We start from the raw sequence: 57,671 nt of genomic DNA, 5'->3' as shown, positions 1-57,671 counted from the left end.
GTTCATCAGATTGCGATAGTTCGGAATACGCGGGGACAGCAGGTTGGCCAGGCCTTCCATGTCGTTGCGCCAGTCGCCTTGCAGCTCGCAGGCCACGGAGAACCAGTTCACCAGTTGTGCTCCGGCCGCCGACATGCGCGCCCATGCGGCTTGTTGCACGGTTTCGTTGAAAGTACCCGAAGCATCGGTAACCACGAACACTTCAAACCCTTCAGCCAGCGCCGACAAGGTTGGGAAGGTCACGCATACGTCAGTTACCACACCGGCAATGATCAGCTGCTTGCGGCCAGTGGCTTTGACGGCTTTGACAAAGTCTTCGTTGTCCCAAGCGTTGATCTGGCCTGGGCGCGGGATGTACGGCGCGTCCGGGAACAGTTCTTTGAGCTCAGGGACCATCGGGCCGTTGGGGCCGTTTTCGAAACTGGTGGTGAGAATGGTCGGCAGTTTGAAGAACTTGGCCAGGTCCGCGAGGGCCAGCACGTTGTTCTTGAATTCGTTGGGCGAGAAATCCTGCACCAACGAGATCAGGCCGGTCTGGTGGTCAACCAACAGTACAACGGCATCGTCTTTGTTCAGGCGTTTGTACGGAACGTTGCTCATGTGAAACTCCTTGGTAGATGGATGGTGCTTATAGCGCCGGAACGTTGGGCCGGCGCTTTTTTATGTGCGTCAGAAGGCAAAGCACGAGCAGCCAAAGGCGCCCCAGAAACCGGCAAAATCACTGACCGGCGCATTCGACAGGCGCGCCTTTTCATGGCTGTGGGAGTGCACGCCACACGGCCCGCTGCAATGGTGAACCTGGGCCTGCATCGGCGAGGTCGGGCGCCAGTGGCCAGGGACTTTCACCACCGGCGACCAGTCCGGCAGCACCGGCACGCTGGCCGGGCCGAGTTTTTCGAAGTCACCGGCGGCGTACACCACCTTGCCGCCGACCACGGTCAACACGGACTCGATCCACTTGATCGCCTCTTCATCGACGCTGAAAAAATCCGCGCTGAGGGCGGCGACGTCGGCCAGTTGGCCAATCTTGATCTGGCCTTTCTTGCCCTGCTCGGAGGAGAACCAGGCGCTGCCGTGGGTGAACAGCTCCAGCGCGGTCAGTCGCGACAGACCTTCGGCGTGCAGCTCCAGACCGCCAACGGTACGGCCGCTGACCATCCAGTACAGCGAGGTCCAAGGATTGTAGCTGGACACCCGCGTGGCATCGGTGCCGGCGCCGACCGGTACGCCTTCGGCCAACATGCGCTTGATTGGCGGTGTGGCTTCGGCGGCTTTGGCGCCGTAGCGTTCGACGAAATACTCGCCCTGGAACGCCATGCGATCCTGGATCGCAATGCCACCGCCCAGCGCCCTCACCCGCTCGATGTTTTGCGGGGTGATGGTCTCAGCGTGGTCGAAAAACCATGGCAAACCGTTGAACGGAATGTCGCGATTGACCTTCTCGAACACGTCGAGCATGCGGCTGATGGATTCGTTATAGGTGGCGTGCAAACGGAACGGCCAGCGTTGTTCCACCAAGTGACGAACCACTGGTTCCAGCTCGGCTTCCATGGTTTGCGGCAGGTCCGGACGCGGCTCGAGGAAGTCCTCGAAATCCGCCGCCGAGAACACCAGCATCTCGCCGGCGCCGTTGTGGCGCAGGTAGTCGTCGCCCTGATGCAGGGTCACGCTCGACGTCCAGTTTTTGAAGTCGGTCAGCTCTTCCTTGGGTTTCTGGGTGAACAGGTTGTAGGCGATGCGAATCGTCAGTTGCTGATCCTTGGCCAACTGCTCGATCACCTGATAATCGTCCGGGTAATTCTGAAAACCACCGCCAGCATCGATGGCACTGGTCAGGCCCAGGCGATTGAGTTCGCGCATGAATTGGCGGGTCGAGTTGACCTGATATTCCAGCGGCAACTTCGGCCCTTTGGCCAGGGTCGAGTAGAGAATCATCGCGTTAGGCCGCGCGACCAGCATCCCGGTGGGGTTGCCATTCGCATCCCGGACAATCTCACCGCCCGGCGGGTTCGGCGTATCGCGGGTGTAGCCGGCAACGCGCAGCGCGGCACGGTTGAGCAAGGCGCGGTCGTAGAGGTGCAGGACAAATACAGGGGTGTCCGGCGCGGCCTGGTTGAGTTCTTCCAGGGTTGGCATGCGTTTTTCAGCGAACTGGAATTCATTCCAGCCACCGACCACCCGCACCCATTGCGGCGTGGGGGTGCGGTCGGCCTGGTCCTTGAGCATACGCAGGGCATCGACCAACGACGGCACGCCTTCCCAGCGCAGTTCGAGGTTGTAATTGAGGCCGCCACGGATCAGGTGCAAGTGCGAGTCGTTGAGGCCGGGGATGACGCAGCGGCCCTTGAGGTCGATGACCTGGGTACCCGAGCCGCGCAGGGCCATGGCTTCACCGTCGTTACCGACCGCGACAAAGCGCCCGTCCTTGATCGCTACCGCGCTGGCCAGCGGGTTTTCGCGGTCAACGGTATGAAATTGGCCATTGAATAGAATCAGATCGGCGTTCATCGCGTTTCCTTCGTCGCAGTGGAATGAGAAAGCCAGGGCGCGAACAATCGGGTCGCCCGGGGCATGAACAGGTACACCACCGACACCACGATGGTCACGGTGATCAGGAACGTGGCGAGCACGTAATTGGACAGGATGGGGTGAAGCTTGAGCAGCGGCCCCCAGAGCAGCGGCACCAGCAAGGTGTGCGGCAGAATCACCAGCAACGTCACCACGGCTTGCTTCCAGCGCGGTGGCGGTGGCGACGCGGCGTCGGCGGTTGGCGCGAACCAGAATTCATTGACCGGGTTGACCTCGGTCTGGTCGCCGTCGGCCAGCATTGGCGTGGCTTCGTTGACCAGTTCAAGACGCTGCGGTGAATCCAGCCAATGTTGCATCGCCTCGGTGGAGCAAAAACGCAGCACGCAGGTGTACATGTCGAGGCCGGCGTTTTTGCCGCGCATCACGTCCACGCCCAAATGCCCTTCCTGCTGCCCGGCAATCGTCACGATGTTGCGCAACCAGGCTTCATACGGCGCTTCAAAACCGGCCTTGACCCGGTGTTTGATGATCAGGGTGACGATCTCATCGAAACCCGGCCGCGTGGTTGCAGCGGTGTTTGAGGACTCAGGCATAACGCAAAACTCCGGCGAATCGATCATTGAGCGCCAGCCGTCCGGGCCCGGCGATTAGGATGCTGGTGAACACAATCAACAGCAGCCAGCCGAACTGCCCCTCGAACAGGCTCCATTGCGGATGCACGATCAACAACGCCACCAGCAGCAGAAACAGGATAGGCAAACACGCCAAACGCACCAGCACCCCGGCGACGATCAGTAGCGGGCACAACACCTCGGCAAAAATCGCCAGGATCAGCGTGAGATAGGCGCCGAGGTGGAACGGGTCTTCGATGTTTTGCAGTTGTTCGCTGTAATGCAGAAGCTTGGGCAAGCCATGCACCCACAGCAGAAACAACCCGCCACTGACCCGCAAAAACAGCAGCCCCAAATCCCGAGCCCGCTCATCCCATCCCGATGCATTCATGGCCTGTCCGCCCCATTGAAAAACCACCGGCATGGCTTCGCCGGCACTTGATGAGAGAGTGCCGGGGTGGGGATGGGAAAAATTGGATGTACGTGCTCTTTTTTGCGGGTGGGCACAGGTATGAAACCTAGTGAGGCTTACTGCTTGAACACAGATCCCGCAAAGAGTCTTCTGGGGGGCCCGCGTCGGGCTCACCAATTACTTATCGAACGCCAAAAGTAGGAACAGCAATAGGAGCGCCTATATCATATTCCCGCGTCATGTAATCAAATTTATTAGTAGCTAAATTATGGTAAAGCGAACCGATTACATACTTTGTTTGGGACACGCCTCCTGCCCACCAGGACATACCGTGAACTGAACTGTTGGGATATGTAGAATACAAAACGAGAAGCGCCCTCGTATCACTTTCCGTTGGCAACCTTGTTCCGCTCGCAGCGATAGCTTGATTGGTTCTGGTCCACGCGTTGGTTCCCACAAGCGTTGGCTGCCCGTTATGAACGCTCATCCAAAAGACTGCATTAATTACAGTTACAGTAAAGCTGGATGTTGTATGGACTGCGTCAGTGACAGTGATCGTACAAGAGCCATTTCCGGATGCGACAATTCTTCCACTGCTTGCGTCAACAAGCGCAACATTATTATCACTAGACTTATATGTATAAGGAGTAGCTCCGCCAGTAGCTACTTGAGTAAAGATCGCACTGGCAGGTGGGTTTAGAGGAGGTTTACCCTGAATAACAACATAACCAGAGGTATTCATTGTTTTATTCGGCCCTGCGCTCAATATCCTTATCACTTCTAACTTCCACACCGTCGATTCTGGAAGGCTGCTATAGAGCCCTCTGACCTTGAAGTTGTGTACCAACACACTTAAACCCGATACCGGAAGGGTCCAGACTCCTGTTGTCGCGTGAGCCCTGGCTTTCCCTTTGGAAGTAGCGCCATCAAAAACCTCGACTTCCTGACCTCTACTCGCTATCCCGCTCAGTGTCACACTGGTCTCAACGGTGAAGCCATTCTTGGGAATCTCGACACCACTCGGCGAGCCTTTCACCGAGGTGATCGTCGGAGCAACCACGGCCGTCACAGTCAACGCCCACGTCGCCGAAGTGCTCCCTGTGCCATACAAGGCCGTGGCAGCAAAGCTGTGGTCGGTTACGCTCAAAGCGCTGGCGGCATAGCTCCAGAGGCCGCTGGTCGCGTTGGCCGTCACCTCTCCTTTGACCGTCGCCCCATCCTTGATTTGTACCTTCTGACCTTTGCTCGCGGCGCCGGTCAGGATGACACTGGTTTCGACAGTGATACCACTCTTAGGGATTTCGACATTGCTTGGCGAGCCTTTGACCGAGGTGATGGATGGGACGACCACAGCCACCACCGTCAAGTTGCGTACGTTCGAATAGACGGGGCTGCTGTGATAATTCGATTTCACATACAAGCGGTGTGCGCCTTGTGCGACGGTAATGGTACGTCGCCAGATGCCGGTGATGACATCGGCCGTTGCTGTGCCTTTGGAAACTGCACTTGCACCGGAACCGTCGAAAACTTCAATTTGTTGGCCCTTGCTGGCAGTGCCGGTCAGGGTAACGCTGGTTTCAGTGGTCGTGCCGTTATCGGGAATCTCGACACCACTTGAGGCGCCCGTCACCGAATCAATTACCGGGTTCACCAACTCGATGGCTTTAATCGTATAAGTCCGCACCGGGAAACTCAGCGCCGTGTTCGGATCCGGCGATTTGTCCATCCCGACTTTAAACTCAAGGTTCAACAGGCTGCCATCGGCCAACTCCTTGAGGTAGTCGTAGGGAACGGGCTGCGAGTAATAGCCTTTCTCTAGCCAGTCCTGATGAAGTTGGTTGTATTCCCCATACATCATCACTTTATCGTGCGTATCGCCATTGGGTTTCTGACCTTTGAGGTGAGACCAGATGCGTTGACGCAAGGCGAGCAGCGGCCAACTACCGTGTTTGAGTGTGGCGCCGGCGGTCAGGTTGCTGATATTCAGCTCCGGCCCATCACCGTTGTTCTGTGCTTCCAGTATCCGCGGGGCATCGAGGTCGCTGGCTGGAATCGTCAACACGTTCAACGTCAGCGGCAGTGAAGCTGTTGCCGGTGTACTGCCACGGGTGACGCTGTAGGTCACGGTCACCGTTTTGCTCAGGTTGAACGCCACCACGGAATTTAGCAGGGGTATTTGTTTGGGCCCCATGGTTTCGACAGTGAGCGGTGCCGTGGTGTGAGAACCCTCAGCCCCAGTGCCACTGGCGCCGGTCCAGGTGACGGTGATCTTGTCTCCGTCCCGCATGTCGTAATCCAAAATGGCGGTCAGGGTGTCTTTTGCGGCTACCGGGTTAAGGGTGACGCCATTCGGGGCCTCCTTGACCCTCGGCTTGTCCAGCACCATCGCCGCCCCAACGCTAAACACCAATACCTCCGAATAGCTGGTCCGCGCCGGGGTAGTCCCTTTCGCCGCCCGATAAATCTCATACGACGCCTTTACCGTTCCGCTCTGATTCGGCTTGAGGTGTGTGTTAACAAACCCGACATCGAGGGTGAACGGCACGTCCTTATTGGCGCTTTGCGTGTTGAGGTTAATGGTGTCACTCGTCCTGCCCGTCACCGAGCCGACCCAGGTGTACGTCACTTTGTCGCCAGCCTTGGTGATTTCCCTCGTTGGCGGGGGCGCGGTCAGCTCGCCGATGCCGTTGGGCAGGTCATCCGGGTTGAGCACGCCGTCCTGTTCGCCGAGGACAATCGGCGCGACCAGCTCCAGCCGTGGGTCGCCGATGTTCAGCACCTCCTGGTGCTCCGACTCGCGAATGGTGTGAGTCGCGTTGAACCTGTTCATCGTCGCCAGCACCTTGTCGTCGAGCAGCAACTGGTAATACAGCTCCAGGGTGCCACCCTCGATGGCCTTGAGGTGCCGGCCCTCCACGATAATAAACAGCGGATCCTTGGCCGCGGCCTCGCCGTCGGTGATCGGGCGCGGCGGCAGGTCAGGCAAGTAGGTGGCGAAATCATAGGTGGTGCCGAGCCAGAACAGCTTGATGACCTGACCAGCATGGAAGGACGGGGCGAAGGGAATTTCAATCAGTGCGCCTGGCAGCTCCGGGTCGATGGCGCCCTGATGGGCATCCCGGGCAATCGGTGGTTTGAGCCGCTGGACTTCGCCGATCACCCGTATGAACTGGCCCTTGGACAACAAGTCGGCGGAGCCATCGGCCTTTTTCAAGCGGAAGGACAGCACCATTTGCGTCTTGGCCAATTGCCGGAGTTGCGCGTTGGGCACCTCGATTTCTACAATGCTGGGTACGCTGTCCAATCGTTTGGGCCCGATCTCAATATCGATCGGTGCGCCTTCTAGCGGGGTGCCTTTAAGCCGGACAAAAATTTCGTCGCCTGCCGCGAATTTGGTTCTGTCGACAGCAATGATCTGCGCCGTGCCGTTGGCATTGCCCAATTGGTCGACGTCCAGGACGTTGTTGGCGGCCTCCTTGAGCAGCGGCGCGTCGAGACGGTCGGCGTCAACGGCGACGATGATGAGCTGTTGTGGGCTCCAGTCTTCAGAGCGGTTGTCGACACAGTCATACACCTCGAACGCCACTGCCAGGCCAGGAGCGTCGGCATCCCCGGCTTCGCGAATGTTGGCTTCAGTGATCTGGACAACCATCGGGTCCAGCCCATCGACTTGCCGTTGGGTCAGCGGATCGCTGAGCACAAACACACCGCCCCAGGTCACCTGAATCACATCGCCGGCAGCCATGTTGGGAAAGTGTTCAATCGTGATCGGTACGCCGTCCTGCACGTTGTCCCTGTCGATGCCACCGTCGACGATTTCCGCCGGAATGCGCATGACCAGTTTGGAATGCCCCGGCTCGCCGTTGTCATCATGACCGCCGGGCCGAGTGAGTTTGCAGAACACCTTCATCACTTCGGAAGGCTCCGGGGTCTGACCCACGCGTCTGACGGTGTAGAACGCGTCCTGGGGGCCTTCGCTGATGTCGCTGGCCTTGATGAACAAGGTCAGCGTCTCGCCGACCTGAGCCTGGTTAACGGTTTCCTGCAGCACTTCATTGCCCGCACCCAGAAAAATCCGCAAGTCATCGCCCTGGTCCATGACACCCCATGGCCCGGCACGGCATTGCAGGCCCTGACGTGGGAAGTTGTCCTGCACGGCGGCGATGTTCAGGCCCCAGACATTGGTGGTCCCGAGGATCGGGCCGGTACGCCCGGGGATGTCCAGTTCGGCCAGGAGCAGTGGGGTGTTGTCCGAAGGGGTGGAAGGCATGGCGAAAACTCCTGTCGGGAGGAAGGACGTTGACAGGGGGTATTACGCGGAGGAAGGGGGTGGGTTGGCTACTGTCAAATCTGACAGTAGCGACGAGTGGTAGAGGTTCTCGTACATCTCCATTCCACGCAAACCTGTGGCTATAGGTAGCAGCCTCTAGCCATAGATTGTCATCTTCGAAGTTTCAAAAACCATCAATAGGCTTTGATACCAAAGGCTAACGCCGTCCCCGCATTCAAACGACTGATTGCCTGACCGTCACCGGGAATATGCACTATCCAGTGTGCGCTTCCACTCGCAGCCTCCGATGTCCAGTAAAAATCCTGCCCCATCGGCCAGCGACTCCCAAACTGTGCAAGTACAACACGCATCTCAGCGATGGTCGGTAATCTGGCTCCTATGCCACCAACGGCATTATTGGCAGCCCCCCACTGCTGACGACCTACGCCAACGCACTGCATGACACCTGTAACCGTCACGGTATAGGTTTTGAATTGCTGGGAATTGTCTTGCACTCTGATCGTCGCTTGACCGTTCCTTCGCACCGTCACCAGCCCGGTGTTGTCCACCACCGCGACGGCTATGTTGCTGGAGCTATATTGATAGGGTTGGACGCCCCCACTGGCGCTATGACGAATTGACGTACCTGCGCCAAATACAGGCAAGATCCCGGGATTTCCAGGAATCACATAGGCCCTGCCGCTCAGCGTCACGGGATTTTGGTTGAAGTTGAGCGGCGGTGTCGGCGATTGCACCGTAAAACTGCGCGTGTTGGATATTTGCCCCGTAGTGACCGCTTTGACATTAATGGTGTGTGGACTGATCGGCACCAACAGAGTGGTGGACCAGGTGCCACTGCTATTGGCCGAGGCCGTGTGTTTTGGCGAATTGTTGTCGTAAATCTGTACCGAATGCAGAGGCGTAACCACACCTGTCAGGCTGACAGAGGTATCGATGGTCGTGCCTTGATCAGCCACTTCTCCACGAGAATCCCGGACCGAGTCCAGCCTTGGAACGACATGCGTCCCAACGGTAAAGGACCGCGCGCCGCTCGTTCCGGGGTTCACGTCATAGCGAGCCCTGGCGGTGATGCTGTAAAACCTGGGGTCAAGGCTGCTCAGCGTGTACGCCCAGACACCACTGTCATTGACGTTGGCTGGGCCTTTTACCGTGCTGTTATCGAGAATTTCGACGACTTCACGTGGCGTGGCTCTACCAGTCGCCGTGACGGTGGTGTAGTAGGTCGTAGCGCCCTGCGCCATCTGGCCGGCCGCGTCGGCCATTGACGTAATGGTGGGGGAAATCTGCGCAGCCACGGTAAAGGTGCGCACTGGGGTGGACACAGGCCTGTCACCGTACTGCGCGACTGCCGTGAGTCGATAGTCTTTCAACTGCATGCCGGAGAATACGTAAGTCCAATCGCCGCTGGCTTTGACATCGATGATGTCAACAGAACCGGGGCCATCCAGGAGCTCGATTTTTTCATTGGGGCTGGCTTTGCCACTCAGCGTCACGGATTTGTAATAAGTCGTGCCGCCATTGCTGATCGCCCCTCGCACATCTGTCACCGACGAAATCGTCGGCGTCACGGCTTGTGCGACACGGAAAGTCCTTTGCGGGCTGGACACCGGGTCCACGTCGTACAGCGCCTTGACTGTGAGGGTGTAGGTTTTTATCTCCAGATTGGTCAGACGCAGTTTCCATACGCCAAAGCCGTCGACATCGAGCACACGCAATGACTCGCTACCGTTGAACACTTCCACCCGCTCGTCCGGGCTCGCGCTACCTACCAGCTCCACCGCGTTGTCATAGGTAATGGCGTCGGGGAGAACCTCACCTTTGGAGTCGGTGATGTTGGAGATCATCGGCGTAACCGCGAAGTCGACCGTAAAAGTTCGGGTTTCACTCGACACCGGGTCCACGTCATACAGAGCATTGGCGGTGATGTAGTAGGTTTTTTCCATCAGGTTGCTGAGTCTGCGCTGCCACACGCCCGAGTCATTGACGTTTGCCCTGCCAATCGATTGGGTGGTTCCATCGAACAGCTCAACAACCTCGCCTCGGGTTGCGCTGCCTTCAAAGGTCACTTCGGCATCGAAGGTTTTACCCTCGTGAGGGATTTCACCACGGGCATCGGTGACTTTGTAAATCAACGGCGTTACATAGTCGTATCGCGTGCGAATGGTCAGCTGCAGCACAGGGAATTCGATCGCGTCGTCTTCCACAAGACTGGGGTCGAACGCCACTTTGGCCATCAGGGTAGCGGGCGAGTTGTGGGCCAGTTTCAACAGTTCGCTCCGTAGCAGGGTCTCGCGAAGACCGCTACTCACCTGCCCCGCTGAAATCTCGGCGCCCGTCAGTAAATCGATGGTGTAATCGGCGCCAACCGGCGTCGTCCCCAAGAGGCGGAACCATACCTTCTGTCGCGCCGCGATATAGGGCCAGGTCCCCAGCGTGGCGGTGGCATTGGCGGGGATTTCCATCAAGTCGAGCACCCCGGCCACCGCCTCCGGCACCTGAGGGCGTGGTAGTTGCGTTTCCGGATCCTGGAACGTCAAGACGTTGAGGATCAAAGGTTCTGAAGGTGTCCGGGTGCCGTAACGCATGACGTCATAGGTCACTTGCACGGTCCGGCCAATGTTGGGACCGACGACGGTTTCGGGTAGATGAAACTGCACATTTTTACTTGGGTCTGCCGGTAGCTCAAGCCCCTCGGAGGTACCCGCTCCCGGGGTTCCTTGCCAATGCAGGCCGACGACATCGAGGTCCGGCTTCATGCTTTCGTAACCTGCTTTTACGTCCACACCGCCAAGCCCTTGCATCGGGTTCAGGTTGCCGTCCGGCGCCTGCAGCACTTCCGGTGGTGGCAGGTCACCGACCAATTCACCGATGAGCAGGTTCAACGTCGCCGAATAGCTGAAGAGCTTGGTCGCAACACGCCAAAGGGTATAACGCACCTTGACGTACTTGCCGATGTTGGCCTGGACAAACTCGGCGCTGACTCGAAAAGTGATGGGCTGCCCTGCGGTAATACTGGTGATCGGCAACGAGTCCCTGGTGCTACTGGCGTCGTAGGCTCCGGTCCAGTAGTAGGTCAGGATGTCGCCCTGTCTTGACGTTTCGTTCCTGATCCAAACTGTAACGGAATCCCCCACTTTCGATGGGTCGAGTATGTCCGGCGGATCGGCTTCCACAACCGTCGGCATCGGCAATGATGCCCTCACCTGCTCGACCTTCACCAACAGATGTTCGGAGTCTTTCACACCTGCCACCGCCCAGGCGTCGTTGGCCACCTGATACCAGAGATCGAGGCTGCCGTTTTCGAGCATGCGGATGTGTTCGCTCTCTACGTAAAAGGTAATTCGCTTGTACGCCGCATCCCCTGCGCTGACCAGGTATTCCTGCTCATGAACATAAGGGTCGCCATTGTTACGGGTGCCCATCCAGTGGATGCACACGAGATCTCCGGAGGCCATGCTGTCGTAGGCGACGTCCACTGTGGCGACGTTTTCGGTGGGCTCTAGCGTATCGCCCAGCACCTCACGAATGGTCGGTTCGGGTAACAACGACGGATCGCCGAACACCAGGGTGGCCGCGCGCTTGGAAGATATAGGGGCGCCACCGATTTTTTTGGTCAGCACATAAAATACGTAAGCCGATCCCCCGCCAATCGCGCGGACGTCAACGTAAGGCACATACAACGACAGGAGGCTGGGAACGCTGGTCACGGTGACCGTTTCGGTATGAATCAACGGCTCGCCGACCTCCGGCGTACCGACCCAGGTCATCGTAATGCTGTCGTCGAGATCGACCTCAGCACGTTTGAGATTTATATAAATGAGGGCGCCATCTTTGCTCAGTACCTCAAGATCGATTATCCCGCCGACCGAGTCCTGGATGATGGGCGCGTCCATGAGTCCAGCGCCAGCGCCAACCTTCACCGTGGCGGGCTGCGAATGTCGTTCGCCACGGTTTCCGCACTCATCAACCAATTCGTACCTCACCACCAGCGCCGGCCCGTCACCGGCTGCCAGAATGTAGTCCCGGGTGGCCGCGATCACGATGGGTGCCGTACCGTCAGCCTGTTCCTGGGTGACCACATGAGTGGGAAGCTGGACATTGCCCCATCTGATTCGAATTTTGTCGCGCACGCTGATATTTGGGTAAGTGTCGACAGTCATTGGAACGCTACGCTGCGCCCAGCCTGAATCGACGCCGTCGCTGATCACCTCATCGGGTAATTTCACCGGATACAGCTCAGAGTGGCCGATGGGCAAGTGCGGAGCCCTATCCCGCCCTCCCGGCCGATCGAGTTTGACCAGCAAGCGTAAAGGAGATGAAGAGTCGTCAGGCGTGGACTGCCCCAGACGGGTCAAATCGTAATAGACGGGTTCGACCCAACCCGGCTGAATCGACTCCTTGGGCAGGTAAAAATACAGCCGCTCGTTGACTTCTTCGGGCAGCACCGTTTTTGTTAGCACCTTATCGAGACCCCAGTAAACCTCGATTTTGTCGCCGGCGCTCATCGGTGCCCGATAAGCACTGATGGCGCATAGCACGCCATCGGGATAATCGTTGAGCAGGGCAATATTGACCCCTCCGTCACCACCGTCAACCGGCTCGACCAGGCCCGGAATGATGATCGGCCGAAGGGCCGTTGGTGCCAGGCCAGGTTCAAGCGGTGGAAACAGGAACAGGCTGTAAGCAGTCATGACGCAGCTCCTTGGCAACGACACCAATACAGATTTACGCGAGAACACGTGCTGTGATTGGGCTCCAACTGCGAGGGGCTGGCTACTGTCATAACTTACAGGTGCATAGGGTTATCGATGGACGGTAGGTATAGCCAGTGAGCGTCCTGCTAACGCAACCCCGTGGCAAGGGGGCTTCCGTCGCACCACAAATCCCCTGATTGATATCGTTCCCACACTCTGCGTCCCGTCAAGCGCCGAACGCAGAGCGTCCGTTGAGGTATTCCCACGCGGGAGCGTGGGAACGATCAGCCGTTAACCTTGCGAGTCGAGATTATCCAGCGCCCGATTCACCGCCAGCTCACCCAGCATGATGATCTGCGCGATCCCCAGCAGCGTGTTGCGATGCGAACCTTCAAGGAATCCCGCCAAATCACTGGCCATGACATTGGCCGAGGCCAGTGATTCGCAAGCATGAGCCAATAGGTTTTCAGTGTTGATGTCGGGGCCCACCAAGAAGAATGGACTGGGTTTGCGCGGGGGATTGGGTGTGGCTTTGAACATGGTGAAGCTCCTTGATCATGGGAGCCGCCGCACATCGCTGCTAAACGATTGGGTGGCGACTGTACGCGGGTTAGCAGACCAGGGATCAAGGAACCCGGCGCACCGAAGTGCCCCACGCACAGCCGCCATTAAAAAAGACCAGGCAATGCTGATCAAACGGCGTACTTACGTGCCTTGAAATTTACCGGGCTGCTAAACCCGATCGCTGATTGGTCAGCGACCCGGAAACGATAAAACCCGGACCCAAGGCGCACAAGCCGGCGGATTCTGGCGTAAGGGTAGGCAAAGGAGCAAGGTTGTGTAGCTTTCTTCAAGTAACACGCACCAAGATTAAACACGCCCGTTTAAACACCGCAAAACCCTGTAGGAGCAAAGCTTGCTCGCGAAGACGGAGTGTCAGCCAACATCGATAGTGACTGATCCACTGCATTCGCGAGCAGGCTCGCTCCCACAAGGGGTTACGGGGTTGGGATGTTTTGATCGTTCCCACGCTCTGCGTGGGAATGCATCCCGGGACGCTCCGCGTCCCAACCAAAGCCGAACGCGGAGCGTCCGTTGAGGCATTCCCACGCGGGAGCGTGGGAACGATAAGTCGGTGTTGGACTGGGGTTACGGGGTCGGGATGTTGAGGGGTTCGGACATGAATTGGCTGATCCGGGCACGCAGCCATTTCTCCGCCGGGTCGTTGTCATGCACCCCGCTCCAGGCCATCGACAGTTGTGCGGCTTCGATAGGAAACGGTGGGTCTTCGGCGCGCAGGGCGCAGCCTTCGACCAGGGCGCAAGCAGCGTAATCGGGCACGGTGGCGATCATCTCGGTGCCAGCCAGCAAGGCGCGCAAGCCGCTGAATTGCGGCACGCCCAATACCACTCGCCGACTGCGACCGATCTTGGCCAGGTCCAGGTCGATATTGCCGCTCAAGTCCCCGGAAAACGACACCATCGCATGGGGCCGTTCGCAGTACTCGTCCAGGGTCAGCGGGCCGGAACGTTTGTCCCCGCGCAAGACTTTGCAGGGAATATCCCGCAGTTTTTTGCGTTTGGCATTGGCCGGCAAATCGGTGGTGTAGCTGACGCCCACCGAGATTTCCCCGGACGCCAGCAACGCCGGCATCAGCAGGTAGTTGGCCCGACGCACGACGACGATGATCCCCGGTGCTTCTTCCCGCAACTGAGTCAGCAACGGCGGAAACAACCCGAACTCGGCATCATCCGAGAGGCCGATGCGAAACACGTCACAACTGCTGGCCGGTTCGAACTCCTTTGCGCGGCTGACCGCCCCGGAGATCACGTCCATCGCCGGTTGCAGTTCCTTGAGAATCGCCAGCGCCCGCGCCGTCGGCTCCATGCCGCGACCGTTGCGCAACAGCAACGGATCGTCGAACAGATCACGCAACCGCCCCAGCGCCGCGCTCACCGCCGGTTGACCCATGAAGAGTTTTTCAGCGACCCGGGTCAGGTTCTTTTCGAACATCAGAGATTCGAAAATCACCAGCAGGTTCATGTCGACGCGACGCAGATCGTTACGGTTCATCAGCTGGGTTCCTTTGTGTTTACACCGTGGCTGAGTGGTCAGCGCCAAACCTTATGGCGAGGGAGCTTGCTCCCGCCTGAGTGCGCAGCACTCACAAAATCGGCATCGCAGCGAAGATTTTTGGGCCCCTTCGCAGCCCAGCGGGGGCAAGCCCCCTCGCCACAAGCAAGCCCCCTCGCCACAGGTTTGTGTTCAATCTGCCATTGAGCTCTGTGCCGAGACTTTACTCGATCAACGGCACTTTCGCCGCTCGTTTGTACGGGCCGTATTCCACGGGCACCCATTGGAAATGCTTGCCCTCGGCGGCGATGTGGCCGATGCCGGGGAACGGCAAGTGCGCGGCCGTGACCCAGGTTTTGCTGGTGGCGGCAGCGGTGAAGACCTGGTTACGGCTCTTGATCGCTTGCTGACTGTTGACGTCAAAACCGATCGACACCTCGGGGTGGAGGAATTGCACCGCGAGGTTATGCACCAGATCGCCCATGAACAAAATGCTCTGCCCTTCGGAGGTGAAGCGGTACGTGGTGCTGCCCGGCGTGTGCCCGGCTTCCAGCGTGGCCTCGACGCCCGGCACCGGCGACTGGCCGGCGTCGAAGGTTTTGAAGCGACCCGCCGCGACATAAGGCGCCGTGGAATCCTGGGCGATTTTGAAGTACGGCTTGGCACCCTCGGGCGCTTTGGCGATGGCTTGCGGGTCAAGCCAATAAGCGGCTTCGGCCTTGGCGGCGTAGACCGTGGCGTTGGCGAACACCGGTTTTTGTTGGGCATCGACCAGACCGCACACATGGTCCAGGTGCAGGTGAGTCAGCAGGATGGTGTCGACCTGCTCCGGCTGATAACCGGCAGCTTTCATGTTGTCCGAGAGCATGCCGGCGGTGGCGCCGATGCACTGCCCTGCCCCGGTGTCCACCAGAATCAGTTGCTTGCCGGTGTTGATCAGAAAGGCATTGAACGCGGTTTGCACGCCCGGCGTTTCAATCGAACGACGGGCCAGCAATGCGCGGATCTGGCTCTGGGTCAGGCCCTTGAGCAGTTTCGGCGACAGGTCGTTGTAGCCGTCAAACAATGCCGTGACTTCGTAATCGCCCACGGCCAATCGGTAGTAACCGGGCACTTGGGTGCCGACCTGCGCCGGCGCCGCCGCGAGGGAAATACCGGAGGCCAGCGCAACCGCGAGGCCCAGTGTGCCAGCCAGAGAATGCTTCATGCCTTCACCTTTGATGTTCTGAGGAAAGCGGTCCAACAAGGCCCGCCATACTTGCCACATCTTGCACCGGACCGGCCCCCGCACACTTGCAGCGATGTGCTGAGTTAGCGCGGTTTCTTCGCCTCGGACCGAGCGCGGAATTAACAACGTTTAACTCGCCTGCATGCCCCCCGAGCCCAAGAATGAAGACCTCTGCGCAGACCTGTTTTCTTCAAAAGGGAAGGTGCTGACCCACCGTGCAGTGCGCCCGCGCATTCCCACCGACACGGACATTTGTCATGGCCCACATTCAGCATTACGCCGTCAGGGCGTCCGCCACGCCAGCGCAAAAAATCACCACCGGCGGCCTCGCCCCCTGGCGCGAAAGTCTGGTCAAGCAACTCATCCTCGAAGGCCTGAGCGACACCCTGGAAGTGACCGAACTGGCCCGGGCTTGTGCCCTGTCGCGCAGTCATTTTTCCCGGGCGTTCAAGTGCAGTACCGGGTTGTCGCCCCAGGACTGGATTCGTTGCCAGCGCATCGCCAAAGCCAAGCAGTTGATCCGAGATACTGACCTGACCTTGACGCAGATTAGTCTGGAATGCGGGTTTTGCGATCAGGCGCATTTCTGCCACATCTTCACCCGCAGCGAAGGGATCACGCCGTTTGCGTGGCGGTGCAAGGTTGTGCGCGCGGTGCCATTCAGCAGCAAAAGATCGCAGCCTTCGGCAACTCCTGCGGGGTTATGTGCGCATCCATAAATCCCTGTGGGAGCGAGCCTGCTCGCGATGGCGGAGTATCAGTCAACATCAATGCTGACTGATCAACCGCTATCGCGAGCAAGCTCGCTCCCACAGTTGTTGTTTTGTGATCCTGATTAGGCCTTGAGGAATGCCAACAGATCCTCGTTGAGCTGATCCTTATGGGTATCCGTCAGGCCATGGGGCGCGCCCGGATAGACCTTCAGCGTCGAACCCTTCACCAACCGGGCCGAAGCAATCCCCGCCGCTTCAATCGGCACCACCTGATCCGCATCGCCATGCACCACCAGCGTCGGCACGTCGAACTTCTTCAGGTCTTCGGTGAAGTCGGTTTCCGAGAACGCCTTGATGCAGTCATAAGCGTTCTTGTGGCCGGAGCTCATGCCTTGCAGCCAGAACCAGTCGATCATGCCTTGCGACGGCTTGGCGTCCGGTTTGTTGAAGCCAAAGAACGGGCCGGCGGCTAGGTCTTTATAGAGCTGCGAACGATCCACCAGCGAAGCCTGGCGAATGCCGTCAAACACTTCGATTGGCAGGCCACCGGGATTGGCTTCGGTCTTGAGCATCAGCGGCGGCACCGAGGAAATCAGCCCGGCTTTCGCAACGCGACCGGTGCCGTGGCGACCGATGTAACGTGCCACTTCGCCACCACCGGTGGAGAAGCCGAACAGCACGGCGTCTTTCAGGTCCAGCAACTCGATCAATTGCGCCAGGTCGTCGGCGTAGGTGTCCATGTCGTTGCCCGACCATGGTTGGCTGGAGCGGCCATGACCACGACGGTCGTGGGCGATGACCCGGTAGCCTTTGGAGGCGAGGAAGATCATCTGCGATTCCCAGCTGTCGGCGTTCAACGGCCAGCCGTGGCTGAAGACGATGGGTTGGCCGGTGGCCCAGTCCTTGTAGTAAATCTCGGTTCCGTCGCGGGTGGTGAATGTGCTCATGTGGCGCTCCTTTTTTTGAGGGGATGTATCAAATCGGTGGGTGGTGCATACGTTCGGCCAGGCGCGCGACCCGCTCGCCCAGATGCGCGGCGGTGCAGCGGTCCTCGGGCGGTGGTGCGTCGTCGGGGGATTGCTCGACATTCGACTGGGCCATGGCGCCGAGGGAGCTGCCGAGGCGATTGAGTTGGCCGTCGAACAGGCCAGTGCTGCTACGGGCCGGCAACAGGTCGAGGCCGACCCAGATCATCGAATGCTGGGCAGCAAACACGGCCATTTGCAGCAAGGTGTTGAGTTTGTCGCCGCACAGACAGCCAGAATTGGTGAACCCGGCGGCGAGCTTGTCGCGCCAGGGCTGGGCGAGGTAGAACGCTGCCGTGGCTTCCATAAAATCCTTGAAGGATGCCGAGGCGCTGCCCATGTAGGTCGGGGCGCCAAAGATGATTGCGTCGGCCTGGTGCAGGTGTTCCCACTGGGTGTCGACGTCCTCTACCGAAATCAGCCGACAGGTGCTGCCCACGTGCCGTTCCACGCCCATCGCCACGGCTTCGGCCATGACCCGGGTGTGCCCGTAGCCACTGTGATAGACCACCACCACATCGCTCATTCCGGCATCCTCCAGAAGTGTCCATTCCTTTTACAGCGCGAAGACAACGATCTTCGTTGGACTTGAAGCTCTAGAGTTTTGGGCGTAGACCAGACTTTCGACGAGTTAAACGTTGTTAATTTTCAAAATCGCGCACAACGCACCGCTGCCCTTTTTGTCACACTTGCGCTCAATAAATAGGGAGCCGCGACCGACACCTGGAACGCAACAGTCGCAGTGAACACCTGATAGTCAGTCGAGCCCTCGTTGCGCTGGCCAACAATCCTGACGAATATGCTCGCAAAACCGTGATCTAGACGGATGCAAGCAGGAGTGACCCGTTGACCCTTTCCCCCGAACAGGCCGTGCTTTTCGGCCCTTACCGGACCTACCCCGGACAACGTCTGATCCTGGAGGGCGACCAGCCTTTGCGCCTGGGCAGGCGCGCCATGGACATTCTGTTGATCCTGCTGGAGCACGCCGGGAACGTGGTCAGCAAACAGCAATTGATCGCGCAGGTGTGGCCAAAAAGCGTCGTCGAAGACATCAATCTGCGGGTGCACATGGCGGCGCTACGCAAGGCGCTGGGCGACGGTCAGGCCGGTCAGCGCTACATCGTCACCGTGGCGCAGCGCGGTTACAGTTTTGTCGCACCGTTCTCCCTGGAAGCCGTCGGCCAGCACCCTGACAACACGGGTCACGAACCCCGTCGGCATAACCTGCCGGTGCGACGTACTCGCATGATCGGGCGCCAGCATTTGGTCGACAGCGTGGTGACGCACCTGACCCGCCAGCGCTTCATCACCCTGGTCGGACCCGGCGGCATCGGCAAGACAACCGTGGCCCTGCGGGTGGCCGAGCAATTGATTGGTCACTACCGCGACGGCATTCGCCTGTTGGATTTGGCACCGATCAACGACCCGGCGATGATCACCGCGCATCTGGCGACGCTGCTGGACCTGTCCCTGCACGACGGCGAGCCGATGAACGGCCTGGCGAGCTTCCTGCGCGAGCGGCAGATGCTGTTGGTGATCGACAATTGCGAGCACTTGATCGATGCCATTGCGCTGCTGTGCGAAAGCATCCTGCGCGGTGCGTCGCAGGTTCACATTTTGGCCACCAGCCGCGAGAGCCTGCGGGCCGAAGGCGAGTTTGTGCAGCGCCTGGAATCCCTGGACTGTCCACCGCCCATCGCCGTGCTCGACCGCGCCCAGGCCCTGAGTTTTTCCGCGCTGCAATTGTTCGTCGAACGGGCGATGGCCAGCCACGACAGTTTCGAAATGAGCGATGCAGAACTGCCGCTGGCGATTGAAATCTGTCGGCGCCTGGACGGCATTCCGCTGGCCATCGAATTAGCGGCAGCGCAAGTCGCCGACCTCGGCCTCAGTGGCTTGCACACACAACTGCAAGGCAATTTCCGGCTGCTGACCCAAGGCAGCCAAACACCTCTGGGCCGCCATCAAACCTTGCGCGCGACACTGGACTGGAGCTTCGAACTGCTCAGTGCCTGCGAACAAACCTGCCTGCGCCGATTGGGGATATTCCGCGGCAGTTTCACACTGGAATCGGCAGCAGCGGTGATCGTCGGTGAACACATCGAGCCCAGTAGGGTGTTTGGTTCAATCACCCAACTGGTGGCCAAATCTTTGCTGAACGTGGAAGTCGGCGACGAAGAGGTGTTTTATCGGCTGCTGGACACCACCCGCAGCTATGCCCTGGAAAAACTGCACTTGGCCGCTGAACTGTCGGATACCCGGCAACGGCATGCCGAGCGCTGCCTGGCCTTGATGCACCAGGCGCAGAACGATTGGGAACAAACCCCCACGCACCTGTGGATCGAGCGTTACACCCGGGGCCTGGAAGACATTCGCGCCGCCCTCGAATGGGGCTTGAACGCCGCCGGGCCGCAAGCGCTGGCGATCCGCTTGACCGCCACCTCGATGCCGCTGTGGCAGGAACTGTCACTGCTCAAGGAGCACGGCGTGTATGTGCGCCGGGCCTTGGCTTTACTGGACGCTACCCCCGAGCCCTGCCCTCGTCTGACCATGTCCCTCAAGCTCGCCCTGGGCAGCTCGTGCTACCACGCCCAGGGCGGCACCGCCGAAACCGTCGACGCCTTTGTCAGCGCCCGGACCCTGGCCGAACGTTGTAACGATATCGCCGGTCAGTTGCGGGCGGTGTCCGGGCACATGGCGGTCAATCTTTGTAGCGGCAACTATCAAATGGCCCTGGAGCAAACCCGTCAGTTCGACCGATTGGGGCTGGACGGCGATGCGCTGCTGTCGCTGAGTGCTCACCGCCTGCGGGTTCTGGCCCTGCACTTTTCCGGGGATCAGCAACAGGCGCGGGAGAACGCCGAGCAGGTCCTCCAGCGCATGGCCCAAAGCGGCCACCTCAACCGCTTCACCCATGGCTTTGGCGTGCAGTACGACCAGAGCGTCGCGGCGTTGACCATTCTGGCGCGGATTCTCTGGCTGCAAGGTTTGCCGGAACAAGCCTGGCGCACCGCTCGCCAGGCGCTGGACATCGCGGTCCAGATCAATCACGGCACGTCCATCTGCTACACCCTGGCGTTGTCCGGTTGCCTGATCGCCCAGTACAACGGCGACACTGCTACCGCCCGCGAACTGGTAAGGCTGTTGCTGGAGCAAGCGCAGAAGCATTCGGTGCTGTTGTTTTACAACTGGGCCCGGCAGTACGCGCAGGTGATCGATGGCGTCGAGGGGCCTTCGCAGCCGGGGGTTGGGTTGGTGAAAGAGATCATGGTGACGCTGGATGGCGGCTTTGTGGATGAGGGGCTGTTGGATCGCGCTGAAAGTGGTGCGGCGGGTTGGAGCGCGGCGGAGATTTTTCGGGTTCGGGGGGAGGCTTTGTTGGCTGATACGGGGTGTCTGGAAGAACGTCTTCGCGAGCAGGCTCGCTCCCACAGGGGGGAAGCGGTGTTGTTGAGGGCGTTGGAGGTGGCGCGGGAGCAAGGGGCGTTGGCTTGGGAGTTGCGCAGTGCGACTTCGTTGGCGCAGCTTTGGCAAGGTCAGGGACACGTCCGGCGAGCCTATGAATTACTGGCGCCGATTTATGCTCGATTCACTGAAGGCTTCGCCACGCCGGACCTGACCAAAGTCCGGCGCTTACTCGATGAGCTCAGCGGGCAATTGCACGCCTGAGATCCAGCGGGCCCGGCTGGTGTACTGCGCATGATTCAATTCGAGCGCGCGCAGGTGGCCGCTGTTTTCGAGTTTCTCCAGGGCATAGGTGCGCGTGGTGTTGAGGAAGCGATAACGGGGCGTGCCGTTGACCTGCTCGACCGACAGCAGCGATTTGCTCACCAGTCGTTCAATCATGGCCAACAGGTGCATGGGTGGCAGCGCGGCGCAACTGATCACGCCAATCGCGGCATCCAGGGTGAAGGCCATTTTGAACACCGCCAGATGCTGCAACACCCTTTGCTCCAGCGGGCTCAGGCGTTCGTAGCTCCAATCCAGCGCGGCTTTGAGGGTCTGGTGGCGCGGCACGGCAGTGCGCCGCCCCTGGGTCAGCAATTGAAAGCAGTTGCCCAGTTGCGCTTGCAGTCCCACCAGCGCCAGTGCATCGATCTGCGCGGCGGCCAGTTCGATGGCTAGGGGTAGACCGTCGAGCCGTCGGCAGATGTCGCGCACGGCTTTGAGGTCTTGTTCGCGCAGGGTGAAACCTTGCTGGCGAGTGCGGGCGCGGCTGACAAACAGCTGCACCGCCGAATAACCCATGGCCTCTGCCACACTGCACAACGCCGAGGCCGGCGGCACCGCCAGGGGCGGCAGGCGCAACACGGTTTCGTCCAGCGCCAGCAGCGGTTCGCGGCTGGTGGCCAGGATCGACAGGCGTGGCGCGGTGGCCAGCCAGTCGTCTACCAGTGTGCGACAACGTTCGAGCACATGCTCGCAGTTGTCGAGCACCAGCAAGGCATGCCGTGAGGTCAGGCTAGTGTCGAATTGCAGAGTGTTTGTCAGGTGATCCACCACCTGCGACGGATCGTCGATGCTCGCCAGATCAATGAACCAGACGCCGTCGCGATAGTGCTGCAACAGCAATTCGGCCACACGCAGCGCCACGGTGGTCTTGCCGATGCCGGCCGGGCCGACCACGGTCATGAACCGTCGAACCGGCAACTGGCGCACCACGCTGCCAACGATCGAGTCGCGACCGGTGACCGGCGTCAGCCGCGCAGGCAGGTTGTGCTGGGGCGCGTGCTCACTGTCGATGAACACCGGCGTCGCCTCCAGCGTGCGCTGCACCGGGGCGATAAAGCTGTAGCCGCGCTGGGGAAGGTTGACGATGTAGCGCTCGCCGTTCTGGCCATCGCCAAGTGCCCGGCGCAGGGCCGCAATGTGCACCCGCAGGTTGATCTCTTCGACCACCGACGTCGGCCAGACCCGGGCGATCAATTCGTCCTTGCTGACCACGTGGCCGGCGCGCTCGACCAGCACCTGCAAAATGTCCAGCGCCCGCCCGCCCATGCGCAACGGCCGATCCCCTTCAAGGATCAGCCGTTGGCTGGGATGGAACGCGTAGGGGCCGAACCGCAGCACCGCATCGCTGGTTAAATCTCTGAGGCTGTTCATGCACGTTCACGTGCTGAAGACCTGGCCGGGCAAGGTACTGAAAAATCCGTCGCGCACGTCCATCCAGGCTTCCGCACCTCCATTGCAAAACATTCACGGCTATCTTGGCAGGCATCGATGACCGTACAACGACCGCGCGGGGAGCAACACGGACATCACGGTGCGCAATACGGCCACAGAGGCTCTAGCTGAACTGTTCGCGGTACTGCGCGGGGGTCAGGCCGAGTTTTTCACTGAACAAAAAGCGCATGTGCCGCACGCTGCCGAAGCCGCTTTTATAGGCCACGGTCTTGAGTGGAGCGTCGCAGGTTTCCAGCAGATGGCGGGCGTGGTCGATGCGCGCACTTTGCAGGAACTCCATGGGCGTCATGTTCACTTCCCGGGCAAACAGGCGCGCGAAGTGCCGCGAACTCATGTTCGCCAGGCTCGCCATGCGTTCGATGCTGAAGGCTTCATCGAGGTGTTCGAGCACGTAGTTCTGCACTCGTGTGATCGGCGTTTCCTGGGGTGCGACGGTGGCCATCAACGGACTGAATTGCGCCTGCCCGCCTTGGCGTTTCATTACCACCAGCAGCACTTTGGCCACGTCCTGGGCGACTTTTTTGCCGTGGTCCTGGGCGACGATCGCCAGGGCCAGGTCGATGCCGGCGGTGACCCCGCCGGAGGTGATGAGGTTGCGATCCTCGACGTAGATCTGATCGGTCTCGACCGTTGCCTTGGGAAAGCCTTTGATCAGGCGTTCGGTGTAGTGCCAGTGGGTGGTCACGCGATAACCGTCCAGCAGCCCGGCATGCCCAAGCACAAACGCGCCGGTACAGATCGAGCCATAACGTCCGGCGCGGCTCACGGCGCCCCGCAGCCAGGTCAGCAAGGGTTGCGGTTTGTCGTTATAAGCGCCAGGGCCGCCGGGGATCAGCAACAGGTCGTAGTGTTCGCTGGCCTGATCGATATGCAGGTCCGCCTGGACGCTGACGCCGTTGGAGGCGCGCAACGGACCGTGCTCGGTGCCGATCATCGACAGCACATAGTGGTCGTCCGGCTGCAGATACCGGTTGGCGATGGAAAACACCTCCATCGGCCCAGCCATGTCGAGCAGGAGAAAGTTGGGGAACAGCACCATTGCCACGGTTTTCATGGGGTGGGTATCACTGAAGTCATAAAAAGGTCTGTTGGCTAAACACAAAACCCCTGTGGGAGCGGGCTTGCTCGCGAAGGCGGTGGGTCAACCAAAGCAGATGTCGACTGACACAACGCCTTCGCGAGCAAGCCCGCTCCCACAGGGTTGCGTGCTGTGCATTATGGCCAAGTGCGGCGAGGGTGTCGGATTAGAATGCGTGATCCCCCGCACAAAACTGTCAACCTGAAAGGGACAGTATTTCAATTTTCATCTACTTATTGCATCGCACAGTAAATATTAACCTTCTCCTCACTCGGACGAATTCACGTCCTGACAGGAGATTTCATCATGCTGACCCTTCGCAAAGCCTCGGATCGCGGCGCCGCCAATCACGGTTGGTTGAAGTCGTTCCACACCTTTTCCTTCGCCAACTATCGCAACCCGAAAGAACAGGGTTTTTCTGATCTGTTGGTGATCAACGATGACCGCGTGGCGGCCGGCAAAGGCTTCGGCCAGCACCCGCACCGGGACATGGAGATTTTCTCCTATGTGCTCGAAGGCGCCCTGGAACACAAGGACACTTTGGGCACCGGTTCGGTGATCCGCCCCGGCGATGTGCAACTGATGAGCGCCGGCAGCGGCGTGGCCCACAGCGAGTACAACCACTCGACCACCCGTGGCGTGCACTTCCTGCAAATCTGGATTGTGCCGGACGTCAGCGGCGCAAAACCGCGTTATCAGCAGGAGCACTTCAGCACCCAGAAAAAACGCGGGCGCCTGCAGTTGATCATCTCCCCGGATGGGGCCAAGGGTTCGCTGTCGGTACGTCAGGATGCGCGGGTGTATGCCGGGCTATTCGACGGCAAGGAAAGCGCGACCCTGGAACTGGCGGCCAACCGTTACGCCTATGTGCATGTGGCTCGTGGCAGTGTTGAGCTGAACGGCGTGCAATTGCAGGAAGGCGATGGTGTGCGGGTTCGCGAAGAACAGGTGCTGACGTTAAGCAATGGCGTGGATGCCGAGGTGTTGGTGTTTGATTTGCGGCCGCAGGAATTGCCGGAAATGCCATAACACATCAAGATCAGGAGATCGCAGCCTCGTTTCACTCGACAGCTCCTACAGGGAAATGCATTCCATTGATTGCGCCTCTCCCCTGTAGGAGTTGTCGAGTGAAACGAGGCTGCGATCTTTTGATCTTCATTCACCCGTACCGGAAAACCCCGCCACAATCTCATCAATCACCGCCCTCACCCGCGCCGTATGCCGCAGGTCCGCGTGGGTCACCAGCCACACGTCATAGGGCACCGGTCGCGTGCGTTCCGGCCACAACCTCACCAACCCGTCCCGCTCTCCGATGTACACCGGAATCTCACCCAACCCAATCCCCGCCGCAATGGATCGACGCACCAGCAGACCCGAGCCCAGGCTTGCCACAATTCGCCCCCGCGTCACCGGTTCCGACACCAGCGTCATCTCCTTATTGCTCGCCAGATACGGCTGATACACCACCAAATCATGCCCTTCAAACGCCGAACCCGGCGCCGGCACTCCGTGAACATCGACATAACCCTGGGAAGCGAACAGGCCCACCGGCCAGCGGGCAATGCGCCGGGCAATCAGGTCCGGGTTGTCCGGCCGCGCATTGCGCACGGCGATATCGGCTTCGCGCTTGGCCAGGCTGATCATTTGCGTGGATGCGTCCAGTTGCACCTGCACATCCGGGTGTTTGTCGTGCAAACGGGCAATCGCCGGGATCAGGAAATCGATGGCCAGGGAGTCGGTGGTGCTGACTCGCACAGTGCCCGTCAGTCGATCATCCAAACCGAGGATTTGCCGTTCCAGTTCCAACGCTGACACCTCCATTTTCTCCACAGCCTGCAACGCCGCCTCGCCCACCGCCGTCAGTGCATAACCTTCGGAGGTGCGCAGGAACAGCGTCGCACTCAAGGATTTCTCCAGCGCCGTGACCCGCCGCCCGACCGTGGCCTGATCGACCCCCAGCACCCGCGCCGCACCGCGCAGCGTCGATTCGCGGCACACCGCCAGAAATACCCGTGCGTCATCCCAATTCATACCGCTGCCCCTACGATGCATATTCGCATCACTGTAGCGCGAATTCGCTGCGTTACTGCATCAATAAACCTCGATACGCTGGCGGCCAGAGATAACCTCACAGGACAGTTCTCATGCACAGCACCTCGACCACCCCGCGCAGCGCGATCTGGCTGCCGATCTTCGCCGGCCTCTGCGCCAGCCTGGTCAGCATCGGCCTGGCGCGTTTTGCCTACACGCCGTTGATTCCTTCGTTGATCCAGGCGCAGTGGTTCTCCGCCAGTGACGTGGTGTACCTCGGTGCCGCCAACCTGGTGGGTTACCTGATTGGCGCACTGATCGGCCATCCATTGGCCCGACGCTTGAGCAACAGCACCGCCCTGCGCCTGATGATGCTGGCGGTGACGCTGTCGTTTTTCGCCTGTGGCTTTCCGTTGTCGGTGAGCTGGTTCTTCGGCTGGCGCTTGCTGTCGGGCGTGGCCGGAGGCGCGATCATGGTGTTGGTGGCGGCGACCGTATTGCCCCACGTGCCAGTGTCGCGTCGAGGTTTGGCCAGCGGTGCGATTTTCCTTGGCATCGGCCTGGGCATTGCCGGCTCGGGGACGATTGTGCCGCCACTGCTGAGCCTGGGCTTGCAGAACACCTGGTTCGGGCTGGGTGTACTGGCGCTGGTGCTGACCGCCGCGAGCTGGTTTGGCTGGCCGACCTCGCCCCCGCAACACACCGCGCCTGCTCACATTGACAGCGTGAAATCGCCAACCCCGCCTGCCCTTTACCTGCTGTTCGCCCAATACGCATTCATGGCGGCGGGCCTGGTGCCAGCGATGGTGTTCCTGGTGGACTTCGTCGCTCGAGGTCTCGGCGCCGGGGCGCATGTGGGTGCGCTGATCTGGGTCATGTATGGCCTGGGGGCGATTGTCGGGCCGGTGAGCTACGGTTTTCTGGCCGACAAACTCGGCGCGCGGTTGAGCATTCGGATTGTGCTGGTGGCGCAGGCGATTGCCCTGGGTTTGCTGGCGATATCCAGCTCTTTCCTGGCCCTGGCCCTGCTGGCGGTGATCCTCGGCTCGTTCCCGCCAGGCATCGTGCCACTGGCGCTGGCTCGGGTGCATGAACTGGTGCCCAATCACCATCAGCAACAAGTGGCCTGGAGCCGCGCCACGGTGTCGTTTGCCACGTTCCAGGCGCTGACCGGGTTTGCCTATTCGGCGATTTTCAATGCCACTGGCGGGCACCACGCGCTGTTGTTTGTGATAGCGAGTGGGGCCATTGTTATTGCATTGGTTTTGGAGTTGGCGATGCAGTTGTTGAATAAACCCCAATCCCCTGTGGGAGCGGGCTTGCTCGCGAAGGCGGCCTGCCAGACACATTGATGCTGAATGACACACCGCTTTCGCGAGCAAGCCCGCTCCCACAGGGGTTGTGTACTGAACTGAATTATTCGATTGCTCAGGCGATCCCATTTACAGATCCCTTTCACCACAGGAACCCAAAAAAATGAACCTGCCCCAAACCATGACCCTGATCGAAATCACCCAACCCGGCGGCCCCGAGGTATTGAAACCACGGGACGTGCCCATGCCCACGGTCGGCGCCGGTGAAGTGCTGATCCGCGTCTACGCCGCCGGGGTCAATCGCCCCGACGTGATCCAGCGCGCCGGCAAGTACCCGATGAAACCCGGCATGAGCCCAATCCCTGGCCTGGAAGTGGCCGGCGAAGTCGTGGCCATCGGCAAAGGGGTCAGTGAGTTTGTGCTGGGTGACAAGGTCTGTGCACTGACCAACGGCGGCGGCTACGCGCAATATTGCGTCGCCCCGGCCAGCCAGACGTTGCCGATTCCCGATGACATGGACTGGATTCAGGCCGCCGCGATCCCGGAAACCTACTTCACGGTCTGGGCCAACCTGTTTGAAATGGGTGGCGCCAGCAAAGGCCAGCGCGCCTTGATTCACGGCGGCACCAGCGGCATCGGCACCACCGCACTGATGCTGTGCCGCGAGTTTGGTGTCGAAGCCTTCGCCACCGCCGGCAGCGAAGAAAAGTGCGACGCGATTCGTAAACTCGGCGCCAAGGCGATCAACTATCGCGATCAGGATTTCGCCCAGGTGATTGCCGAGAAAACCGGCGGCAAAGGCGTCAACGTGATCCTCGACATCATGGGTGGCTCGTACTTCAACAACAACGTCGCCGCCCTGGCGATGGAGGGCCGGCTGGTGATGCTCGGCTTCCTCGGCGGCGCCCATGCCGACGGTGTTGACCTACTGGCGATCATGGCCAAACGCGCGATCATCACCGGTTCACTGCTGCGTTCGCGCACCCAGGAAGAAAAAGCCGCCATCGCTCAAGGGCTGTACGAATATGTCTGGCCAGTGCTGTCGGCCGGGCGTTGCTTGCCGATGATCGACAAGGTCTACCCGTTCACCGACGCCGCGCAGGCCCATGCGCGGATGGAAGCAGGTGACCACATCGGCAAGATCGTCTTGCAGGTGAACTGATCAGTAACCCTCGCCCGCCGACTGCGCGCCACCGATGATTGCGATGCCGGAGCTGCTGCCCAACCGGGTTGCGCCGGCCTCGATCATCGCCACGGCGGTCGGATAATCGCGCACGCCGCCCGAGGCCTTCACACCGATGTCCGCGCCCACAGTGCGGCGCATCAGGGCGACGTCTTCGACGGTGGCACCGCTGCGGCTGAAACCGGTGGAAGTCTTGACGAACGCAACGTTCAGCTCGCGGCAGATTTCGCAGGCCTTCACTTTTTCCGCGTCGTTGAGCAGGCAGGTTTCCAGGATGACTTTCAGCGGCACGCTGCCGCAGGCCTGTTTGACCTGAGCGATGTCAGCTTGAACCTCGGTGAACAAACCGTCCTTCAACCAACCGATGTTCAGCACCATGTCGATTTCACCCGCACCGGCGGCAATCGCCCGTTCGGCTTCGAAGGCCTTGGTGTCGCTCAGGCCTGCACCCAACGGGAAGCCGACTACCGCGCAAACCTTGACGCTGTGCCCTTCCAGGCACTGAGCGGCGTGGGGCACCTGCCCGGAATTCACGCACACCGAATAGAAGCCATGTTCCGCGGCTTCACGGCACAGGGTGGCGATTTGCTCGCGACTGGCGTCCGGCGCCAGCAAGGTGTGATCGATGTACTGCGCCAGTGCCTGGGGTGGGAGATGGGCCATCGCAAAAACTCCTGTTTGTATATTCAAATGCCCCTGCGCCACAATCGAGGATCATTTGCGCAAAAACGTTACAAAACTCACAATTAATGTTACTTAAATAACATCAACAATCAACCCCGGAATGCCTGTGGACAGTAAAAAAGCCGAGCGTCTCAAGCTGATTCAACAAGCCCTGCAAGACCAGAGCGCCATTCACCTGCGCGAAATGGCGGCATTGCTGGACGTGTCGGAGATGACCCTGCGCCGCGACCTGAGCAAGTACACCGACCACCTGCGCCTGCTCGGCGGTTACATCACCAAGATCCACGACGGCAACGAACCCGGTGATTACCGCGTGGCCGAACAAGACACCCGGCACGTCGAAGAGAAACGCCGCATCGGCAAACTCGCCGCGCGGTTTATCCAGCCTGGCGACACGGTGTTTTTCGACTGCGGCACCACCACGCCATTCGTAGTGGACTTCATCCCCGACGAACTCGAATTCACCGCCGTGTGCAACTCCCTCAACGTGCTGCTTAAACTCTCGCAAAAACCCAACTGCCACATCGTGGTCTGCGGCGGCACGTTCCACCGCAAGAACCAGGTGTTCGAGAACACCACCGAAACCGGCATTCTCGATGGCGTGCGCCTGACCTGGGCCTTCGTCTCGGCCGCCGGGGTCAGCCAGGACTTCGGCGTGACCTGCTTCAACTTCAATGAAGTGGAGGTCAAGCAGAAGGTCTTGCGCCAGGCCCAGCAACGGTTGCTGCTGGCCGATCACAGCAAGTTCGACACGGTGCGCACTGCGCATTTCGCCGCCCTTGAGGATTTCCAGTACGTGGTCAGCGACAAGAAAATCCCCAAGGCCTATCGCGACGCCATCGCCGCCAGCGGCGCACAGTTGATTATCTGATCAAGGCCTGTTGCTCGGCCTTATTCAGATAACCGGTGGTGACCTTGAACGCCGCCGTCTCCCCCGCCGCCAATGCACGCACATGGCCTTTGGCGGACTCGGCCCGATAGCCTTCCGGCTCGCAGGTGGCGGGCAAAACGAACGCCGCCACTTGCTGATCGGCGTTGTGCAGAACCCAGCGTGCGGCGTGGTCGAATTGGTCGGGGCGATAGCGCGTGTAGAACGCCGCACCGTCCGGATGACTCAGCAGGAAAAGCGCATCGCCATTGGCATCGGCGCGCACGCCGTCGAAGAAAAACACGATCTCCGGGTCGTAGAGGTCGGGGCGATCCAGGCAGCGGAACTGTTCCGGCGCCAGCGCCAGTTGCTCCATGTAGTGGCTCCAGGCCGGCGTCGGTTTGACGTGGGCCGGCACGCTGCTGCGCAAACGCACCCGCTCAAACCCTAACGGCTCGATGAACCGGGCGCCCTCGACGTAGGCGTAATTCATGTGGGCCATGTACATCAGGTCCATGGGTTTGCCGGCCAGGTTGGTCACGGTCATGGCGATATCGAACAGCCCGGAATCGGCACGCAAAGTGACGCTTGGGTTGGCCAGATAACGCTCGCCAAAACCCTGGGCGTATTCGTACTCGCCACCGAGGCGCAGGAAAGGTCCGGCGCTGTCTTCACCGACTTCCAGCCACGCACGATCCATCGCCGCGCACGGCATCTCGCCGTGCAACGGATGGTCGTCCTCGGGCGTCGGGCAACCGTTGCGCAGCAGGCCGCTGTGGAACATGAAACAGCCGTATGTGCCGATCACCGTCGGGCTCGGTCTGGGTTGGCTGAACAGGTTGCTCATGGTCAGGTCGCAGCCGTCGAACACCGCGTCCCAGATCATCTGGCCCTGATACGGCAGCACCACCAGTTTTCCACGGCTGTTGGTCATTTCCAGCGCCAGCACACCGCTGGGGTAGACGCTGGCGCTAACCCTGAACTGCTCGGACTCCAACAGTGTCTTCGGCGCTTCGCCAAACAGCGCCGGATAAAGATTGATCCGCGTACTCATGAAGTCACCGCCGCACCCACTGGTGCCCGTTCGCTGGCGGAGTGACGCAGGCAACGCACGGCGTAGGCGACGATCACGATGAAGCACAGCAACGGCACGGTGTAGGCCAGTTGCATGTTGCCGCCGCTGTAGTCGGACAGCAGGCCCTGGAAGATCGGAATCACCCCGCCACCGACGATGCTCATCACCAGCAGCGAACCGCCGACGCCGGTGTCTTCACCGAGGCCATCGATGGTCAGGCCATAAATGGTCGGCCAGCAGGGGCCGAGGAATACGCTCACACCGACCGCCGCATAAACTGCGGTGATGTTTGGCACGAGGATGGTGTAAGCCAGCAGCACGATGCACAGCACGCCATACACCGCCAGCACCTTGGCCGGGTGCAGTTTGCGCATCAGCACGTTGGCGATCATTTTGCCGATGAAATACATGGCGAAGGTCGTCAGCAAAAACCACGACGCGCTGCGCTCGTTCATCCCACCCAGTTGCATGGCCAGGCGAATGGTGAAACTCCAGACGCCGACTTGTGCGCCGACATACAGGAACTGCGCCAGCACACCGAAAGTGAACCGCTTGTTGCCCCACAACCGCGACAGGCTCTGACCGAGGCTGGCGGTTTTTTTGGTGGCGGTTTGCACGCCTTTGCATGCCGGAAACCGGGTGATGGCGATCAAGATAAACATCAGCACCAGCACCGCAATCATCCATTTGTACGGCAGCAAAGTGGACTGGATCATTTGCAGTTGCTGGATCGCCGCATCGGAAGCGCTCATTTGCGTGAGCTGCTCGCGGGTGGCGTCGGTATCCTTGAACATCACGAAGCTGCCGACGTACACCCCGGCCATTGCGCCGAACGGGTGGAAGGTCTGGGAGATGTTCAGGCGACGGGTGCCGGTTTCACGGGGGCCCATCAGCGTCGAGTAGGTGTTGCACGCAGTTTCGAGAAACGACAGGCCTGCCGCGATCACGAACAGCGCCAGTAGGAACATGCCGTACTTGGCGGTGGACGCCGCCGGGAAGAACAACAGACAACCGAGCATGTAGAGCATCAGGCCGATGAGGATGGTGGTCTTGTAGCTGAATCGCCGAACCACCAGCGCCGCCGGAATCGCCACGAAGAAGTAGCCGAGGTAAAACGCCGACTGCACGAATGCGGTCTGGAAATCGCTGAGCAGGAAGGCTTTCTTGAAATGCGCGATGAGCACGTCGTTCATGCTCGCGGCCGCCGCCCACAGCGCAAAGATGCTGCACAGCAAGATGAAGGCGAACCAGGGTGTGCGGTTCAGGTAGAAACCATCGGGCGTCTGTTGGAGCGGAGGCTTTGTCATTGTTGTTCTCCGGGTAGGTTTTGAGGTGAATCAGTTCGGCGTCAGGCGTCGAATTGGCGCTGGAATTCAGCGAATGCGCTGGCGTCCGGGTAGGAGGTTTGGGTGCCCAGGCCAGTAACCGAGCAGGCGGAATAGGCCACGGCCTCGGTCATGGCGGCGCGGATGTTGCGGTCGCGGCTCCAGCGCTGGATGAAGCAACCGATGAAGGCATCGCCGGCGCCGGTAGTGTCGCGGGCAGCGACTTGCAGGCCGGGAATCTGGAACTCGCCCTCTTCGCCGACGTACAGCGCGCCGTGTTGGCCGAGGGTCACGATCACGTGGCGAATGCCGCTGGCGACCAGGGTTTTCGCGGCTGTCAGCGCTGACGCAGGCGAGTCCACGGTCTGGCCGCTGATCAGCGCCAGCTCTGATTCGTTGGGCACCAGGAAATCCAGTTGTGCCAGGTATTCACGACTCAGGCCGGCCAAGGCTGGCGCCGGGTTGAGCAACACCGGGATGTTGTGTTCGTGGCCGAAGGCGATGGCGTGGTAGACGGTTTCCACATTGATTTCGAGTTGCAGCACGATCAGGGAACATTCGCGCAACGCTGGCGCGGCGGCGTCGATATCTGCCGGGGCGAGATGGGCGTTAGCACCTTTGACGATGAGGATGCTGTTGTGCGAATCGGCCTGGACGAAGATCGGCGCCACCCCGCTGGATACGCCGGGCACACGCTGCACGTAACGGGTGTCGATGCCAAAGCTCTGAAAATTCGCCAGGGTGTTGTCGGCAAACATGTCATCGCCGACCTTGGTCAGCATCAGCACATCCGCCCCGAGCTTGGCCGCAGCCACCGCCTGGTTGGCGCCCTTGCCGCCGCAACCGAGGGCAAACCCCGGCGCTTCCAGCGTTTCGCCCTGGGCCGGCATGCGGTCGATGTAGGTGATCAGATCCACCATATTGCTGCCGATGACTGCGATCTTGCTCATTGCTATCCCACCTTGATGCGGCTTGCCAGACTGGCGTCCGGCGTTGTTGTTTTGTTATTTAAATAACATTTTGTGTGATTATTCAATCTTTTTTATTGGATTGGCAGACAAGCAAAGACGAGCGGCTTTGCGCAAATGCGGTGGCGAACACTGATGGGCGAACAACACAGATCCATTGTGGGAGCGGGCTTGCTCGCGAAAGCGGTGTGTCAGCGGATATCGATGCTGGATGTGCCGATGCCTTCGCGGGCAAGCCTCGCTCCTACGGGAGACCGCGACGAACATTGATTGGGTGAACGACACAGAACCCCTGTGGGAGCGAGCCTGCTCGCGAAAGCGGTGTGTCAGCCGATATCGATGCTGGATGTGCCGACGCCTTCGCGGGCAAGCCTCGCTTCTACAGGAGACCGCGACGAACATTGATTGGGTGAACGACACAGAACCACTGTGGGAGCGGGCTTGCTCGCGAAAGCGGTGTGTCAGCCGATATCGATGCTGGATGTGCCGACGCCTTCGCGGGCAAGCCTCGCTCCTACGGGAGACCGCGGCGAACATTGATTGGGTGAACGACACAGAACCAATGTGGGAGCGGGCTTGCTCGCGAAAGCGGTGTGTCAGCCGATATCGATGCTGGATGTGCCGACGCTTTCGCGGGCAAGCCTCGCTCCTACAGGAGACCGCGACGAACATTGATTGGGTGAACGACACAGAACCACTGTGGGAGCGAGCCTGCTCGCGAAAGCGGTGTGTCAGCCGATATCGATGCTGGATGTGCCGACGCCTTCGCGGGCAAGCCTCGCTCCTACGGGAGACCGCGACGAACATTGATTGGGTGAACGACACAGAACCACTGTGGGAGCGGGCTTGCTCGCGAAAGCGGTATCACAGCAGACATCAATATTGACTGTGCAGCCCTCTTCGTGAGCAGGCTCGCTCCCACAGAACACACACGACTGTCGAAATAATTCCCCTCCCCACCGCGCATCTGTTAAAACCCGTGCTTTCCCCTGTTCGACTGGATCGCTGCATGTTTTCTACCCTCATGAGCCGCTTGGGCCGGCGCTGGTTGCCGTTGTTGTGCATGGCGCTGTTGGTCGTTGGCCTGCCCGCGAGTTGCGGGGTGCTCAAGTACAAAGAGCGCGAGTTGCTGTTTCGTATCGAGCCGGGCACGGCGGGCTGGTATCACGGCTTGCCGCAGGACGTTCAGGAGTTCGACATCAAGCCTGCCAGTTTCAAGGGCGGGCAAAACCTGCATGCCTGGTGGTGGCCAGCGGCGCGCCGCGATGCACCGTCGATTCTTTACTTGCACGGAGTGCGCTGGAACCTCACCGGTCAAGCGTTCCGCATCGAGCAATTGCGGGCCATGGGTTACTCGGTGCTGGCCATCGACTACCGCGGGTTTGGCCAGAGCAAGGGTGATCTGCCGTCGGAAGCCAGTGTCTACGAAGACGCCCGTGTCGCTTGGGAGCGCTTCAAGGCGATGCAACCGGACGCCAACAAACGCCTGATCTACGGCCATTCGTTGGGCGGCGCGGTCGCCATTGACCTCGCCGCAGACCTTGCAACCCAGGCGAAAAAGGACCATGTCCCAGTGCCGGTGCGCGGGTTGGTGATCGAGTCCACCTTCACCACATTGGGGGATGCCGTCGCGCAAGTCGCCGACAGCAACCTGCCGGTAAAGTCGCTGCCGGTGCGCTGGCTGCTGTCGCAGAAATTTGACTCCATCGACAAGATCACCGACATCGACATGCCATTGCTGGTGGTTCACGGTCTGGCGGATGCGTTCATGCCGTCGCGCTTCAGCCAGCAGTTGTTCAATGCCGCCAACGAGCCGAAGCGCCTGCTGCTGATTCCCGGTGGTACGCACAACAACAGCATGAGCCTGGGCGGCAGTCAGTATCGTCAGGCCATCGAAAACCTGATGAAAGCCAAGCCTGCGCAGATCGCAGCGGTGAATCGGGATTCTCCTGAGACGTGAGGCCTAGCGGTAACCCCGCGCCTGCAGATCGAACAACTGCGCATAACGCCCGCCCGCCGCCACCAGGCTGTCGTGATCGCCGCGCTCCAGGATCGAGCCCTGATCCAGCACGATGATGTGGTCGGCGTTGCGCACACTGGAAAAACGGTGGGAGATCAGCAACGTCATGCGGCCCTGGGTGTGCTCACTGAAGTGCTCGAACACCGCCGCTTCCGCCGCCGGGTCGAGGGCTGAGGTCGGTTCGTCGAGAATCAGAATGTCGGCGTCGCGGCGCATGTAGGCGCGGGACAAGGCGATCTTCTGCCATTGCCCGCCGGACAACTCCTGGCCCCCGGCGAACCAGCGTCCCAGTTGCGTGGCGTAACCGCGATCCAGCCCCTCGATAAACGGCGCGGCCATGCCTTCGGCGGCGGCGGCTTTCCAGCGTTGTTCATCGTCGAAGGCCAGGGTATCGCCCACACCAATGTTCTCGCCCACGGAAAACTGGTAGCGAATGTAGTCCTGGAAAATCACGCCGATGCGCCGACGCAGCGCATCCTCTTCCCAGGTTTGCAGGTCGCTGCCGTCCAGCAGAATGCGGCCCTGATCGGGGCGATAGAGCCGGGTCAGCAATTTGATCAGGGTGGTCTTGCCCGAACCGTTTTCCCCCACCAGCGCCACGCTGCGACCCGGCACCAGGTGCAGGTCGATGCCTTCCAGAGCCGAGCGACTGGCCCCCGGATAACGAAACCCGACGTTCTCGAAACGCAGCCCATCACCGGGCATCGCGCCCACGGTCAGGCTGCCGTTATCGCTCACCACCGGCTCGGCCAGGTATTCGTAAAGCGCCGACAGGTAAAGGCCATCCTCGTAAAGACCGCTGATCGCACTGAGGCTGCTACTGACGGCGGTTTGCCCCTGCTTGAACAGCACCAGGTACATGGTCATCTGCCCGAGGCTGATATTGCCGTGCACGGTGTCGACCACCACCCAGGCATACGCCAGATAAAACGCCCCGGTGCCCAGCAACCCGAGAACAAAACCCCAGCCATCGCGGCGCAGTGTCAGGCGTCGGTCTTCGGCGTAGAGCCGGGCAAACGTCTCGCGATAACGCTTCAACAGCAACGGCGCAAAGCCGAACAGCTTGACCTCCTTGATGTAGCCCTCGTGGGACAGCAGCGTCTCGATGTAACTCTGCTGCCGACTCTCCGGCGCCCGCCGGGTGAACAGCCGAAACGCATCCCCGGAAAAATGCGCCTCGGCAAAAAACACCGGCAACGCGCCGACCACCAGCAACACCAGCGCCCACGGGGAAAAATGCACCAGCAGCACGCCGAAACTGATCAGCACAATCAGGTTCTGAATCAACCCCAACGACTTCATCACCAATGCCAACGGCCGGGTCGAAGCTTCACGCCGCACCCGTACCAACTTGTCGTAAAACTCCGAGTTCTCGAACTGCACCAACGACAATGTCTGGGCCTTCTCCAGAATCATCGTGTTGACCTTCTGCCCCAACTGCACCCGCAACAGCGACTGCTGAACCGACAACGCCCGTTGCGTCCCGGACAACAACGCCAACACTCCCGCCTCGAACAACACATAACGCACCACCGGCCACAACGGCGCGCTGCCCTGCTGTGCGTGCAACTGCATCGCAGTGACCACGGCGTCGACGATGCGTTGGCCGAGCCAGGCGGCCAGGGCCGGGAGGACACCGGCGATCAGGGTTGCCAGCACCAAGCCCAGGAATAATCCGCGGGAGGTGCCCCAGACCAATAGCAGGGCACGTCTTGCCTGGTCGAGCAGAGCGGCGAAACGATTGACTGCTTCGCTCATTCAACACACTCCGTCGACGGCTTGGAAGACTCCCCTTGAAACCGCGCCCGATACCGCCCCGGACTCTCCCCCGTCCACTTCTTGAACGCCCGATGAAACGCACTCGGTTCCTGAAACCCCAACTGTTCAGCAATGTCACTCACACTCGCCTTGCCATGGCGCAACTGCTCAAACGCCACCCCACGGCGCACCTCGTCCTTGATCTCCTGATACGAACAACCTTCGCGCTCCAGTTTGCGGCGGAAGGTGCTGGGGCTCAGGTGTTGTTCGAGGGCGAAGGCCTGCAAGGTGGGCCACTCGCTGTAATGGCTGTTGCGCAAGCGCTGGTGAACCTGGGACGCGAGGCCGTGCTGGTTGCGGAAGCGGATCACCAGCCATTGCGGCGCGGTGCGCAGGAATACTTTGAGCGACGCCAGGTCTTGCACCACCGGCAGGCGCAGGTAGTGGCTGGCGAATTCGATTTCGGTATGTTCAGCGCCGAAGGTCAGGTTGGGTCCCCAGAGCAAGCGGTCGTCGCTGAGGGAGACGCGGGCATGGCGAAAATCCGCGCGGTCGATGGGGATGCGACGCCCGCCGAGCCAGCACAGCAGGCTGATCATCAGCACCAGGAAAGTTTCTTCGCCCAAGCGGCTGACGTCGCTGTCGGTCGAACGGGTTTGCAGGCTGATCACCGCGCGCTTGCCACGCACGGTCAGCGTGCCGCGAAAATCGCTGAGAAACAGGGCGAAATTGGCCAGGCATTGGCGCATGGCTTTGTGCAGGTCGGGTTCCTGAATCAGCGCCCGGCAGATCAACGCGAAACTGCCCGGCGGCATGCCGTGGCTGTCGAGTCCGAAGAACTCGTCGTCGAGTTCGCGAATCTGCAGCAGCCACAACGCAGCGAAGGCGCTGGCCGGCACGCGGGCCGTGGGCTGGTCGAGTAGCGCCGGGGCGATATTGGCCTGCTCCAGCACCGCCGTCAGACGCTGGGGATTGTCCGCCAGCCCATGGATCATCGCCTGCATGAAGTAGGCCGCCACTGAATCCGTTTCCCGCATGTGAACGCTTTGCTCCCCATCGCCCGACTGGCAAAAAACACCAGTGCCGTTGAACAGTTGCGGCATAGGACAAGCGCCCTGCCGGTTCTAGACTCGCGGCCATAGTACGCCTTCGGCCGCTGCGGCCGCCAAGGTATCGAACGGTTTGATCGCAAGGACTTCAAGCATGAATCTGCAACACATTGGCGTGATCGGTGCGGGCACCATGGGCAACGGTATTGCGCAGGTCTGCGCGGTGGCCGGTTTCAACGTGACCTTGATCGATATCAGCGAGAGCGCCCTGCAAAAGGCTGTTGCCACCGTCGGCAAGAACCTTGATCGGCAAGTCGCCAAAGCGACGCTGAGCGAGGAACAAAAACTCGCCGCCCTCGACAAAATCCGCACCAGCACCGACTACAGCAGCTTGCACAGCGTGCAACTGGTGATCGAAGCCGCCACCGAGAACCTCGACCTGAAACTGCGGGTACTGCAACAGATCGCCGCGCAGGTCAGCGCTGAATGCGTGATCGCGTCCAACACCTCATCGCTGTCGATTACCCAACTCGCCGCCAGCGTCAGTCAGCCCGAGCGTTTCATCGGTCTGCACTTCTTCAACCCGGTGCCGGTGATGGGGCTGATCGAAGTCATTCGAGGCCTGCAGACCAGCGACACGACCCACGCATTGGCGCTGGACATGGCCACCACCCTCGGCAAAACCGCGATCACTGCCGGCAACCGTCCGGGTTTCGTGGTGAACCGGATTCTGGTGCCGATGATCAACGAAGCGATCCTGGTACTCCAGGAAGGCCTGGCCACTGCCGACGACATCGATGCCGGCATGCGCCTGGGTTGCAACCAGCCGATCGGCCCATTGGCGTTGGCCGACCTGATTGGCCTGGACACCGTGCTGGCGATCCTTGAAGCGTTCTACGACGGCTTCAACGACAGCAAATATCGTCCGGCGCCGCTGCTCAAGGAAATGGTCGCCGCCGGCTACCTGGGTCGCAAAACGGGGCGTGGCTTCCATGCCTATGCCTGAGCGTTGTTCGCGCTTCGCCGAGTACCGGGACAAAGTGTTGGAGCTGTTCGCCAGCAAGGGGTTCGGCCAGGTCGGCATGCGCGAACTCGCCACCTGCCTGGGGCTCGCCCCGGGCTCGTTGTATCACCATTACCCAAGCAAGCAGCACTTGCTGGCGGACTTGATTGAAGAGTTCTACGAAGAGCTGCTGGCGACACTTGGCCGTATCGAGAAAAAGACCAAGCGCGACATGCTGCCAAGGCTGATTCAGGCGCACCTGAACCTGCACCGGGAAATGCCCTGGCATTTTCGTTTGGCGGAGCGGGACAGCGGTTGTTTGAATGACGATCAGCAGGCGCGAGTTCGCCAGTTGCGCGAGCAATACGAACGCACGCTGATGCAGATGCTCGGCAGCAGATCCCGGTTTGATGAACAGGCTCAGTCAGCCGTCGGTCACGCAATCGCCAATTTGCTCAACAGCGCACCCGGCTGGCTGATGCAGCATCCGTTGGCGGATGCCGAGCGGGATGAATTGCTGGAAAACCTGGTGAGTGGCGCCGTCGAACGCTTGCTGCGCCCTACGGCTGCTCGCGCAGTTGCCTGAAACCCGGACGTTCACGGCATAATGGCGCCCCCTCAAAACACCAAAAGGATTTCGTGTGTTCTCGCGCCTCAATACTCTGTGGACATGGATTTTTTACGCCATGAGCTGGCTCGTCGTACTCGTCTTGATGTTGCACTACGCCTTCTACGATTGGTTGTTGATCACACCCATTGACGTCGGCGGAACGTTTATGGGCGGTGGCATGGCCACGCAGCTGTATCTGATCGGCTGGACCGTGGCCACGCTGGGCCTGATCGTCGCCGTGTTGTTACGCCTGCCCGGCGCCCTCTACGGCTGGATCGGCGCCGGCCTGGTGCCGCTGGGCATCGGCGCCTGGTGGCAACTGAACTACCCGGACAATGCCGAAGACGTGATCTACAGCACCAGCCCCCACGAGATCGGCACCTTGATGCTGATCGGCGCGATGTTGCTGGGCAGCGGCCTCTACTTTCGCGCCAAACGCAAACTCTGGGCGCTGGACCGGGAGTTCATGTCGGTGCAATTTATTGTCGCCATGATGCTCGCCGCATTCTTCATTGGCGTGCCCATGGCGATTTACAAGCAGCAAACCCTGCCCCACTGCGCCTTTAGCAAGGAAGGTCAGCAATTGACGGTGTGCTTGGGCGATGACGACAACGAGCGCGTCATCGTCGATTGATCGGGCAATAAGCCGCGAGTTATCTATAGAAAAAACGTCTGAACAAACCCGGCAAAAGTTGCCCTCTAACGCTTTGCTATTTGAGGTCAAACCCAATTGAAGCGGGAGGCTGTCCTGGCCTCCCGTCTACTCGGTTACCGGGAGCACACAATGAAAATCAATCCCTACCTGATCTTCAACGGCGACTGCAAAGCCGCCTTCACTTATTACGCCAAGGCCCTGCCCGGCACCATCGACGCGATGATGACCTTCGGCGAAACCCCGGCCAAGGATCATGTACAGGCGGACTACCATAACCTGATCATCCATACCCGCCTGTCCGTGGGTGACCAGGCGATCATGGGCTCGGACACCACACCCGACCGCCCGACCGATGACATGAGCGGCTGCTCGATTTCCCTGAATGTCGACAGCATCGCCGAAGCCGAGCGAGTCTTCGCGGCATTGGCGGACGGCGGCACGGTGCAAATGCCGCTGGAAGCGACGTTCTGGGCGGCGCGCTTCGGCATGCTGGTGGACCGGTTTGGCGTGGCGTGGATGGTGAATTGCGAGAAGGATCAATAAGCAAAAAATCCCGACCGTGAAAGGTTGGGCTGTCTGGCTGACGCAGATTGACGAGTACCTGTGGCGAGGGAGCTTGCTCGCGCTGGACTGCGCAGCGGTCCTGAAATCTTGTGAGCGCTACGCACTCAAGCGCGAGCAAGCTCCCTCGCCACAGGTCCAGTGTTAAGCCGGGCACTGTGGCAACTCGCTGCCCGTCTGCTACCTTCAACACGCCGTCCCGCGTCGCGTCAACGGAGGTTGAATGAATCATCTGCTGATTGCGCTGATCGTGTTCACCTGCCTGTTCGGCAGTGCGTTGGTGGGCTCGTACGTGCGGCAGCACTTGCCGACCCATCACCTGAGCGATGAGTCCGTCGCCGTCCTCAAGCTCGCCACCGGCCTGATCGCAACCATGTCAGCGTTGGTGTTGGGCCTGCTGGTTTCTTCGGCCAAAGGCACGTTTGAAACGACCAATACCCAACTGGAGAGCGCGGCGGCCAAGGTCGTCGAATTCGACCGGGTGCTGGCGCGCTATGGCCCGGACACCCAACCGATCCGCACGCAACTCAAACACAATTACGCCGAAATCGTGCAAGTCCTCGCCTCCCGGGATCCCTCCCGACTGGCCCTGCTCGACAGCCCCGAAGCGATCAATCGTTCTGAAGCGCTGCAACAACAGGTCGCCGCGCTGTCCCCCGCTACCGACATCCAACGCACCCTCAAGGCCTCGGCTATCCAGACGATGGACGCCGTGTTCGCCGCCCGCTGGCTGACCATGCTGCAAGCTAATCAGTCGATCCCGCCGGTGATGCTGGTGATCCTCATAACCTGGCTGTCGATCATCTTCGGCTCGTTCGGTTTGTTCGCCCCGCGCAACGGCACGATTGTGGTGGTGTTGATGATGTGTGCCGCTTCGACAGCGGCGACGATTTTGCTGGTTGAGGAGCTGAATCGACCGCTGGACGGGTTGATCAGTGTGTCGCTGGAACCGATGGTGCATACGATGGACCGTTTGGGGCAGTAACCGTCCTGTGGCGAGGGAGCTTGCTCGCGCTTGAGTGCGCAGCGCTCACAAGATTTTGGGGCCGCTTCGCAGCCCAGCGGGAGCAAGCTCCCTCGCCACATTGAGATCCTGTTACGCCATCGACTGCACCACGCACTGTTCACCCAACGCATCCATCCGCGGCCGACCAAACAAATATCCCTGCCCCCACTCGCTGCCGCACGCCGTGCCCAACGCTCGATCCGCTTCGGACTCGATCCCCTCGATAATCACGCACGGCGCCAGGGTCTTGCACAGTTGCACGAGGTGCCCGAGCGTCTGGGCGTTGTTGGTTTCCAGGCGGGCGCGTTGCAGGTAGCCCTGGTCGATTTTGACGATGTCGGGGCGGGTCTGACGGATGAATTCCAGGGTACCGAGGCCTGCGCCAAAGTCGTCAATGGCGACCCGGCAACCCAGTTCGCGCAGGCACAGGACGAACTCGATGGCAGCCGAGATGCTCGGTGGTGTGGCGCTTTCGGTGATTTCGATCACCAGTCGTGCGGCCACCGAAGGCGCATCGCGTAATTGCGCCAGGATGTCTCGCCAGTGAACATCAACGATGGCGCTTTGCGCGGAAATGTTGCAGCCCAGGCGCAGGTGTTCGTTTTGCAGCAGGCGCTCGATCACGCTGTGCACCACGCTGCGGTCGAGCTCGCGCATCAGTTGATGTTTTTCCAGCATGGCGAAGGGATAGACGCCATCGCTTCGAGCATCCATGTGCCGCAACAACCCTTCCTGGTACAGCACCCGACTGCTGTCGGGCAACCAAACCACCGGTTGAAATGCCAACACCAACCGGCCCTGTGCCAACTCCCGATAAAAGCTTCTGACTCTGTGCATGTCATATCCGTAGACAAAGCGGCGGCCGGCCGCGGTTGAGCGTTGACTGCCGGCCATAATCGACGCTCACCCAGCCCTCAGGAAGTGTTCCCGGATACCTTTCGCTTGTCCTTGGAAACGTGCACATACCGTTTATCGACTGCGATCATTTGTTTATTGCGATCATGCGCCGGCTAGCGCGACATCACTTAGCCATCACCTCGGGAAAGACTATGCACAGAATGACCAGCGCCAGTTTTCAGGTGCTTGCCGATGTCCTGACTGACGGTGGGGCCAACGTTAACGCCTTGCTCAAACAATTCGACAGCAGCGAAGAGGTCTTTGCGAACCCCAAGGGTGTCGGGCTGGAGCTGGTCTACAAGGTGATGGCGGAAGCGGCCAAGCGCACCGGCAATCCGGACATCGGCCTGCTGGCGTATACCCGGGCACACCCGGCGAATCTGGAGGTGTTGGGTTACGCGGTGATGTCATGCGCCACTCTTGGCACTGCATTGCAACGGCTGGTGGACTATCACTCGTTGATCAGCAACGGCTTTTATATGTGCCTGGACCACAAGCCCCGGGCGCTGAAGTTGATCGGTTTCGACATCAGCGTCGAGCCGTCGCTCACACCCCGCCCCTTCATCGACGCCGGCGCTGCGCAAACCCTGGGGCTGGTTCACTGGCTGTTGCCCAAGCACAAACCGCATCCGCTGGCCGCGACGTTCACCTACCCCGAACCCGCTGACACCTCCCGACTGGAACGATTGCTGGGCAGCAACCTGATGTTTGGCGCGGCGTATAACAGCCTGACCTTCAGCAAGGACGATTGCTCGATTGCGTTGCCCACCGCCGACCCGGCGCTTGATGTGCTGCACGTTGAATACGCGCGTGCGCGCTTGAACGTGTTGCTCAACGGCTCGATGACCGCGCGGGTGCGGCGGGTATTGTCGGAGCGTCTGGCCCAGGGCGTGCCCAGTGATCTGGACAAGATTGCCCAGGTGGTCGGCGTCAGCGCGCGCAGCTTGCAACGGCGTTTGAGCAATGAAGACATGCACTTCTCGGCGTTGCAGGATGAGGCGCGGCTGATGCTGGCGCACAACTTCCTGCGCAACTCGGCACGCAGCGTGAAGTACATCGGCGCGTTGTTGGGGTTCCGGGATCAGAGCAGTTTTCACAAGGCCTGCATTCGCTGGTTCGGGATGACACCGGGGCGGTATCGGCAGGCGTCCTGAATCGCAATCCACAGGGGATTTGTGTGAATACCTGGCTGATGAACAACAGAGATCACATGTGGGAGCGGGCTTGCTCGCGAAGGCGGTGTGTCATTCAGCGATGATGTTGAATGTTATGCCCTCTTCGCGAGCAAGCCCGCTCCCACAGTGGTTTTGCAGCGCTTCATCCCCCGCGACATCCTGTCCATCCGCTGCCGGTGGTAGACGGCCACCCTCGACTGGTAACCTGCGCCCTGCTCTTTCAATGACGACGGTGACGCATTTGATCAGCAGTACCCCCACCCTGGCCCGGGATATCGACGGTAAAGCCATCTCCGCCCAGGTGCTCGACGAGGTCCGGGAAGAGGTTCAGGCCCTGGCCGAGCAGCAGATTTATCCCGCTTTGGCCGTCCTGCTGGTTGGCGACGACCCGGCCAGCCACGTGTATGTGCGCAACAAATTGCTGCGGGCCAAGGAAGTCGGGATTCGCTCGCTCGAATACCGTCTGCCGGACACCGCCAGCCAGGCGCAGGTGCTGGAACAGATTGCGCAGCTGAACGCCGATGCCTCGGTGAATGGCATTCTGGTGCAGTTGCCGTTGCCGGGGCATATCGACGAGGCGGCGGTGATTCATGCCATCGACCCGATCAAGGACGTGGACGGTTTTCATCGGGAAAACGTCGGCGGCCTGGTGCAAGGCATGGACGTGCTGACGCCCTGCACACCGAGCGGCTGCATGCGTCTGCTGAAGGAGACTTGCGGCGACATCAGCGGTTTGCACGCGGTGGTTATCGGCCGGTCGAACATTGTCGGCAAACCCATGGCGACGTTGCTGTTACAGGCTCATTGCTCGGTCAGCGTGGTGCATTCGCGCAGCGTCGATGCGCCGGCGCTGTGCCGATTGGCGGACATTGTTGTGGCGGCGGTGGGTCGGCCGCACTTGATCGATGCCAGTTGGCTCAAGCCTGGGGCGGTGGTGATCGATGTCGGGATCAATCGCGTGACCGATGAATCCGGCAGCCATTTGGTGGGCGATGTCGACTACGCCAGTGCGCGTACCGTTGCCAGCGCGATCACCCCGGTACCTGGAGGTGTTGGGCCGATGACGATTGCGTACCTGCTGAAGAACACGCTGATCGCCGCCAAGTTGCAGCGTGCGGCACAGGCCCGTGAGTCGGATCCGGATGGGTGTGATTCGGATATTAATTGACTGACGCAAAACCTGTGGCAAACACCAGACCTGTGGCGAGGGAGCTTGCTCCCGCTGGGGTGCGAAGCGGCCCCAAAAAATGGGACTGCTGCGCAGTCCAGCGGGAGCAAGCTCCCTCGCCACAACGTTCAGTGCCAGCTGTAAGTTTTCACTCAGACATCAAAACCTCGGCTTAACCGTCTTCCACTCCGGCTTATACCGCTGCATCTGTTTCACATCATCGCGCTGACGAATGCCGCAGGTCAGGTATTGATCATGCAGCTTGCCCAACTGATCGTGATCCAGCTCCAGGCCCAAACCGGGCGCACGGGTGATCTTCACGCAACCATCGACGATCGGCAGTTTGCCGCCCTTGATCACCTCCTCGTCCGGTTCCTGCCACGGGTAATGAGTGTCGCAGGCGTAATCCAGATTCGGCACCGACGCGGCCACATGAGCCATCGCCATCAGGCTGATGCCCAGGTGCGAGTTGGAATGCATGGACACGCCCAGGCCAAACGTCTGGCACATTTTCGCCAGGGCCTGGGTGTCGCGCAGGCCGCCCCAATAATGGTGATCGGCAAGCACGATCTGCACACTGTTCAACGCCACGCTGCGGCGGAATTCATCGAAATCGGTGACCACCATATTGGTCGCCAACGGTAGACCAGTGCGTTTGTGCAGCTCGGACATACCTTCAAGGCCCGGCGTCGGATCTTCGTAATATTGCAGGTCATCGCCCAGCAGTTCGGCCATGCGAATCGAGGTTTCCAGCGACCAGTTGGCATTCGGATCAATGCGCAATGGATAACCGGGAAATGCCTTCTTCAACGCCTTGATACACGCCACTTCATGTTCCGGCTCTAGCGCACCAGCCTTGAGCTTGATGCTCTTGAAGCCGTAGGTTTCGATCATGCGCCGCGCTTGAGCGACGATCTGTTCTTCGTTCAGCGCCTCGCCCCAACTGTCTGGTTTGTAGGGCGAATCGATGTGCTGTGCATACTTGAAAAACAGGTAGGCGCTGAACGGAATTTCATCACGAATCGCCCCGCCCAGAAGGTCCACCAACGGCACGTTCAATGAGTGCGCCTGCAGGTCGAGAAACGCCACTTCAAACGCTGAATACGCGTTGCTCACCGCCTTGCTGGCATGGGAACCCGGAGCCAGTTCGGCACCGGCAATGCTCGTGGTTTTATTGGCCGCCACGGTCGCTTGCACATTGGCGCGCAACTGGTTGAGGTTGAACGGGTCGAGGCCGATCAGTTGATCCTTGAGCTGCATCTGGATCGCCAGCGCCGGGGCATCGCCGTAGCTCTCGCCGAGGCCGATGTAGCCATTGTCGCTCTCGATTTCAATGATCGAACGCAGCGCAAAAGGTTCGTGAATGCCGCTGGCGTTGAGCAGTGGCGGATCACGGAAGGCGATGGGGGTCACGGTCACTCGTGTGATTTTCAAAGGGTCAGGCTCCGATTATTCAAGTCTTAATGTGAAGCGGCGTGGCTCGGCACCACGACGTCGTTGCGCGGGGTTGGTGTGCCGGCTTTCGGGGTGGTGCGGGCAAAGAAGATCACCACGGCGGCCACCAGCGAAGTCGCTGCGAGGCCGTACATGCCACCTTCGATTGAACCGGTGGATTGCTCCAGGAAGCCGAACGCCGTCGGTGCGACGAAGCCGCCCAGGTTGCCGATGGAATTGATCAGCGCGATCACTGCCGCCGCAATGCGCGCATCCAGATAGCTTTGCGGGATTGGCCAGAACAGTGCCGAAGCAGCCTTGAAGCCGATGGCGGCAAAACAGATCGCGACAAAGGCGAAGACCGGGCCGCCGGTGGTGGACATGAACGTGCCGAACGCGGCGATCACCAGGGTCAGCGCGACCCAGGCCTGCTGGAATTTCCATTTGCTGGCCATGGCCGCGAAGCCGTACATCGCGATGATGGAAATGATCCACGGCACCGAATTAAACAGGCCGACCTGGAAGTCGCCGAGGTTGCCCATCTTCTTGATCATGCTCGGCAGCCAGAACGTAGCGCCGTAGATGGTCAGGGCAATGGAAAAGTAGATGAAGCAGAACAACGCAATCTGCCGGTCGGCCAACAGCTTGAACATCGACGGCTTGGGCCCTTTCGCGGCTTCGCGGATTTGCTGTTCCTCGGCGATGGCGCTGATCAGCGCGCCCCGCTCTTCCTCGCTCAGCCATTTCGCCTCACGTGGATGGGATTGCAGCCAGAACCAGACAAAACCGCACAGTACGATGGAAGCGAAGCCCTCGATCAGGAACATCCACTGCCAGCCATGCAGGTTCAAGCCGTTGACGTTCAACAGCGCGCCGGAGACCGGGCCGGAAATCACCGAGGCAATCGCCGAACCGCTGAGGAACACCGCCATGGTCTTGCCGCGTTCAGACGCCGGCAGCCACTGGGTGAAGTAGTAAATGATGCCGGGAAAGAAGCCGGCCTCTGCCGCGCCGAGGATAAAGCGCAGCACATAGAAACTGGTTTCACCTTTGACGAAGGCCATCGCCATGGCAGCGGCGCCCCAGGTGAACATGATCCGCGTCAGCCAGACGCGCGCGCCGTAGCGTTGCAGCAGCATGTTGGACGGCACTTCGAACAGCGCGTAACCGACAAAAAACAAACCGGCGCCCAAACCATAGGCCGCGGCGCCGATACCGAGGTCCGTCTCCATGTGGCTGCGTACGAAACCGATGTTGACCCGGTCGATGTAGTTGACGATGAACATGACCACGAACAGCGGCAGCACATGCCGTTTCACTTTCGCGGCAGCACGGGCGAGTACCGTGGGCTCCGGCGAACTCTGGAGGGTTTTCAAGGGGCGACTCCCGATCTTGTTTTTTTGGGGACAGCCCGATCATGGACGCGGCAATTGATCCCGTCTAATCTAACTTGGCATTCGATTGATACCTGGATTAGATCAATGTTCGAACTCACCCAGCTGCGCTGCTTCACCACGGTCGCCACCGAACTGAATTTCCGTCGCGCCGCCGAACGCTTGAACATGACCCAGCCGCCGCTCAGCCGACAGATTCAGCTGTTGGAGCATCACCTGGGCGTCGAGCTGTTCACCCGCACCACCCGCAGCGTCGCCTTGACCGCCGCCGGTCGCGCGTTCTTCATCGAAGCGCAGAACCTGCTGGAGCGCGCACAACAAGCGGCGGTCACCGCCCGACGCTTTGCCGAAGGGGATATCGGCACGGTCAACATCAGTTTCGTCGGCAGCGCGGTGTATGAATTCCTGCCTAAGGTCATCGCCGAAGCACGGCTCAAACAGCCCCACGTGAAAATCGATCTGTCGGAGATGAACACCTACCAGCAACACGAAGCGCTGCGCGCCCGCCGTATCGACTTGGGCATCGTCCGTGCGCCGTTGCTGGAGCCGGGCTACGCCACCGAATGCCTGGTGCGCGAGCCTTTTGTCCTGGCCGTGCCGAGCAATCATCGGCTGGCCAGCGCCGAAAACGTTTCCGTGCAAGACCTCGATGCGCAACCTTTCCTAATGTACTCCCACGCCGCCTACCCGCCGTTCAACGAACTGCTGACCGGTATGCTGCGCTCGGCGCGTGTCGCTCCGGAATACGTGCAATGGCTGGGTTCATCGCTGACGATCCTGGCCCTGGTCAACGCCGCAATGGGCCTGGCCCTGGTGCCGCGCTGCGCTACGAGTGTGGTGTTCAAGAACGTGGTGTTTCGCGACATCGATCTAGGGGAAGGCGTGCAAAGTGAGCTGCATCTGATCTGGCGCGAGAACAATGACAACCCGGCATTTGCGATGTTGCTGGAGGGGATTCGACGGGCGGTCCGGGACGGCTGGGGCCTCTCCTGAAACGCATGAAAAAGCCCAACCTTTTCAGGTTGGGCCCAGGCTCTCGCTAGTAGCGGTGGTACTCATGACCTCCGCCGTAGTCACGACCGTGATCGTGCCCATGCCCATCATGCCAATACGGCCAGCAGCCGCCGAGCAGCAAGGTTGCTGCAATCACCAACAGTAAAGGGGTCGTGCGTTTCATATGATCATCTCCGGGCAGGCAATGCCTGACGCTGTAATCATTTGAACTGCGCGAAAACACGATGGTTCAGAACACTCGGATCAACGGATCAGCTTTTCAACATCGCGACAAACGAAGTTTCGCTGATGGCGCTCAAGGCAGGTCAGCGAGACCTCGTGGCCCAAGCGGCACTGGATATCATCCTCGTTGAGATAGAGAACTGGCTCGTCACCTTCAGAGGTTCTGATCCAGCACTCACCCTCGACCTGTTTACGCGGTTCGCTGAGCTTTCTACTGCTCACCCTTCACCACTTCGACCGCCCTTGCGCCACCCTAGATCATCGGCGAACTACTGACCACCCGCAGCGCCAGACCTTCAAACGCATCCAGCGTAATGGTGAATTCACCCTCAGGCGTAAGATCTCCTTCAACTCGCTCATTGATGATGTCGACCACCGGCCCCGGCGCAATATTGGGCAGGTGCAGAGTCTCAGTAATCGGCGTCGAGCCGAAGTTCAGCGCAGTGATCTGCGTGCCTTTGCCGGCCGGCAATTCGTGAACCATGATCAGCAGCCCGGGATGCTCAACGTCGGGAATCAGGATCTGGCGACTGGCAGCGATGTCGTAGGCGCGGCGTGCGGCGAGGATTTTGCGCAGTTGCGAGACGAACGAGTCCGGGTCTTTCAACTGGCTCGGCAGGCTACCGTACAACGTCTTCGGACGTGGCATCTGCCCGGCCGACAACGGCGCTTCCGGGTTGAGGTCCACCAGGTCGTAGGCGCCGCGATGAACCCAGCGCGTGTCACCGTCGCCCATCAAATGCTCGACCTGTTCCGCCGGCAATGGCAGCGCCCCCACCAAATCCCAACCCGACAGCGCGAACACGCCTGGTTGCATGGCGTTGTACATCACCAACAGTAAATGGACTTGGCGAATCTGCTGGATATCGGCCGTGGTAATCGCGTCGAGGTCACGAATCCCCAAGGCGGCAGTGATGATGCTGGCGGTGGTGCAGGACACACCGTTGGTGACGAATTTCAGGTTGTAGGGCGCGTGCTCGCCGGCCAGGCGTTCGTACATCTGCTCGCGGATATGCTCACGCAAAATGTTGCCGGGAAAGGTCTGGCCCTGATAGAGGAAATTGTCATGGGCGTGCAGCGTCCAGAAATGCACCAACTCCAGGGTCAGTTCGTCGTGGTTCTGCAACGCGTGGATCAGCGACCCCGGATCGATGCCTTGGGTGTGCATCTGCCGCAGCATCAGGCGCAGGAACTCGGTATCGCCCATCAACAACGCATGTTGGTAGGCCGGTCGGGTGATGAAGTCGTACGAGAGATCAGCACCGCCGTGAGACATGGCGGCGATATCGTCGATGGTCAGGTTGAGCTCCTGGAAACTGAAACCACCGGCCTTACGAATCGCCCCGGCGAGCAACTGATTGCCGGTGATCGATAGCGGATGGCTTTCAGACCAGGCAGTGCCGTCGAGCTTGCGCTCTACGCCGAGGAAACCATTGGCGTCCAGGCGCAGGATTTTCGCACCCATGACATCGATGGCGTGCAAGGCATCACCGATGATCATCTGCTGCGCGGCGAAGGTCGGGTCCAGCCAGTTCAACGACGGCTGCCCTTCCTTGAAGTAATGCAGGTAGACCCAGCGCCGCGGCTTGCCATCGACCCCGACCACGACCGCGGTTGCGCTCCAGTCGGTTTCCTTGACCCCTGGCTCGAAGAAGATCACTCGCTGCAATTGCCCGACGATATAGTGCTTGTCCCGCAGCACATCGACCTGCGCCGGGCTGAGGTTTTGCGCGTCGCGCCCTTCGGCGATGTCCGGCAGCAGCGGCCAGTCTTCCTCACGGATCTCGACCATGTGGTACAGGCCCGGATAATCCTCGTACGCCATCTCGGCCAGGCGGAAATCCGCGCCTTTGCCGGTGTGCGAAGGGATCACGTCATCGATGATCACCGCATTATGCGCGGCGGCCATGCGGGTCAGCGCCTGAAGTTGCGCCTCGGTGCCCAGTTGCGGGTCAATCTCGAAACTGATGCGGTCAAAGTTGCCGTCAATCGTTGGCGTGTGCTTGGTCCCCGTCAGGCCACCGGACATTTTCAGCGGCCCATTGTGGATGCCCTGAATGCCGATTCTCGACAGCGCATGCCACAGGGTTTCATCCCCCAGCGCCTCCAGCACCGTGCCATTTTCGCGGGTAACGATGGAGGCCGGGTACGCGGTGAACCACACCGACGCCAGGGCCGAAGCATCCCGTGGCCGCGTATGGGCATAGGGTTGTTGCCACAACCGGCCTTGCCCGGAATACAGCTTGGCCCGCTGTTTTGCAGCATGCAGCATGGATTGCTCGACCAGCCAGGTCACTTGATTCTGTTCAGCAGCCGTCATAAAACAATTACCTATTGTCGGGGTTAAACCGCAATTGGCCAGTGCCTACGTACAGCAGCAAAGGCTTCGCTCGTCTTTATATGAGGCCTTGGCGTGGCATTCGTTGCGTCGGACTGGAAGGAAGCCTGGAATGACCCACGCCAGCTAGCTGGATCTGCAACCGCACCCTATTCCAGTATTCTGTCTCACGGCATTGCCGGCATGAGAATCGGCATCCGCCTGCGCAGCTTCAACCGTGACGAGCACCCGGACGAGGCTTACACCTTCGCCGAGATCCGGAGCAGCAGATCGCGATTTGGAGGCATGTGTTTTGGTGGGCGATGTACTATCGCCGATTGATCGTAAAAACTTTTTCATAGGGATATGGGCATGAGCAACCTCCAGACTGCAAGTCAGCTAGTGCTTTAGCGGGGGATGTACTCGCAACGCCCTGTAGAAGGGTTTCTGAAATGACGAAGAAACAATCGAAAGATAGAACAGTCACTGCTGCCGAAATTGAGCGATCTATTCAAGCACTGAACAAAATGGCGGAACGCCTCTGGGGTGATGGCCGAGAAGCTGAGGCGAAAGCGCTCCTCGATGCCCTGGATGCGCTAAATCGGGCGCTTGATCGGATCAGGATTGGCGAAAGCCGCAGGGTTGTGACTCTTCATTGAAGAGCGCCACGGCTGAAGTGCAATGTAATCTCCAAGGCGGTCGAATAAATGGCAGATCTGATACAAGGGCTCGACGGCCCCAGAACAGCGCAACAAGAGCTGTTTTACGACCTTGAGGATGCGACCGCAGTCATCGGCTGGTCAGTGGCCGAGCTGACTAATATGGCTGGCCGCGGCAAATCGCCCGATGACGCCGCTACGCTGATGAAGATCTCTGCGCTGCTGCAGTCCCAGCAAGAAAAGATTAGCCGCCACGCTGATGAGGTGAAGGCGGGAAGGATTGTGCGGGCCGCCGAGTAGCCCATGATGTTTGGTCACACGCTGTGCCAGGCGATGTATTCGCGATAGTTCGACGTCGTGGGTATTTTTGGTTTTACTCAAAAAAGAAAATTCATGGGCAGTCTTCCCCGGATCTTGGCTAATACCCCTACGCCCGGCCCAGTGCCGGGCTTTTTCGTTCGCGCCATTAAGTGCCTCCCTCCAGTCCCTCCACCGCACGCGAATAGACGGCGTTCGCCGCGTTTACCAACTCTTGGTAGAACCTGGCGCAGACGCGTTACGTTGCTCACTAGCTGAACCTAACGCTACGATTTGGCACATCCGAATCTATTGGGCAGAAAATGATGCAATCACTACCAGTCTCTCCGCCAATTGTTGGTGAGTCGCTAGAGCTTCGCCCACTAGAAGCTGATGACTTCGAATCGCTGTACAGCGTCGCATCCGATCCCCTGATCTGGGTTCAACATCCAAGCCCAATGCGGTATCAAGAACCCGTATTTCGCGAGTGGTTTAAAGAGGCGCTTGCTTCAAAGTGCGCGCTTATCGTTATAGACCGCAGCAACAACCAGGTGATTGGCTCCTCTCGCTACTACGAGTTCGATGAAAAAAAACGCGAAGTAGTTATCGGATTCACCTTCCTGGCTCGCGACAAATGGGGAGGCGGAACCAATAAAGAGTTGAAACTTTTAATGCTGACTCATGCATTTCAATGGGTGGACACTGTTTGGTTTCACATTGACAGTCAGAACATTCGATCTCAGCGAGCCATGGAAAAAATCGGCGGACTTCTCTCCCATCGCGCCACCAGACAGCTCGCCGACCGGACTCAGGAGTACCTGCTCTACAAGATAGAGAGACCGAATCGCTCTGATTGACGCACTCATTCTGGCTGTCTAATTGGGCGCTACAGGCAGGTGAATTTACGGTCTGTTTGGCACTGCGATTGGGGCCCAAAAAACATCGAATCGGACCCAGCCAACAACGCAACGACCAACGCTCCTGCGAAAAGTTTAATGCCGGTCACTCCTGTGAAAAGGCGAGCAACGCAGTATCGGGATGGTCTGAAACGAAAAAGCCCAGCGGCTAAGCTGGGCTTTTCATACTGAGCCAAATTACTGAAGCTGGCGTTGTCTCTGCAGCTCAGTCTTTAGCCACGAACTTGCTGGTTGTGATCCTGTAGGGCATCGCACCTCGTAAGCTTTGCCGCTCATGCTGCTTTTAGTAGCAGCGAGATCAATGAAATCCTCTGCGCTACTCACCATGTTCTTGTCTTGGAGGTAATTCAGCTTTTTTTCGAGATGCGCTCGAGCCTCGGGGCCTGGGTATTCGCTGCCATTGCGCACAAACTGACATTCGCTGTGCTCAACAAAATCCAGCAAGCCTTTTATCTCCTGGGTAGCCTGCGGCGTAGTTTGAGCCTGTGCACTGCTCATCGTCACAACAAGGCCGACACCAGCTGCCATCAGCCATCGCGCCAGTCCATTCACAATCCGCATGATTCTTCCTCATCCTGAAAGGCGCCACCCTATCACCGGTTTGCGCCTGTGCGAACCGTATGCGCAATGAAACTTTTATCAGTGGAGCAGCCCCCACAATTGCTTGTTCCACCCCTATCAACGAGTTATTGGGTAACAGCTGACCTGGCGCAATTCAAGCCTGCAAAGATGAACATACATTCATACAGCGGCAGCCGTAGGTGTCTACCCTCAAGGTTCTGACATAGTGAATACAGGAGTAACCCACCATGTTCTCGCACGAAAGCATCCCGCTTATTTCGCTCTTCATCATCATGCTGCTTTGCTTGCTTGGAGCCGTTCTTCACCCCGTGCACGCATTCTGGGGTTGGGTTCAAAGGCGAAAGAGTAGATCCATTCTCGAACGCACAGAGCAAGTGAGGAAGCTTTACTCTCGCTGAGCGATGTCCAAAGAGGCCCGGCAAAGTTCGGGCTTTTTGTTGTCCGCCTGAACGCACATCTTAAAGATGCAGAACCGGACCGCCCCCTGGCGCTTCGACCTTGACCCGCAGTCCGATCAGCAGCGCTGCGAGTAGCATCAGGATGCCGGCGGCGACAAATACACCGGTGATGCCACTGAAACTAAACATAGCGCCACCCGCAGCGGCACCCGCAGCGATCGCCGACTGCACCGAGGCCACCACCATTCCCCCCGCGCTTTCCGCCTGATCGGGCACCGCCCGGGCGACCCAATTCGACCACGCCACTGGCACGCCGCCGAAAGCCAGGCCCCAGAGTGCCAACAGCAACGCCTGACACGGCACAGAAGCAGGCAGCAGCACCAAGGCTAATGCTGCAACGCCAACCAGCGCGGGCATCAATACCATTGTCCCGCGTGGGCTACGTTCAAGAAGCCAGCCGGCCAGCAGCGTGCCGACGAAGTTAGCCGCGCCGAACCCCAGCAGCATCAGTGCCAGTCCTTCGGCCCCCACGCCGGTTGTGCTTTCCAGAAACGGCCGGATGTAGGTAAACAGTGCGAAGTGCCCTGTGTGCACCAGCACGCAGCCCAACATGCCCACGGCAATACCCGGACGCAGCAACACTTCAAGCACCGTTCTCAACCGCGCCACCCTGCGCGGTGCCAGAGGCGGCAGCGTGAACAGCTGGAAAACCAGCGTCACCACCCCGACGGCGGCGGCCGCCACAAAAGCACTGCGCCAGCCGTACAGTCCGCCCAAATAGCTACCGAGCGGCACCGCCACCACTGTGCCCACGGCAATACCGCTGAAAATAATCGACAAGGCCCGTGGCAGCAGCGCCGCTGGGACCAAGCGCATCGCCACTGCCGCCGCCATGCTCCAGAAGCCGCCCAGCGCGATGCCGAGCAGGATCCGCATGATCAGCAGCACTGTCAGGCTGGAAGAGAAAGCCACCAGCAGGTTGGAGGCAATCATCAGCGTGGAAAAGCACAGCAATACCACTCGCCGGTCGATCCCTCGCGTCAAGCCAGGCAGCAGTAACCCGGAGAACAGCGCCACCACTGCCGTGACGGTCACCGCCTGCCCCGCCAAGGCTTCCGACACCCCCAGCTCAACGGCCATCGGCGTCAGCAAGCTGGCCGGAAGGTACTCCGCCGTCAACAATCCAAACACGCCCATCGCCAGCGAAAATACCGCCATCCAGGCCGGCGTCGCCGGCTCTACATCAGCTTCGTTGCCAAAGCGCGCATTGGCTACAGCGTCACACACCCCACTATTCATCGTTAAACACCTCTGGAAAATTATCTCAACCAGAAGTCTACGGACGCAGAGACGGATGCTCTATGATGCGAAATCTCTAGTTTTTGACCGAAACCCCGGAATGACCTCTCTAGATCAGTTCGCTTTATCGTCCGATCTCATCAACGAACTGTTGCGCGACATGCGCCTGCGGGGCGTCGAGTACCGTCGCATCCAGGCTGGTCCCTCTTTCGGGCTGGGCTTCGCGGCCAAACCAGGACACGCCTACTTCCACTTCCTCGCCGTCGGCACCGCCGTCCTGCGTGCGGAGGACGGCACTGTGTACGAGTTGTCGGCCGGCAACGCCGTGTTCATCGCCCAGGGTGAAGCCCATCAACTTCTCTCAAGCCTGGACGTACCCGCCCAGGACATCGGCAGCTTCGACGCGGCCCCTCTCGGCGACGCGGTCTGCGCCGTGGATGCCTCACCCGGTGCCGAGGTCAGCCCCAGCACCATTATCTTTAGTGGCTGCATGGAGTTTGAACTTGGCAGCATGCATGGTCTCGGCGGCTTGATGCCTGATCTGATGCTGATTGATGCCAGGGGGCAGCGTTACCCTGGACTGATGCCGATTCTCGCCTCGATGGAGCACGAAGTTCGCTCCGCACGCGTCGGCTTCGCCGGCATTCTCGCGCGTCTCGCCGATGTCGTGGCGGCCATGATCGTGCGTGGCTGGGTTGAATGCGCCTGCGGCAACGCCTCTGGCCTGGTGGCCGCGTTACGCGACCCCAGGCTGGCCCGCGCGCTCCTGGCCTTGCACCAAGAGCCGGCGCGTGACTGGACTGTGGCGGAACTCGCAGCGCAATGTCATACCTCGCGCTCGGTCTTCGCGGAACGCTTCCAAGCCACTATCGGTATTCCCCCGCTACGCTATGCGACGGAGCTGCGGATGCGCCTCGCCAGTCAATGGCTGAGCCTGGAAAGATTGTCTATCGAAGCCGTGGCGCAGCGCCTGGGCTACACCTCGCAGGCGGCCTTCAGCCGTGCCTTCAAGCGCATCACCGGCCAGCCACCCGGCGCCAGCCGGCAAATGGCTCGTTCTATCGCCCCCTGAAGCACGAAGATGTGAAGTGCGCATAGACACTCGTATCGATCTGGAAAGTTTCTGGCGATCTGGCCAAGAAAATTCGGCAGGCCATGGAAGGACCAAATTTGGATATCCAGCCGTCAGTACCTATCGGTGCATCACCCAAAGCCTATCCCGACGCATCAAAAAAATTTGAACCGCTTTCGGACGCGCTCGCCTAATGATCAGCTTGTGGATAATTGCACAGGCAATGTGCCAATACCGACATACTCCGAGAGGTGGTCAACGTGGCTAAAGACGAGAAGAAAACCAAAGGTGAAGCTTCGAAAGCCAGCAAGGAATTAAAGGACAAAAAGTCATCACCGGCAAAGAAATCAGCTGCGGCCTCGGCTCTTTCGAAATCTTCCGAAAAGAAAGACAAGAAAAAAGATGCCGAACCAAAGAAATCTGTAAAAAAAGCTGAGAGCAAGCCGGAAAAGGCTAAGAAATCAGAGAAGGCAGAAAAGCCGGCGAAAAAGAAAAAGTGACATCTGCTATCCGCTAGGGCTTTACGCCCTAGCTTCCTCAGGCTATGTCGCCTTCGATAGCTGTCAATGAAATATGCCACAGCCGACTGGCTGCTATATTCAATGAACCTGACCGCTGACGCAGCACTCCGACTAAAAACGTTAAGTTAAAGGAAGTCATGATTGATTTTCTCCTCTCTATCCTGGACTACATAGGCCTGATTGATTCTGAGGCGAGAAAAGATGGCCCATCCACTTGGTCTCGACGCCATAGAAAACTAATCCGAGTGGTACTTATCGTATGCTGGGCCCCCTTCTGCGTGGGGCTTTTGATTCTCTTGGTTGCATGGGTGAGCAACCTGAGCCCCGTGTTGCAGAAAGTGGCAATAGGCGTAGGCGT

The 57,671-nt window shown here is 59.7% G+C and carries 47 protein-coding genes (1 of these 47 only partly in view); 20 read left to right on the top strand and 27 right to left on the bottom strand.

The window, feature by feature from the left end:
• The 9 genes from ycaC to ACWIKB_RS28040 all read right to left on the bottom strand — a co-directional run.
• A protein-coding gene (gene ycaC, locus ACWIKB_RS28080) for an isochorismate family cysteine hydrolase YcaC (RefSeq protein ID WP_123513827.1) crosses the window boundary here: on the bottom strand, positions 1-600 show its 5' portion. The gene continues 27 nt to the left of window position 1, outside the view; the window shows 600 of its 627 coding nt (coding positions 1-600); the start codon lies at positions 598-600; its stop codon lies off the left edge, out of view.
• A gap of 69 nt (positions 601-669) precedes the next feature.
• On the bottom strand, positions 670-2,508 hold the full coding sequence (locus ACWIKB_RS28075; protein WP_475270746.1) for an amidohydrolase: 1,839 nt from the start codon (positions 2,506-2,508) through the stop codon (positions 670-672).
• On the bottom strand, positions 2,505-3,122 hold the full coding sequence (locus ACWIKB_RS28070) for an antibiotic biosynthesis monooxygenase (RefSeq protein WP_475270745.1): 618 nt from the start codon (positions 3,120-3,122) through the stop codon (positions 2,505-2,507). The genes ACWIKB_RS28075 and ACWIKB_RS28070 overlap by 4 nt, the downstream gene beginning before the upstream one ends.
• Positions 3,115-3,531 carry a DoxX family protein gene (locus tag ACWIKB_RS28065; RefSeq protein ID WP_475270744.1) on the bottom strand — a complete coding sequence of 139 codons (417 nt, stop codon included), beginning with the start codon at positions 3,529-3,531 and terminating at the stop codon, positions 3,115-3,117. The genes ACWIKB_RS28070 and ACWIKB_RS28065 overlap by 8 nt, the downstream gene beginning before the upstream one ends.
• 202 nt (positions 3,532-3,733) lie before the next feature.
• Positions 3,734-7,822 carry an Ig-like domain-containing protein gene (locus tag ACWIKB_RS28060; protein ID WP_475270743.1) on the bottom strand — a complete coding sequence of 1,363 codons (4,089 nt, stop codon included), beginning with the start codon at positions 7,820-7,822 and terminating at the stop codon, positions 3,734-3,736.
• Positions 7,823-8,016: 194 nt separating this feature from the next.
• Positions 8,017-12,534 (bottom strand): Ig-like domain-containing protein, encoded by a 4,518-nt coding sequence (locus ACWIKB_RS28055; protein WP_475270742.1) that lies wholly within the window; start codon positions 12,532-12,534, stop codon positions 8,017-8,019.
• Between the two features lie 294 nt (positions 12,535-12,828).
• Positions 12,829-13,077, bottom strand: a complete 249-nt coding sequence (locus ACWIKB_RS28050; protein WP_475270741.1) for a DUF6124 family protein — start codon at positions 13,075-13,077, stop codon at positions 12,829-12,831.
• A gap of 609 nt (positions 13,078-13,686) precedes the next feature.
• Positions 13,687-14,610: a LysR family transcriptional regulator gene (locus ACWIKB_RS28045; protein ID WP_475270740.1), complete on the bottom strand. Its 924-nt coding sequence runs from the start codon at positions 14,608-14,610 to the stop codon at positions 13,687-13,689.
• Between the two features lie 223 nt (positions 14,611-14,833).
• Positions 14,834-15,817, bottom strand: a complete 984-nt coding sequence (locus tag ACWIKB_RS28040; RefSeq protein ID WP_475270739.1) for an MBL fold metallo-hydrolase — start codon at positions 15,815-15,817, stop codon at positions 14,834-14,836.
• Positions 15,818-16,095: 278 nt separating this feature from the next.
• Here ACWIKB_RS28040 and ACWIKB_RS28035 point away from each other — a divergent pair, with 278 nt between their 5' ends.
• Positions 16,096-16,557 carry a helix-turn-helix domain-containing protein gene (locus ACWIKB_RS28035; RefSeq protein WP_475270738.1) on the top strand — a complete coding sequence of 154 codons (462 nt, stop codon included), beginning with the start codon at positions 16,096-16,098 and terminating at the stop codon, positions 16,555-16,557.
• A 116-nt stretch (positions 16,558-16,673) separates the two neighbouring features.
• On the opposite strand, the gene ACWIKB_RS28030 is transcribed toward ACWIKB_RS28035, so the two are convergent.
• Both ACWIKB_RS28030 and ACWIKB_RS28025 read right to left on the bottom strand, forming a co-directional pair.
• A complete protein-coding gene (locus tag ACWIKB_RS28030) occupies positions 16,674-17,498 on the bottom strand; it encodes an alpha/beta fold hydrolase (protein WP_475270737.1) in 825 nt (274 codons plus the stop codon).
• A 28-nt stretch (positions 17,499-17,526) separates the two neighbouring features.
• Positions 17,527-18,102 carry a flavodoxin family protein gene (locus ACWIKB_RS28025; protein ID WP_475270736.1) on the bottom strand — a complete coding sequence of 192 codons (576 nt, stop codon included), beginning with the start codon at positions 18,100-18,102 and terminating at the stop codon, positions 17,527-17,529.
• A 320-nt stretch (positions 18,103-18,422) separates the two neighbouring features.
• On the opposite strand from ACWIKB_RS28025, the gene ACWIKB_RS28020 reads away from it, so the two are divergent.
• Entirely contained in the window at positions 18,423-21,245 is a 2,823-nt protein-coding gene (locus ACWIKB_RS28020) for an ATP-binding protein (protein ID WP_475270734.1), read from the top strand.
• Here ACWIKB_RS28020 and ACWIKB_RS28015 read toward each other — a convergent pair.
• Both ACWIKB_RS28015 and ACWIKB_RS28010 read right to left on the bottom strand, forming a co-directional pair.
• Positions 21,210-22,679: an ATP-binding protein gene (locus ACWIKB_RS28015; RefSeq protein WP_475270732.1), complete on the bottom strand. Its 1,470-nt coding sequence runs from the start codon at positions 22,677-22,679 to the stop codon at positions 21,210-21,212. The two genes, ACWIKB_RS28020 and ACWIKB_RS28015, sit on opposite strands and share 36 nt — an antisense overlap.
• Positions 22,680-22,863: 184 nt before the next feature.
• Complete coding sequence (locus tag ACWIKB_RS28010; protein WP_475270731.1) at positions 22,864-23,814, bottom strand: GlxA family transcriptional regulator; 951 nt, start codon at positions 23,812-23,814, stop codon at positions 22,864-22,866.
• A gap of 330 nt (positions 23,815-24,144) precedes the next feature.
• On the opposite strand from ACWIKB_RS28010, the gene ACWIKB_RS28005 reads away from it, so the two are divergent.
• On the top strand, positions 24,145-24,867 hold the full coding sequence (locus tag ACWIKB_RS28005) for a pirin family protein (protein WP_475270730.1): 723 nt from the start codon (positions 24,145-24,147) through the stop codon (positions 24,865-24,867).
• Positions 24,868-24,993: 126 nt separating this feature from the next.
• Here ACWIKB_RS28005 and ACWIKB_RS28000 read toward each other — a convergent pair whose 3' ends face one another.
• On the bottom strand, positions 24,994-25,869 hold the full coding sequence (locus ACWIKB_RS28000; protein WP_475270729.1) for a LysR family transcriptional regulator: 876 nt from the start codon (positions 25,867-25,869) through the stop codon (positions 24,994-24,996).
• Positions 25,870-25,982: 113 nt separating this feature from the next.
• Between ACWIKB_RS28000 and ACWIKB_RS27995 the strand changes: the two genes are divergently transcribed.
• Together ACWIKB_RS27995 and ACWIKB_RS27990 are read left to right on the top strand one after the other, a co-directional pair.
• Positions 25,983-27,221 (top strand): YbfB/YjiJ family MFS transporter, encoded by a 1,239-nt coding sequence (locus ACWIKB_RS27995; protein WP_475270728.1) that lies wholly within the window; start codon positions 25,983-25,985, stop codon positions 27,219-27,221.
• A 124-nt stretch (positions 27,222-27,345) separates the two neighbouring features.
• A complete protein-coding gene (locus ACWIKB_RS27990) occupies positions 27,346-28,344 on the top strand; it encodes an NAD(P)H-quinone oxidoreductase (protein WP_475270727.1) in 999 nt (332 codons plus the stop codon).
• Here ACWIKB_RS27990 and deoC read toward each other — a convergent pair whose 3' ends face one another.
• Positions 28,345-29,028 carry a deoxyribose-phosphate aldolase gene (gene deoC / locus ACWIKB_RS27985; RefSeq protein ID WP_475270726.1) on the bottom strand — a complete coding sequence of 228 codons (684 nt, stop codon included), beginning with the start codon at positions 29,026-29,028 and terminating at the stop codon, positions 28,345-28,347.
• A 121-nt stretch (positions 29,029-29,149) separates the two neighbouring features.
• Here deoC and deoR point away from each other — a divergent pair, with 121 nt between their 5' ends.
• Complete coding sequence (gene deoR, locus ACWIKB_RS27980; protein WP_177331441.1) at positions 29,150-29,920, top strand: DNA-binding transcriptional repressor DeoR; 771 nt, start codon at positions 29,150-29,152, stop codon at positions 29,918-29,920.
• Here deoR and ACWIKB_RS27975 read toward each other — a convergent pair.
• The 3 genes from ACWIKB_RS27975 to rbsK are packed head-to-tail and all read right to left on the bottom strand — an operon-like array spanning position 29,913 to position 33,267.
• A complete protein-coding gene (locus ACWIKB_RS27975; RefSeq protein ID WP_475270725.1) occupies positions 29,913-30,971 on the bottom strand; it encodes an aldose 1-epimerase family protein in 1,059 nt (352 codons plus the stop codon). The genes deoR and ACWIKB_RS27975 overlap by 8 nt on opposite strands.
• Complete coding sequence (fucP, locus tag ACWIKB_RS27970) at positions 30,968-32,299, bottom strand: L-fucose:H+ symporter permease (RefSeq protein ID WP_475270724.1); 1,332 nt, start codon at positions 32,297-32,299, stop codon at positions 30,968-30,970. The genes ACWIKB_RS27975 and fucP overlap by 4 nt, the downstream gene beginning before the upstream one ends.
• Before the next feature lie 41 nt (positions 32,300-32,340).
• A complete protein-coding gene (rbsK, locus tag ACWIKB_RS27965) occupies positions 32,341-33,267 on the bottom strand; it encodes a ribokinase (RefSeq protein ID WP_475270723.1) in 927 nt (308 codons plus the stop codon).
• A gap of 1,027 nt (positions 33,268-34,294) precedes the next feature.
• Here rbsK and ACWIKB_RS27960 point away from each other — a divergent pair.
• Positions 34,295-35,245, top strand: coding sequence for an alpha/beta hydrolase (locus ACWIKB_RS27960; protein ID WP_475270722.1), 951 nt, complete (start codon positions 34,295-34,297; stop codon positions 35,243-35,245).
• Positions 35,246-35,248: 3 nt separating this feature from the next.
• On the opposite strand, the gene ACWIKB_RS27955 is transcribed toward ACWIKB_RS27960, so the two are convergent.
• Together ACWIKB_RS27955 and ACWIKB_RS27950 are read right to left on the bottom strand one after the other, a co-directional pair.
• Complete coding sequence (locus ACWIKB_RS27955; protein ID WP_475270721.1) at positions 35,249-37,063, bottom strand: ABC transporter ATP-binding protein; 1,815 nt, start codon at positions 37,061-37,063, stop codon at positions 35,249-35,251.
• The gene (locus ACWIKB_RS27950; protein ID WP_475270760.1) at positions 37,060-38,100 is read right to left on the bottom strand and encodes an AraC family transcriptional regulator; all 1,041 of its coding nucleotides are present in this window, start codon (positions 38,098-38,100) and stop codon (positions 37,060-37,062) included. Before ACWIKB_RS27950 ends, ACWIKB_RS27955 begins: the two co-directional genes overlap by 4 nt.
• Before the next feature lie 166 nt (positions 38,101-38,266).
• Here ACWIKB_RS27950 and ACWIKB_RS27945 point away from each other — a divergent pair, with 166 nt between their 5' ends.
• From ACWIKB_RS27945 to ACWIKB_RS27925, 5 genes are all read left to right on the top strand, one after another.
• Positions 38,267-39,118, top strand: coding sequence for a 3-hydroxybutyryl-CoA dehydrogenase (locus tag ACWIKB_RS27945; protein WP_475270719.1), 852 nt, complete (start codon positions 38,267-38,269; stop codon positions 39,116-39,118).
• The gene (locus ACWIKB_RS27940; protein WP_475270718.1) at positions 39,105-39,701 is read left to right on the top strand and encodes a TetR/AcrR family transcriptional regulator; all 597 of its coding nucleotides are present in this window, start codon (positions 39,105-39,107) and stop codon (positions 39,699-39,701) included. Before ACWIKB_RS27945 ends, ACWIKB_RS27940 begins: the two co-directional genes overlap by 14 nt.
• 100 nt (positions 39,702-39,801) lie before the next feature.
• On the top strand, positions 39,802-40,359 hold the full coding sequence (locus ACWIKB_RS27935; RefSeq protein WP_475270717.1) for a hypothetical protein: 558 nt from the start codon (positions 39,802-39,804) through the stop codon (positions 40,357-40,359).
• A 150-nt stretch (positions 40,360-40,509) separates the two neighbouring features.
• Positions 40,510-40,923, top strand: coding sequence for a VOC family protein (locus tag ACWIKB_RS27930; RefSeq protein WP_163909400.1), 414 nt, complete (start codon positions 40,510-40,512; stop codon positions 40,921-40,923).
• 241 nt (positions 40,924-41,164) lie between these two features.
• The gene (locus ACWIKB_RS27925) at positions 41,165-41,926 is read left to right on the top strand and encodes a bestrophin-like domain (RefSeq protein WP_475270715.1); all 762 of its coding nucleotides are present in this window, start codon (positions 41,165-41,167) and stop codon (positions 41,924-41,926) included.
• A gap of 111 nt (positions 41,927-42,037) precedes the next feature.
• Here ACWIKB_RS27925 and ACWIKB_RS27920 read toward each other — a convergent pair whose 3' ends face one another.
• Positions 42,038-42,784 carry an EAL domain-containing protein gene (locus tag ACWIKB_RS27920; RefSeq protein WP_475270714.1) on the bottom strand — a complete coding sequence of 249 codons (747 nt, stop codon included), beginning with the start codon at positions 42,782-42,784 and terminating at the stop codon, positions 42,038-42,040.
• Between the two features lie 212 nt (positions 42,785-42,996).
• Here ACWIKB_RS27920 and ACWIKB_RS27915 point away from each other — a divergent pair, with 212 nt between their 5' ends.
• Together ACWIKB_RS27915 and folD are read left to right on the top strand one after the other, a co-directional pair.
• A complete protein-coding gene (locus tag ACWIKB_RS27915; RefSeq protein WP_475270713.1) occupies positions 42,997-43,998 on the top strand; it encodes an AraC family transcriptional regulator in 1,002 nt (333 codons plus the stop codon).
• Between the two features lie 244 nt (positions 43,999-44,242).
• Entirely contained in the window at positions 44,243-45,187 is a 945-nt protein-coding gene (folD, locus tag ACWIKB_RS27910; protein ID WP_475270712.1) for a bifunctional methylenetetrahydrofolate dehydrogenase/methenyltetrahydrofolate cyclohydrolase FolD, read from the top strand.
• A gap of 159 nt (positions 45,188-45,346) precedes the next feature.
• Here folD and ACWIKB_RS27905 read toward each other — a convergent pair whose 3' ends face one another.
• Positions 45,347-46,621 (bottom strand): glucarate dehydratase family protein, encoded by a 1,275-nt coding sequence (locus ACWIKB_RS27905; RefSeq protein ID WP_475270711.1) that lies wholly within the window; start codon positions 46,619-46,621, stop codon positions 45,347-45,349.
• A gap of 26 nt (positions 46,622-46,647) precedes the next feature.
• Positions 46,648-47,997 (bottom strand): MFS transporter, encoded by a 1,350-nt coding sequence (locus tag ACWIKB_RS27900; RefSeq protein ID WP_475270710.1) that lies wholly within the window; start codon positions 47,995-47,997, stop codon positions 46,648-46,650.
• Positions 47,998-48,102: 105 nt separating this feature from the next.
• Between ACWIKB_RS27900 and ACWIKB_RS27895 the strand changes: the two genes are divergently transcribed.
• The gene (locus ACWIKB_RS27895; protein ID WP_475270709.1) at positions 48,103-49,008 is read left to right on the top strand and encodes a LysR family transcriptional regulator; all 906 of its coding nucleotides are present in this window, start codon (positions 48,103-48,105) and stop codon (positions 49,006-49,008) included.
• Between the two features lie 46 nt (positions 49,009-49,054).
• Here the strand turns inward: ACWIKB_RS27895 and ACWIKB_RS27890 are convergent, their stop codons facing one another.
• Both ACWIKB_RS27890 and treS read right to left on the bottom strand, forming a co-directional pair.
• Positions 49,055-49,192: a hypothetical protein gene (locus ACWIKB_RS27890; protein ID WP_475270708.1), complete on the bottom strand. Its 138-nt coding sequence runs from the start codon at positions 49,190-49,192 to the stop codon at positions 49,055-49,057.
• 312 nt (positions 49,193-49,504) lie between these two features.
• Positions 49,505-51,571 (bottom strand): maltose alpha-D-glucosyltransferase, encoded by a 2,067-nt coding sequence (gene treS, locus ACWIKB_RS27885; RefSeq protein ID WP_475270707.1) that lies wholly within the window; start codon positions 51,569-51,571, stop codon positions 49,505-49,507.
• Positions 51,572-52,020: 449 nt separating this feature from the next.
• On the opposite strand from treS, the gene ACWIKB_RS27880 reads away from it, so the two are divergent.
• From ACWIKB_RS27880 to ACWIKB_RS27870, 3 genes are all read left to right on the top strand, one after another.
• Positions 52,021-52,227: a hypothetical protein gene (locus tag ACWIKB_RS27880; RefSeq protein ID WP_475270706.1), complete on the top strand. Its 207-nt coding sequence runs from the start codon at positions 52,021-52,023 to the stop codon at positions 52,225-52,227.
• 48 nt (positions 52,228-52,275) lie between these two features.
• Positions 52,276-52,527, top strand: a complete 252-nt coding sequence (locus ACWIKB_RS27875; protein WP_475270705.1) for a hypothetical protein — start codon at positions 52,276-52,278, stop codon at positions 52,525-52,527.
• A gap of 320 nt (positions 52,528-52,847) precedes the next feature.
• The gene (locus tag ACWIKB_RS27870; RefSeq protein WP_475270704.1) at positions 52,848-53,381 is read left to right on the top strand and encodes a GNAT family N-acetyltransferase; all 534 of its coding nucleotides are present in this window, start codon (positions 52,848-52,850) and stop codon (positions 53,379-53,381) included.
• Between the two features lie 237 nt (positions 53,382-53,618).
• On the opposite strand, the gene ACWIKB_RS27865 is transcribed toward ACWIKB_RS27870, so the two are convergent.
• Positions 53,619-54,002, bottom strand: a complete 384-nt coding sequence (locus ACWIKB_RS27865; RefSeq protein WP_475270703.1) for a YfeK family protein — start codon at positions 54,000-54,002, stop codon at positions 53,619-53,621.
• A 479-nt stretch (positions 54,003-54,481) separates the two neighbouring features.
• Positions 54,482-55,720 carry an MFS transporter gene (locus ACWIKB_RS27860; protein WP_475270702.1) on the bottom strand — a complete coding sequence of 413 codons (1,239 nt, stop codon included), beginning with the start codon at positions 55,718-55,720 and terminating at the stop codon, positions 54,482-54,484.
• Between the two features lie 100 nt (positions 55,721-55,820).
• Here ACWIKB_RS27860 and ACWIKB_RS27855 point away from each other — a divergent pair, with 100 nt between their 5' ends.
• Positions 55,821-56,792 carry a cupin domain-containing protein gene (locus tag ACWIKB_RS27855; protein WP_475270701.1) on the top strand — a complete coding sequence of 324 codons (972 nt, stop codon included), beginning with the start codon at positions 55,821-55,823 and terminating at the stop codon, positions 56,790-56,792.
• Between the two features lie 251 nt (positions 56,793-57,043).
• Positions 57,044-57,292 (top strand): hypothetical protein, encoded by a 249-nt coding sequence (locus ACWIKB_RS27850; RefSeq protein WP_475270700.1) that lies wholly within the window; start codon positions 57,044-57,046, stop codon positions 57,290-57,292.
• Positions 57,293-57,671: the final 379 nt, after the last annotated feature.

The sequence above is a fragment of the Pseudomonas sp. 5Vm1k genome (assembly GCF_056161485.1).
The sequence above is the reverse complement of the archived record's forward strand: the minus strand, read 5'-3'. Positions and strand labels throughout refer to the sequence as shown.

Bases quoted from the DNA above. Each gene is read 5' to 3' on its own strand.
- ACWIKB_RS27860 (WP_475270702.1), bottom strand. From the start codon at position 55,720: ATGAATAGTGGGGTGTGTGACGCTGTAGCCAATGCGCGCTTTGGCAAC.
- ACWIKB_RS27855 (WP_475270701.1), top strand. From the start codon at position 55,821: ATGACCTCTCTAGATCAGTTCGCTTTATCGTCCGATCTCATCAACGAA.
- ACWIKB_RS28055 (WP_475270742.1), bottom strand. From the start codon at position 12,534: ATGACTGCTTACAGCCTGTTCCTGTTTCCACCGCTTGAACCTGGCCTG.
- ACWIKB_RS28035 (WP_475270738.1), top strand. From the start codon at position 16,096: ATGGCCCACATTCAGCATTACGCCGTCAGGGCGTCCGCCACGCCAGCG.
- ACWIKB_RS27960 (WP_475270722.1), top strand. From the start codon at position 34,295: ATGTTTTCTACCCTCATGAGCCGCTTGGGCCGGCGCTGGTTGCCGTTG.
- ACWIKB_RS27870 (WP_475270704.1), top strand. From the start codon at position 52,848: ATGATGCAATCACTACCAGTCTCTCCGCCAATTGTTGGTGAGTCGCTA.
- ACWIKB_RS27955 (WP_475270721.1), bottom strand. From the start codon at position 37,063: ATGAGCGAAGCAGTCAATCGTTTCGCCGCTCTGCTCGACCAGGCAAGA.
- ACWIKB_RS28000 (WP_475270729.1), bottom strand. From the start codon at position 25,869: ATGAATTGGGATGACGCACGGGTATTTCTGGCGGTGTGCCGCGAATCG.
- ACWIKB_RS28025 (WP_475270736.1), bottom strand. From the start codon at position 18,102: ATGAGCGATGTGGTGGTGGTCTATCACAGTGGCTACGGGCACACCCGG.
- ACWIKB_RS27875 (WP_475270705.1), top strand. From the start codon at position 52,276: ATGGCAGATCTGATACAAGGGCTCGACGGCCCCAGAACAGCGCAACAA.
- ACWIKB_RS27890 (WP_475270708.1), bottom strand. From the start codon at position 49,192: ATGAAACGCACGACCCCTTTACTGTTGGTGATTGCAGCAACCTTGCTG.
- ACWIKB_RS27945 (WP_475270719.1), top strand. From the start codon at position 38,267: ATGAATCTGCAACACATTGGCGTGATCGGTGCGGGCACCATGGGCAAC.
- ACWIKB_RS28005 (WP_475270730.1), top strand. From the start codon at position 24,145: ATGCTGACCCTTCGCAAAGCCTCGGATCGCGGCGCCGCCAATCACGGT.
- ACWIKB_RS28065 (WP_475270744.1), bottom strand. From the start codon at position 3,531: ATGAATGCATCGGGATGGGATGAGCGGGCTCGGGATTTGGGGCTGCTG.
- ACWIKB_RS27990 (WP_475270727.1), top strand. From the start codon at position 27,346: ATGAACCTGCCCCAAACCATGACCCTGATCGAAATCACCCAACCCGGC.
- ACWIKB_RS27925 (WP_475270715.1), top strand. From the start codon at position 41,165: ATGAATCATCTGCTGATTGCGCTGATCGTGTTCACCTGCCTGTTCGGC.
- ACWIKB_RS27895 (WP_475270709.1), top strand. From the start codon at position 48,103: ATGTTCGAACTCACCCAGCTGCGCTGCTTCACCACGGTCGCCACCGAA.
- ACWIKB_RS27940 (WP_475270718.1), top strand. From the start codon at position 39,105: ATGCCTATGCCTGAGCGTTGTTCGCGCTTCGCCGAGTACCGGGACAAA.
- ACWIKB_RS28010 (WP_475270731.1), bottom strand. From the start codon at position 23,814: ATGAAAACCGTGGCAATGGTGCTGTTCCCCAACTTTCTCCTGCTCGAC.
- ACWIKB_RS27935 (WP_475270717.1), top strand. From the start codon at position 39,802: ATGAGCTGGCTCGTCGTACTCGTCTTGATGTTGCACTACGCCTTCTAC.
- ACWIKB_RS28060 (WP_475270743.1), bottom strand. From the start codon at position 7,822: ATGCCTTCCACCCCTTCGGACAACACCCCACTGCTCCTGGCCGAACTG.
- ACWIKB_RS28050 (WP_475270741.1), bottom strand. From the start codon at position 13,077: ATGTTCAAAGCCACACCCAATCCCCCGCGCAAACCCAGTCCATTCTTC.
- ACWIKB_RS28015 (WP_475270732.1), bottom strand. From the start codon at position 22,679: ATGAACAGCCTCAGAGATTTAACCAGCGATGCGGTGCTGCGGTTCGGC.
- fucP (WP_475270724.1), bottom strand. From the start codon at position 32,299: ATGACAAAGCCTCCGCTCCAACAGACGCCCGATGGTTTCTACCTGAAC.
- ACWIKB_RS28070 (WP_475270745.1), bottom strand. From the start codon at position 3,122: ATGCCTGAGTCCTCAAACACCGCTGCAACCACGCGGCCGGGTTTCGAT.
- ACWIKB_RS28045 (WP_475270740.1), bottom strand. From the start codon at position 14,610: ATGAACCGTAACGATCTGCGTCGCGTCGACATGAACCTGCTGGTGATT.
- rbsK (WP_475270723.1), bottom strand. From the start codon at position 33,267: ATGAGCAAGATCGCAGTCATCGGCAGCAATATGGTGGATCTGATCACC.
- ACWIKB_RS27995 (WP_475270728.1), top strand. From the start codon at position 25,983: ATGCACAGCACCTCGACCACCCCGCGCAGCGCGATCTGGCTGCCGATC.
- folD (WP_475270712.1), top strand. From the start codon at position 44,243: ATGACGACGGTGACGCATTTGATCAGCAGTACCCCCACCCTGGCCCGG.
- ACWIKB_RS28040 (WP_475270739.1), bottom strand. From the start codon at position 15,817: ATGAAGCATTCTCTGGCTGGCACACTGGGCCTCGCGGTTGCGCTGGCC.
- treS (WP_475270707.1), bottom strand. From the start codon at position 51,571: ATGACGGCTGCTGAACAGAATCAAGTGACCTGGCTGGTCGAGCAATCC.
- ACWIKB_RS27975 (WP_475270725.1), bottom strand. From the start codon at position 30,971: ATGAGTACGCGGATCAATCTTTATCCGGCGCTGTTTGGCGAAGCGCCG.
- deoR (WP_177331441.1), top strand. From the start codon at position 29,150: ATGCCTGTGGACAGTAAAAAAGCCGAGCGTCTCAAGCTGATTCAACAA.
- ACWIKB_RS27920 (WP_475270714.1), bottom strand. From the start codon at position 42,784: ATGCACAGAGTCAGAAGCTTTTATCGGGAGTTGGCACAGGGCCGGTTG.
- ACWIKB_RS27950 (WP_475270760.1), bottom strand. From the start codon at position 38,100: ATGCGGGAAACGGATTCAGTGGCGGCCTACTTCATGCAGGCGATGATC.
- ACWIKB_RS27865 (WP_475270703.1), bottom strand. From the start codon at position 54,002: ATGCGGATTGTGAATGGACTGGCGCGATGGCTGATGGCAGCTGGTGTC.
- deoC (WP_475270726.1), bottom strand. From the start codon at position 29,028: ATGGCCCATCTCCCACCCCAGGCACTGGCGCAGTACATCGATCACACC.
- ACWIKB_RS27915 (WP_475270713.1), top strand. From the start codon at position 42,997: ATGCACAGAATGACCAGCGCCAGTTTTCAGGTGCTTGCCGATGTCCTG.
- ACWIKB_RS27930 (WP_163909400.1), top strand. From the start codon at position 40,510: ATGAAAATCAATCCCTACCTGATCTTCAACGGCGACTGCAAAGCCGCC.
- ACWIKB_RS27880 (WP_475270706.1), top strand. From the start codon at position 52,021: ATGACGAAGAAACAATCGAAAGATAGAACAGTCACTGCTGCCGAAATT.
- ACWIKB_RS28075 (WP_475270746.1), bottom strand. From the start codon at position 2,508: ATGAACGCCGATCTGATTCTATTCAATGGCCAATTTCATACCGTTGAC.
- ACWIKB_RS28030 (WP_475270737.1), bottom strand. From the start codon at position 17,498: ATGAGCACATTCACCACCCGCGACGGAACCGAGATTTACTACAAGGAC.